Genomic DNA, 57671 nt, shown 5'->3' on the forward strand with positions numbered 1-57671 from the left:
CACGATGGACACCCTTGCTCTTGGCTAACGGTTGGCACTACCAGCCCCCGTACTGGACTTTCACCAGCAAGTTCGCGCCCATGCTGGGCGCACAACTAAAAAGCCTCTTCAACACACATGCAGAAGAGGCTTATATATTTATATATTAAGCTACCTCATCTGCCAAGAATATATCTCGCAGGAATTGGCACCATCTCGCTAATGCGTTGGTTGCCGGGTTTCATCGGGCCAGTCCCTCCACCTCTCTTGATAAGGTTCAAGAATTTATTCAATTATTGTGCAACGAAATACATTTTATATCACCTTAAATACAGTGTCAATAGATTTTTAAAAATTAATTTGAAAATATTTTTTGGAAGGTATATACAAGCTTTCCATCTTGATTCATAAAAGATAGATACTTAATATCTTCATAAAGGTTAGTCTTTTTGATGTTTTTATAATCAGGCATCCCTATATAGCTAACACTTCCATCCATTCTGCTTGAAAAATCATTTGCTTTATATACTATATATATGTTTTTTGTCTTTCCTGCATTTTGAATCATAGAGTCAAAGGCTTCTTGCTCACGTGGAGTTCCCATAGTGCTTGATCCCTGAAGGAAAATTACTACATTTTGCTCTCCTTTATCTATAAGACCCTTTAGATAAGCCCACTGCCCGTTTACTTTGCTCACGCCACCATTTTTATTGTCTACAGATATAAAGGTAGCTCCTGCGTGATTTTTGTATTTGTATGCCCCTGAAAATTCTTCTGTTGGAGCAGATACGCCTCCTTGAAATACCTTGTCAGAATTGTCCATCATTATAACCTGCTGACTAGCTGAGGCAGCGCTTTGCATAAAGGCTCTGATTGCATCATCAAATACGCTGTCTGACCCTTTCATATCTCCAAACACTGAAGCTATACTCTGCCCTTGGATATTTTGGACAAATCTCGAATCTGGAGCATTTTTAGGAAGCACCTGCACCTCTACTCTTCCAGTTACTCCTCCATATGATGCGGTAATATGCCCAGTCCCTGCTGATGAAAATGTGAAGTTTCTGCCGTCAAAGGAGCCAGAAAAGCCTTCACTTCCTACGCTGTAGCTTGGGGTTGTAATATCAAGTATAGGATTTTTTGAACTGTCAAATCCTCTAATCACAAGCTCTACCTTGTCTCCTACAAATACAGTTTCTTTTAAAGGATTGATTTCTATAGATGCAATAGGCCCACTTTGAGTCGTAGATTTGACTGCCAATGCGTTTACAAGATCTCGCTCTGAGCCCGTCATATTATTTTGTATCTTACCATCTGCTATCATTTGGGTGGAGCCTCCCCCATCTAGCATCATGGCATCTTTGGCTCCAAGGGATTTCATATATTGCTGAAGATCTCTTTCATCCATTCCTATGTAAGGAGCCTTTCTTCCATCTACTGTAACTATGAGTATTCTTTGGTCAGAAGTCACTCCCATTGCCGTTCTTTGGCTTTTTCCTTTGACTTCTTGAGTAAGAGGCACGTCCTGTCCGTTTCTAAGAAGCATAGTCCCTCCACCTACAGCAGTCTTTACATTTTGATGATTCATACTTATATCCGTAAGTATATTTACCTTTTCTCCAACTCCAAAAGCCCCTTGAAGTAGATAGCTGTTTGCTCCTCCTGCAAGAATTACATATCCGTTTTGAGGAATAGCAACTGGACCCTGTCCAAATCTAACTTCCCTTACTATATCATTTTCTACCACTATTTCACAAAGATCAAAATATGTGCCGTTTGCTCCTGGAGAGTTTTTCACATATTCACTTGTATATATAACTATGTTTCCAAAATCCTTACTTGGTTTGTTTATTGCTGATATATCAACTTTAATATTTCTGCTTTGGTTTTCAATCTGTACTCCTGGATTTATATATGCCATTATAGGGCTGTTGTTTACATCTACCATAAAAGATGCGTATTTATTTTGCTCATAATGGGCATTTGAAAGCTGCTTTCCGTCCTTTACCATTGGCCCAAGAGAAAATCCTGGATTTGACATAGAAAAAAAGTCTCCATTTACAGCTGCAATGACTCCTGAGGATTGATTCACCATGTTGCTAAGCTTTGTTCTTTGAGCAAATCCATTTTGATTAAATAGCAAATCTATTTTAACAGAAGGGTTTTTAAGGTCTATATCTAGGATATTAACCCCCTGCTGCCCATTTTCATAAAGGGAATTTATCTTGGTAAGACTTACCCCTTGACTTAGATTTATTACATTTCTCGACTCATCTATCATAGACGCAAATCCAAGTGTAGGTGTCATCATAATGCTAAAGCACAAAATCAGTGCTGCTAGTCTTTTTTTCATCTTAAGCATCTCCTCTTGCAACTATTACTGTAAAATAATTATGTTTAAATTTATCCTCAAATCCTATCTTAATCTATTTTTTAGTTATAATCAATTACACAGCTATTACAGTTATGTTATAATTTTAAGGATTATAATTCGGATTTGTTAGAAAGGAAACTTACATATGAGTGATCTCTTAAGACACATATCCCTTGAAATGTACGTGCTGCTCCTTGCGGCTGTTCCTCTTATAGAGCTAAGAGGCGCTATACCACTTGGTATTGGCCTTGGTCTTAACCCTTGGGAAGTATATATAATCTCTGTAATCGGTTCTACTCTCCCAGCACCTTTTTTGATACTTCTTTTTAGAAAAATATTAGATTTTATGGAAAAGCACAATATAATGAAATGGTTTACTGATTTTTTGAACAATCATATATATAAAAAGTCTAAAAAGCTAAAGGCTGCAAATATCCTAGGAATATATCTGTTTGTGGCTGTACCTCTTCCATCTACAGGAGCTTATACTGGATCGGCACTTTCATCAATACTAAATATAAGGCTTAAATACGCTCTTCCTGCAATATTTCTTGGGAATATGACAGCAGGACTTATAGTTATGATGCTATCTCATGCAGTTTTTAGATAAGAACTGCTATAATCGGAATCGTCAGCACAGACATAAGAGTCGTAAGAAAAACCGCTTGGGATGCTGTATTTGAATCATTTTCATACTTTACTGCAAATATTGCAACGTTTGCTGCAACAGGCATAGCTGTAATAAGTACAGGTATTGCAAGAAAGTATCCTTGCATATTAAAGAGTCTAAGGGCAAAATAAAGTGCTGCCGGTATTAAAGTCATCTTTATAAAAGCTGTAATCAAAAGACTAGAGTTTTTAAATATAGAGTATACTTCTGTCCTTGAAAGTATAGATCCTACAGTTATCATAGCAACTGGAGTCGTAGCAGATGCAAGGTAGGCTAGAGTACTGTCAATAGGACCTGGAAGTTTTATTGAAAATGCAAATAATATAAACCCTATTGTCACAGCAATAGTTCCTGGATTTAAAAATATAAATAAAGGATTCTTATAGGTTGTCTCTTTGGAGTCTCCATGTCTTCTCATCAGATGTATTCCTACAGTCCACATCACAATATCAAATGGGATATTAAAAAGGGATGCAAAGAATACTCCCTCTGCTCCATATATAGCATTTACAACAGGATAACCCATAAAACCTACGTTTGGAAATATCATAGCGGCCTGAAGGACATCCCTTTGTTTTCCTTTGAATCCTAAAATATGTGTTAAAGCATAGGAAAGAAATATTGCAAACGAATATACAAAGCCTGCTATCATAGCCATCTTGCCACTTGAAAGAAGAAGCTCTGGAGAGAAATCAAACTGCATAGACCGAATTATCATGGCAGGAAGTGTAACATAGAGAACAAATATGCTAAAATCTCTCGTTCCATTAGGAGAAAGCATCCCTTTTTTTGTCACTATATATCCTATTAATATAAGTATAAAAAGTACAAGAACCTGACTAAATATATCAAAAAAATTCATCTCAAATACCCCTCTCAAAAGAAAAACCCTCTATATTTAGAGGGTTTATTTTTTATACTCTTTAGTGTACTGCTCGTATATCATTTTTGCAATACCAAGGGGCTCATTTTTAGCCGTCTCTTCTGCATATCGTTCAATCATAAAGTCAGTCATTATATCCTTGCCTGGGGCTTTTTCAGTAAGCTCAGCAGGGTTTAATGTGCTCTTCATAGCTTTCATCATTATCTTTAAAAACTCAGCTTCCATTTCTTTGGAAACAGCCTGTAGCTTTTTCTTTTCTGCATCGGACATCTCTGTTTCTTTTACATTTTTAGGCGTATATTTGGGTACAAAGGAATTTATTTCCATAGTTTCACCACCAGATTATATTTCTAAAATACTTATTCAAATTTTAAGTCTATCTCTTAAGCTGATTTACCGTCTGAAGCATGTCATCAGCTGTTTGGATAGATTTTGAATTTATTTCATATGCTCTTTGAGCCATTATCATTCTAACCATTTCATCAACCAGCTGTACATTCGACGTCTCAAGGTATCCTTGGTACATCTTAGTTCTTACATCTTCCCCTTCTTCCATTACTCCCTCTCCAGAGTTTACAGTAGCCGTGTAGAAGTTTCCCCCTACTGCCTGAAGTCCTTCTGGGTTAATGAAGTTGACAACCTGTATCTGTCCTAGCTCTACTATTTCTCCATCTAGGTCTGTTGCAGTAACTAGCCCTGTCTCAGATACAGAAAAATCACTCATGTCTCCATCAATCTCTATTATATCTTCATCTGTAGACATTACGCTATATCCGTTTGATGTAACAAGGGTCATTACGTCTCCATCTACTGCAAATTTGAAGTTTCCATCCCTTGTATATAAAAATTCTGGATTACCCGCCGGATTTTCTATGACAAAGAATCCAGGTCCTTCAAGACCAACGTCTGTAGGATTTTCAGTTTTTTCCAGATTTCCATTCATAAAATATCTCGATGTGGCAACGGGTCTGACCCCGTGTCCTATTTGAAGGTTTACAGGCTCTCCCTGCTCTGGCACATTACTCACACTTTTCATCGATGTATATAGAAGGTCCTTAAACTCGACTTTTTGCTTTTTAAATGCCGTTGTATTTACATTTGCAAGGTTGTTAGATATAGTGTCCATATTGAGCTGCTGAGCTTTCATACCGCTAGCTGCCGTCCATAAAGTTCTCATAAGTATAGCCTCCTAATTATATTTTCCCAAGCTCATTTGCCACCTTGCCCATGATATCATCATAGGATCTTATGACTCTTTGATTACTCTCATACCCTCTAAGAAGATTCACCATCTGGACCATCTCACTTATAATATCTACGTTTGAGCCTTCAAGATAGCCTTGAATTACTGAGCCTTCAAACTCAGCCTCTTCAGGCTCTACCCCATCTGGCATAACCAAATATCCTTCCCCAAGCTTTTCAAGGCTTGAGCGATTTTCTATATTCACAATTCCAAGTGTGTCTACAGGGGTCTCTATTCCATTTAGGGTAACTGTAATGTTTCCCCCTCTATCTATGCTAATGTTGTCTGCACCTTCAGGAATTGCTATCTCATCTTCTCCTTGAGAAAGAACAGGATTTCCCGAAAGATCAACAAGTATTCCATCTACATTTATTGCAAATGCTCCATGTCTTGTATATTTTATCTGATTGTCATTCATATCCATTACTTTTATAAAGCCAGCTCCCTCGATTGCTATGTTGAGGGGATTGTCTGTCATTTCAAGGGTTCCTTGGGAAAAATTAGTCATCACTCTATCAACAGAGCTTCCACCATTTATAGTTCCTACCACGTTTTTATGTACTGCAGTTATTATGTTTGCTGCTGGTTGACCATCAACCTGAAGTATTCCGTTTCCAAGAAGCTCAATAGGTCCTTCTGGAACCTGAACTCTATTTCCACTACTATCAAGTAGATATGCTCCGAATTTAGTCATATTAGCCTCATCTGAATCTCTATGTACTGTTCTTAAATAGCCTTCTTCATCTCTCATGATTCTTGCACTTTTATAATGTCCAGTACCGTGTCTGTCATTCATTGTAAGATATCCTGATGTAATTTCAATAGATATAGGTTCATCTCCCCCTTGCTCGTTTGGCGGAGGGGTTACTGTGATTCTTTGCCTAGTTGGTCTTAGGTTATTTTCACTTCCATTTCTTTTAAACAGAAGCTGCTCTGGAAAGGATTGTGTCACAAGGACGTCCTTTTTAAACCCTGTGGTTTGAGCATTTGCTATATTATTTGTTATAGTATCTATTCGCTTTGTATCCGTCTTCATGGCATTAGTCGCCGTATATATACCTCTAAACATATTTTCCTCCTTAAAAGGATAGCCGACAAGAATATCCCTTTTTTTAACTGAGTCTATACAAACCCAGCAGGTCTTATTCTATATCGGCATGATATCGGTAAATACTAATAGGTAATTAGTATCTTTTTTTTGAAGTTCTTTGAAGTACTTTTATTGAATTAAGGGCTTCTCCTGTGCCTTTAGCTACACAAGAAATAGCTTCTTCTGCTATGTATACTTTTATTCCTGTTCTTTTTGCTATTAGCTTGTCTAATCCCCAAAGTAGAGAACCTCCACCTGTCATAAGGATTCCTTTGTCACTAATATCTGCAGAAAGCTCAGGTGGTGTCTTTTCAAGGACATAGTGAACTGCATCAGCGATTTGTGCTACACTTTCTCTAAGGGCTTCTAGAGTTTCTTCTGAAGAAACTTTTATAGTTTCAGGAAGTCCTGATACAAGGTTTCTTCCCCTTACTTCCATAAATACTTCCTTATCTCTAGGATAAGCAGAGCCTATCTCCATTTTGATTTGCTCGGCAGTTCTTTCTCCTATAAGTATGCTGTGTTTTTTTCTCATATGCTTCACTATTGCCTCGTCAAACTTGTCACCGGCAATCTTAATAGACGTGCTTACAACTATACCTCCAAGAGATATAACAGCAACGTCAGATGTTCCTCCACCTATATCTACAACCATACTTCCGTTTGGTTGAGAGATTTCTATTCCAGCTCCTATTGCAGCAGCTATTGGTTCTTCTATAAGATAAACCTCTCTAGCTCCGGCTTCCATAGTGGCATCAATTACAGCTCTTTTTTCAACTTCAGTAACACCTGAAGGTACACAAACTATTATTTGAGGTTTGAAGAATTTGAAAAGACCAACTCCACCAGTTACCTTTTCTATAAAATGCTTTAGCATCTTCTCAGTTACATCATAGTCTGATATCACTCCATCTTTTAGAGGTCTTATAGCAACTATATTTCCCGGTGTTCTTCCTAGCATTTTCTGAGCTTCTTCTCCAACAGCAAGTACTTTATTTGTGCTTGTGTCTATCGCTACAACAGAAGGCTCTTGAAGTACTATTCCCTTACCTTTAACATATACAAGGACTGAAGCAGTCCCAAGATCTATTCCTATATCTGGTGAAAATCCCATATTTATATTCTCCTTTTCATACTCTATTAATCTTCAACTATTTGTATGTTAGCACCAAGGTTTGTAAGCTTTCCAACTATATCCACGTAACCTCTTTCCACGTGATATATTTCCGATATCTTAGTATCTCCCTCTGCTACAAGTCCACTAAGTATCAGTGCTGCTCCTGCTCTTAAATCTGTAGCAACTACATTAGAGCCTTCCAGAGAGTTTACTCCTTTGATAACTGCAGACTTCCCCTCGATTTTAATATCAGCGCCCATTCTATTAAGCTCTGGAACATTCATAAATCTGTTTTCAAAAACAGTCTCTATAACCATTGAGTTTCCTTCTGCAACAGAAAGCATTGCCATAAAAGGAGACTGAAGGTCTGTAGGGAATCCTGGGTGTGGCATAGTTTTGATATCAGTAGGAAGTATTCTATCTGGGCCTATAACTCTAATAGAGTTTTCCCCTTCTTCTACTTTACACCCAACTTCTATAAGTTTTGCCATCATAGGTTTTAGATGATCTGGTATTACATTTTCAAGTACTATATCTCCCTTTGTAATAGCAGCTGCTACCATATAGGTTCCAGCTTCAATTCTATCTGGAATTACTGTATGCTCCGCCCCTTTTAAAGAGCTAATACCAGTTATCTTTATTGTATTTGTTCCTGCACCTTTGACTTTCCCGCCTATTTCGTTTATAAAATTGGCAAGATCGACTATTTCTGGCTCTTCTGCTGCATTTTCTATGATTGTAGTACCTTCTGCAAGTGCAGCCGCCATAATTATATTTTCTGTAGCTCCAACAGATGGAAAATCCAGATATATTTTGCTGCCAACTAGTTTTTCTGCATTGGCCTCAACATATCCATGATCCATATCAATATCCGCACCCATAGCCTTGAAGCCTTTAAGGTGAAGATCTATTGGTCTAGTGCCTATCGCACATCCTCCAGGCATTGATATCTTAGAGTGCTTAAATCTTGCAAGAAGAGGTCCCATTACTAAAAATGATGCTCTCATCTTACTCACAAGCTCATAAGGAGCCTCAAAAGTAGTAATATTAGTGGCATCAACAGTCAATGTCTCTCCCTGAAAATCCACTTTTGCTCCAAGGTGTCTTAATAAATCACTCATAACATGAACATCTCTAAGGTTTGGAACTCCTTTTAAAACAGTAACTCCATCTGCAAGTAATGTTGCAGCTATTATTGGAAGAACCGCATTTTTCGCTCCGCTTATTCTCACATTGCCTTTTAGAGGCTGGCTTTTTTTCACTAGTATATGGGCCATTTTTTCATCCTTTCTGGTTTCGTGCAAAAAATCATTGTTAATATTTAGACACACCTTAAAGACCCTTTACTGGGTCTTCGTGGGACACTTTTGTTCCATCTATTTTTAAAATAAGTTCTCTTTTTTATATAGTCCAAGTTACTTTATACTCTCTTTCTTACTTTATGTCAACGTTTTATTTATTCTTTACTAAAGGTTTTTTTTCTTCTATTGTAAAGAAAAAATTATGTCCTTCTATTAGAAACACAAACTCTTTATTTTCATATTCAAATATTGCTGATTCCAGTATTATTCCGCCACTTTCTGCAACTATATTTTCATCAAATAAAATCATTTGTATTTCTTCAAAGCTTTTTTCAAGGACTGTGGACATTAGAGTAATTACATTTTCTTTAAATCCTAGAGGAAAGTTTTTATTATCTTCATTATAGATTCCAATTACTGCAACTTTGTCTATCTGCTCGTTTTCCCCTCTGTATATACCAATTACACTGTTTGTAAGTTTTGTAGACTCTTGGACATATGTTATTTCATTAGAGTCATCTCCCACAATTTCTTTTATACCCTTATCATATAATATATTCTCATTAATTTTTGTTAAAGTATCTTCATATTTTTCTAAAAAGGATTCAGGACTTGTAAAAAGCATATCTTCTTCTAAAATTATATCCGCATATGCTCCCCTTCCTATTATATCCATATTTGCTATAAGGCCCAAGGATAAAAAAATAAAGGCCATAGAGGAAAGAATGAATACTCTACTTAGGCTTAAAGACTTTTTCTTTTTTGAACTGTTTTTTCTTTCATTATTTAAAACAACTGTTTTTCGATCTTTTCTATGTACTTTTTTCCTTTCAGTTCTATTTTCTAGTCTCAATCCTTATTCACCCTATCCTTTTTAAAATTATATTAAATTTTCTTTACAATACTATTTTAAGTGTTTATTTTCAAAAAATCTATGATTTTTAAGAAAATTTAATATTATTGAGACTATAGTATTAGTATTTTTTTCAAATCCTCAAAAGAAAAATAATTCTTTGTAACACAAATGTAATATTTCAGTGATTTTCAATTGATAGTATATATATTTTGAGGGTATAAATAAATTGAAATTCATATTACGTAGTAATGAAAACTTTATATTTAGCTATTTTGAGAGGAGAATGGAAGTGAAAAGAAAAACCAGCCTTATTATGGTGCTAATGCTTTTATCAATGATTATTCCAACTTATTCCTTTGCAGACCATCATGGACTTTTAATCGACGGAAGCCCTAGTGGAGGATTTGTAGAAATGCATGCAGGAAAAAATCTAATTCCTGTTGCCTATGTAGCTAGAGCTGCAAATGCAAATATAATGTGGAATAGCGCCGAAAGAAAAACTACAATCATGTATGAAGGTGACGAAATAGTTCTTACAATTGGACAGATGAATGCAATGGTAAATGGTATGTCAGTAGCTCTTGATCATGCCCCAGTAATATTAAACGGACGTACTATGGTAAGCGAAATGTTTATTAAAGACATAATGGGATTTGAAATAACAATGGAAGGAATGTCCTTAAATGTAATAATCCCTAAAGCACTTCCTGATATAGTGGATACAGCGGTTGGAGCAGGAAGCTTCAATACTTTAGCTGCAGCTCTTGAGGCTGCTGATCTTATAGGCGCTCTTAAGGGTGAAGGACCTTTTACAGTATTCGCACCTACAGATGAAGCGTTTGCAAAGCTTCCAGAAGGGACTGTAGAAAATCTTCTAAAACCAGAAAACAAAGATATGCTTGTTGATATACTGACTTACCACGTGGTAGCTGGTGAAGTTACATCTGCTGATGTAGTTAACTTAAGTAGCGCTACAATGCTAAATGGAGATGATGTTTCTATTAAGGTTGAAAACGGCGGTGTTATGGTTAATGATGCCAATGTAATCGCTGTTGATATTATGGCTTCTAACGGAGTAATCCATGTGATAGATACAGTAATACTTCCTCCAAACTAAATTTTTATTATACTGAATTCACAAAAAAGATGAAGCAAAATCGCTTCATCTTTTTTTGTGAATAAATCAAGATTAATGAAAATATTTCTTATTTCACACTTTAATTTATCTCTCCTGAGGCATTATATCTACTGGAATCATTGGAAATATAATATATTTACCAGTCTTAGCATCAATATAATTAGAAGTCTCCTTCGCCTTATCAATCATTCTGTATCCAAGTCTGATTACAGGATGTCCTGCTTTTTCTGTTGCTGTATAATCCTGTATATACATTAGCTTCATGCCTTTTCCTGAAAGAAAGGCATCTTTTGCAGCTTCTTTAGTTATTAGATTCTCAGGTATATCAAATACTATGTTTTCTTCCCAGTAATTTGATAAGCCCAGAAGACTTCCATCTATAGCACTGATTCTGATATCTATCGCTTGCTCAAAAAACGGTATTTCTTCGTTTACTCTTTGAAAAACAAATGAATATTCAATAGGGTTTACATTCTCATCTCCATAGCTATATATTTTCTGTGAAAGCTCTATATCCTTTGCGTATCCTGGATAATATCTTCCTATATATTCAATTGCCTTATAATAAGCATCTACATAGTTTACAGTAGGTTTTAAAGAAGACATTTCATTTGCTTCAAATATTATTGATGAATCCATCTTAGCAAGATAACGAATTTGTCCACTTTTTAAATCCATGCCTATATAGTACATAGTTCCCCCATCTTCTATATCACCATCTACAAACTCTATATATATCTCTTCATCATTTTCGATTTCGCTAGGGATTCTTCCTTCAAGCTCAATATTATAGTTTTCAAATATTATTTCCTTGGCTATTTCTTTAGCTTGCTGAGCTGTGATAGGCCCTTTTGCTTCATATTCTTGTGTATTTCTAAAAATTTCATCTACTTTTCTCATATCTGGATTAAACTCAGATACCTTTATGTCTACAGACTGATTAAACATCTCTTTAGTTTTGGCATCTACCATATCTCCTTTGTAAAGCTCCATAACGTAGGCAAGACTTCCTCTGCCTTCGTCATTAGGAGTTCTTATATATCTCAGTTCTGGCATTATACTCTCTCTTAGTACATTTAGTGCCTCCTCCTCGCTTAAGGCTGGAATCTGAGAAGGAAACTCTAGATCATTAGACCATGCTTTATAAAAGTTTATTACCTTCCCATCCACAAGACTAACCCCTACAAAGATTTGATTTGCATCAAACTCGAGTCCATTTTCTACTCTTTGATAGTAGTAATCGGCATAGTTAAATGGAGCATACTCTGCAGAAAAATCTATATTTTTTAGTAAACTTAAATCCACATCGGCATATTTTGCTATAAATTCGTCAGCAATTTTTTTCCCTTGTCCATAGGTAAAGTTTTTCTTTCCTTCATAATCTCCAAAACCTATCGATCCTGAAACTATCTCTTTATTGTCCTCATAATAAGTAAGATATGATCCATCTGAGCTATTTAAATCCTTAGAAAGAAAGTTTACAGTCACCATATTTCTAAAACCAGGAAGTCTTAGTATTTCTGGCTCTACATAGTCAGCTGTATACATAATGTCTACTATATAATCTTCTATACTTACGTCCTTTAAAAAGTATTCCTTGACTACTTCTTTTGCATATTCCATGGCCTCTATATCTTTTTGAGAAAGAGGTCTTTGCTCCATAGGGTAGGGGTATGCATCTGGATCAAGTACCGTAAGCTTGTTTATTTCGGCACCACTATCTACAGTTTCCTGTGATGGATTTGCAAATGCTACTCCGGAAGGAAGAGCAAGAGCTGTCATTAAGGCAAAGGCGACTAAATTTTTATAAAATTTCATTTTCATTCCTCCAATATTCAATTTTATTATATAAATTAAGATACTTTAGCTTAATCAAGACCTATTTTTTCTAAGATTATATATACGACTGTTTATATTGATTATATTCCCATATAAAAGGTTTTTAATTACAAATAACTTACGGAAAGTTAACAAAAATGTATTATTGGAAATCATTTGAAAATCCCTTGTATAGGGTATATTAAACTATGTAATAATATATCAAATATATTCATTTTTTAACCCTAAAATCTAAAAATCATAAATAGACTGGTATATTTGAAAATGAAAATATAGGAGGAATTTTTATGGACACTTTTTTTAAATCTGTATCTCAAATATTTGAAGGGGCTGCTAAAGCCTTTAAAACCTTCCCATCTGCCATTGTATCCGCCCTTCTTTTTACTATAGTGGCTCTTATAAGAATACAGATGGATTGGCCTGAGCAAGAGGCCTATAACTTTTTATTCAATTGCCTTCATTTTTCACTGGCTCTTGGTAGTATATTTGGTCTTACCTCTACTTCGTGGAGCAAGGCTAGGTTTGAAGAAAGAAAAGCTAATTTATATGCAATTTTATCTACAGCACTTTTAGTCATCATTACCTTTTTATTACTTTATTTTTTAGGAGGGATAGACCCATCTTCTACAGGTTATAGAATAGAAAGACTTTCAGACATTTCTATATCAAGAGTAACTGTCTTTTCTTTTATAAGCTTTTTGCTTTTTATAGTTATTCTTGGAAAGAAATATCCTAAGCTAAACTTCTCAAGAGCTTTTTTCGTAACCCACAAGGCTTTCTTTATAGCATTGCTTTACGGTCTAGTGATTTTAGCTGGAGCATCTGGAGTTGCTGGAGCAATACAAGCTCTACTTTACAATAATATGAGCGAAAAAGTATATATGTATATAGCTAGTCTCTCTGGATTTACTGCATTTGCAATATTTGTAGGGTATTTTCCTGATACTAAGGAGAGTTTTTATGATGAAAAAATAGATATGGCAAAAAAACAGCCCAAGTTTATTGAGGTACTCCTTGAGTTTATAATGATTCCTATATTTCTTGCTCTTACTGTAGTCCTTGTGCTATGGGCTATACGAACCCTTGTTTTTTCTGCTGATATTGAATTTGTAAGACTCTACTCCATTTCTTCAAGCTACGTCCTATGGGGATTATGGCTCTGGATTCTTTTAAATGAAAGTAGTTCCAAACTAGGAAGCTTTTACAAAAAAGTATATCCATTTGCCGCTATGTTCATACTTGCTTTTAAAGGTTGGGCTTTGTTTCTTCAGCTTAGTGAGCAGAGCCTCAAAACCACAGAATACGCCTTTATACTGATTTTGATTCTTTCCGCAATTTCAAGCGTACTTCTTATATTAAAAGAAGCAGAAGGATTAAACAAAATTGCAGTATTAGCCTGTGTCCTTTCCTTAGTTTCAATCCTTCCAATTGCAGGATATCATAGTCTTCCTGTTCGCTTTCAGGTAAATAGACTGGAAAGACTTCTTACTACGGAGAACATCCTTCAGGGAGATACTTTAGTTCCTTCTGATTTAGAGCCTGAGCGAAAAGTAAGGGAGAATATCACGGATGCTGTAAACTTCCTTTCTTATTCACAGAGTAGAGAATTACCGATATGGTTTGATGAAGACCTTGGAAATTCAAGTACCTTTGAGGAGAAGCTTGGTTTTGAGCAGACATGGCCTGAAAGGGATTCATATAGTGGAAGATATATGGGACTCAATCTCTTTCTTCCTTCCGGTGCAATGGATATAAGAGACTATGATTTTATAGTAGGTTTTCAAGATAGAACTGGTAGTTCAAAGGTCTCTCTTGAAGGGGATAGGGGAATCTATGAAATCTCATGGACTACAGCTCCTAGAGGCATTCCAGTAATAGAGATATCTCTAAATAATCAAACCATATTAAAGGAAGATATGAATCCTTATATAGACGAAATCACGGAAAGATATCCACCTAGTGAAGCTTCTTCTCCTATTGCTACCTTGGATGATATGAGTTATAGATTTGAAACTGATGATATTGAAGTTCTTGTAATATTTAGCAGTGTAGATATAGGAATCTATAGCGGCTCAGAAGAGATAAACTACTGGCTAATCCTAGATAACATTTATATAAGAGAAAAAAGATGAGGTCAGATTAATTTTCTGACCCCATCTTTTTATATAAGTTCTTTATTAAATTCCAATAAGGTTGCCGATTCGCTTTTCTATCTTATTTGCCCAAAGAGGATCTGTGGCATATCTTTTTCCAATTGAGGCAATGCTATATCCGTTGAAATACTTTCCATCCTGACTCAAGTAGTTTTGAGATAAATATCTGGCAACATGGTCTATGCTTTCTCCCTTTGTTGTAAAATTGCGTGCACTTGCATATGGAGAACTATCATAGGCCTGAAAACCAAATAAATTGTTTTTATCCCTTGCTATATTGCTTTTTCCAAAGTTTGATTCATGAATTGCAAGTCCAGTCAAAAAAAGTGCATTAATTCCGTATTTTTCCTCTGCTTCCTTAAAATCCTTGCCTAGTCCAGCCATAGGTGTGCCAGCAAGCTTAGAGTCTATATATGAAGCTGAAACATTGCTTCTTGCTCTTACATTAGACGAATCCAAAACTCCATTTATAGCAATTTTCCCTGTATTTGCATAGGGATTATTAGGTATAGAAGATGATCCAATACCATATTCATCAATAAGGTTTTTAGGCATTTGATTTAGTAACATATCTATAGTAGAGTCATCAATGCTCTGATTACTTGAAGTTGTATGATATGTATCTGGCATAGTTACATTTAGCTTTGTTTCAAGGATTTCTTTAAATCTTTCTTGAGCCTCATAATAGCTTCTGCTTGGTCCAGAAAATCCAGTTCCTATTTTATTTCCAGCATTTATTTTAAAATCCATAATATATAATCCTTTCTATGAAGCATCTATAACTAAATCATGAAATTACACCTTTTATTATATCGTCAATCTAGACTTTTTATATAGGCTTTTAACACCATCTTTTCTTGAAATATACACTATAACACTATATAATGTAAACGGGTAATTAAAAAAATAAAGGTAGGTGAGGACTTGTGGATTCGTATCCATCGCCCGAACGATTGCAAAAAACACAAAAACTAAATATGGAAATCCCAAATGTTCTCACTGCTGTATTATTTTACTAATAGTATATAGATAGCTTATTATTCTACTGACTCTGTTTTTGAAATATATAATTTATTTATACATTCCTTAATGCTTTCTTAATATAATATGGTTTTGAAATATTTGGGTATCCAAAAGGAGGTCCAATTATGGAAAAAATCATCGAACTTATTAAGACTGAAAAGCCTTCTAAAGCTAGATCTGAGCTTTTAGAGATGAATGTTGTAGATATAGCTACTTTAATGGAGGATATCGAAGGAAAAGACCTTATACTTCTTTTTAGAATTCTTCCAAAGGATGTAGCTGCAGAGGTTTTTTCATATATCTCAAAGGAGCAAAGGCAATATATAGTAGAGTCCATAACTGACAGAGAAATTGCAGGAATCGTTGACGAACTTTTTATGGATGACACTGTGGATTTTATTGAAGAAATGCCAGCTAACGTTGTAAAAAAGATTCTTAAAAATACCGACGAAAATACTAGAAAGATAATAAATCATCTCCTTAGCTACCCTGAAGACTCTGCAGGAAGTATCATGACCATAGAGTTCGTGGATGTAAAAAAAGAGATGACAATAAAGGATGCAATAGAGCATATTAAAAAAACTGGAATAGATAAAGAAACTGTAGATACACTTTATGTAATAGATGCAAATAGAAAACTTGAGGGAGTAATTCCTATACGAAAAGTTCTCCTTTGTGAAGAGGGTACCCTTATAAAAGATATAATGGATACTAATTTTGTATTTATAAACACACTAGATGATCAAGAAGAGGTTGCCGCTCAGTTCAAAAAGTATGATTATTTTTCAATGCCTGTAGTTGATAAAGAAAACAGACTGGTTGGTATTATAACCATAGATGATATCCTCGATATTATAGAAGAAGAAAATGAAGAGGACTTCGCAAAGATGAATGCCCTTGAGCCTTCTGATGAGGAATATCTAAAGACAAGTGTATTTTCTCTAGCAAAGCATAGAATAGTATGGCTCCTTGTTCTTATGCTTTCCGCTACTTTTACAAGTATAATAATCAGAAGATATGACGAGGTACTAAGCTCAATTGTAATCCTTGCAGCTTATATCCCTATGCTTATGGATACAGGAGGAAATTCTGGAGCTCAGGCTTCAACACTAATAATAAGAGGTCTTGCTCTTGGTGAAGTAGAGATGAAGGATTATATGAAAATAGTTTGGAAAGAGTTTAGGATAAGTATTGTAGTTGGTACTGCTCTTGCCGTTTTGAATTTTTTAAGACTGCTTTTTATAGAAAGGGTTGGAGTACCAGTAGCTCTTACAGTTTGTATCAGCCTTTTCTTCACTGTAATCCTTGCTAAGGTAATAGGTGGGACACTTCCTATTATCGCTAAAAAGTTCAAGCTCGACCCTGCTATCATGGCTGCCCCACTTATCACTACAATAGTAGATACATTCGCCCTTATGGTTTATTTTTCCATGGCTACTTGGATAATAGGAATATAGATAAAAAAGACTTGATTTTGATAAAATTTCCATCAAAATCAAGTCTTTTTATTATTATATGATTAAGCTTTTTATACTAAAAAACTTCCTAAAATTCTGCAGTTCCTACTGTTCTTGGGAATGCTATTACATCTCTAATATTGCTCATACCTGTAAGATACATTATCATTCTTTCAAAACCAAGCCCAAATCCAGCATGCTTTACTCCGCCGTATTTTCTAAGCTCTAGGTACCACCAGTACTCATCTAGGTTGAGATTCATTGCCTTCATTCTCTGCTCTATATTTTCAAGTCTTTCTTCTCTTTGACTTCCTCCTACTATTTCCCCTATTCCAGGAACAAGTAGGTCCATAGCTGCAACTGTCTTACCGTCATCATTTAATCTCATATAGAAAGCCTTGATATCCTTTGGATAGTTAGTAACAAATACAGGCTTTTTAAATACCTGCTCTGTAAGGTATCTCTCATGCTCAGTTTGAAGGTCCATACCCCACTCTACGCTATATTCGAACTTGTGACCTGATTTTTGAAGTATATCTATAGCATCTGTATATGTAACTTTTTCGAAATCTGAAGTAGCTACATGATTTAGTCTTTCTATAAGACCCTTGTCTATGAAGCTGTTGAAAAACTCCATCTCCTCTGGCGCATTTTCCATAACATAGGATATGATATATTTTACCATGTCTTCTGCAAGCTCCATATTATCCTGAAGGTCTGCAAATGCAATCTCAGGCTCTATCATCCAAAATTCAGCAGCATGCCTTGCAGTATTTGAGTTTTCTGCTCTAAATGTAGGTCCAAAAGTATATACATTTTTATGGGAAAGTGCAAATATTTCGGCTTCTAGCTGTCCACTAACTGTAAGGTTTGTCTCCTTTTCAAAGAAGTCCTGCTTTACATCTATCTTTCCATCTTCGGTTTTAGGAACATTATGAAGATCTAGGGTTGTAACTCTAAACATTTCTCCTGCACCTTCAGCATCGCTTCCTGTGATTATTGGAGTATGCACATATATGAACCCTCTGTCTTGATAGAACTTATGAATAGCATAAGCTGCAAGTGATCTCACTCTAAAAACTGCTGAAAATGCATTACTTCTCGGTCTAAGGTGAGCTATTGTTCTAAGGTACTCCATAGAGTGTCTTTTCTTTTGAAGTGGAAAATCAGAAAGGGATTCAGCTTCTACAATTATTTCTTTTGCCTTGATTTCAAAAGGCTGCTTTGCTCCCTCTGTCTTTACAAGGTCTCCCTTCACAGTGATTGCTGTTGAAATTGCAAGCTTTGCAACCTCTTTAAAATTTGGAAGCTCCGTATCAAATACCACCTGTATATTTTTGAAAAAAGACCCGTCATTAACCTCTATAAAACCAAAGTTTTTTGAGTCTCTAAGCGTTCTTATCCAACCTTGGATAGTAACTTCTTGACCTAAATACATATCCGTTTCTCTATAAATCTTTTTAATATCTAAAGCCTTCATAATACCATCCCTTTTCTAATTAATATTTTCAAACAAAATCTTTAGAATAATATAAAAAAAGTATATCTGATAGGCAATGAGGTGTCAATCAAACAAACACATTACCAACGCTCAATTTACTGTTTTTTTTACACCTCTCTAAAAATATAAATTTCTTTCATTTGATTTATTAATTAGAGCTTTATATTAACTCAATCTAGTCTAATAATTTTTCTCCTGCTATTTTTATTCCTATGGCTCCAAGTGGTGCAGTAACAACTATTGAAAGCACTGAAATCGCAAGTATTAGCTCTCCAGAAGGCACACCAAGGGAAAGAGGTACCGCCCCCATAGCAGCCTGCACTGTAGCCTTTGGAATATATGCTATTACAGAAAATAGCTTTTCCTTTTTTTCAAGCTTTGTTCCTAGAAGTGAAATCATTACTCCAAGGCTCCTAAATATCAGCCCTCCTAATATTATTAAAAGTCCTAAGACTCCAGAATCAAGCATTACATTAATATTTACCTGAGCTCCAACAAGTACAAATAGTAGGATTTCTGCAAAAACCCATACCTTGTTAAACTTTAGTGATAGCCTTTTTGCCCTTGCAAAATCCTTTTCAAGTATTACAAACCCTATTGCCATAACTCCAAGAAGACTAGCAAATGGAATATTAATTTCAAGAAGTAAATCCTCGGTAGCATTTAAGAGTATAGCTATTGCAATTATTATAAGAACCTTTTTAGTGTCCCTCATATGATGTTTTTTAAATAGATTTATAAGAATATACCCTATTATTCCACCTGCTATAATTCCAAGAGCTATAGATACTGGAATCCCTAAGATATTTCTCAACACGCTAGATGAATTTCCCATATAAAGTCCTGCAAAGCTTGAAAATATGGTTATTGCAAATACGTCATCTACAGATGCCCCTGCAAGTATTAACGTGGGTACAGAGTTTTTCTCTCCTTTTTTTCTATCTATAAAATCCAGCATAGATGGAACTATTACAGCTGGAGAAACAGCCGCTATTATAAATCCAAGCATCCCAGCCTCTACAAATGGTATCTCAAATAAATACATAGCTATAAAAAGTACTGCAAACCCCTCCATAATTCCTGGGATTGAGCTCATACGTATAGCTGCTCCTCCCACCTTGTTTAGCTGATCTCTATTTAATCCAAAACCTGCTCTTAGAAGTATTACTATAAGTGCTATCTTTCTAAGGTCTGATGATATTGTCATGATTTCACTGCTTATCATATCTAATCCATATGGACCCATCGCTACCCCTACAATTAGCATTCCAAGTAGCCCAGGCAGCTTTAACTTTTCAAATATTTTGTTCATAAAAAGTCCAAGTATCAATATAATTGCTAAACTAACTGCCATAACAAATCTCCCTCCTAATATGATAGTATATATCTAGATACTTATTTTTGAAAGGATGATTGTTTTGATAAGAAAGGATTATCATATACACACAAGTCACTCAGATGACTGCAATATACCTATGGAGGAAATGATACTTTCTGCAATTGATAAGGGTTTTAATGAAATCGCTCTAACTGACCATGTGGACTTTGACTATCCAGATAGAGAAAAAGCCTTCGTGGTTGATTATGACGTTTATACTGAAGAATTTTTCCCTCTAAAGGAAAAGTATAAAAACAAAATTAACATACTTCTTGGAGTGGAGATTGGTCTTCAGCCTCATCTTACAGAGGATATAAAAAAGCTATTAAATTCTTATCCATTTGACTTTGCAATAGGCTCCAGTCATACCATAAACAGTATGGATGTATATATGCCAAAGTTTTTTGAGGGAAAGAGTCAAAAAGAGGCTTATACAGAGTATTTTTTAGATGTACTAAACTGTAGCAAGATGACAGATTGCTACAACGTATATGGCCACCTTGATTATATAAACAGATATGGAGGCTTTGAATCAAAGATTCTTAGATATCAGGATTACAGCGATATAATAGATGAGATACTGAAAGTTATAATAGAAAATGGAAAAGGTCTTGAAATTAACACATCAGGCTTTAGATACGGCCTTAATCAGTCCCATCCTCAAAGAGATATACTAATTAGATATAAAGAGCTTGGTGGCGAAATACTTGTTGCCGGCTCAGATTCTCATAGACCTCAGGATATAGGGTGTAGTTTTGATTATGTCCACCACACTCTAAAGGACATAGGATATAGATACCTCGCTAGTTTTGAAAAAATGAAGCCAAATATGTATAAAATTGATTAAACATAAAATTATTTCTTATTTCTCTAAAATGGATATGAATCTTCTAGACTAAAGGCTCATATCCATTTCCCTTGCAAAATACTTTTTTCTATATTCCTTATCTACTTTTATTGTTTCTAAATATTTTAGTGGCGGGCCCTGCATCTTATGGATGTAGTCCGCCATATACACAGCCTCTATCATATCATGGGTTACAAATATAAAATACCTTCCCTTGTTGTTCCAGCTGCTTAGTATATAATCCATAAGGGATTTTTTTATTTTATAATCCAGCCCTTTAAAAGGCTCGTCCATTATAAATATATCTCCTCTATAGGCAAGCGCCCTTGCAATAGATGTCCTTTGCTTCATTCCCCCAGAAAGCTCCCTTGGGTAACTATCCTTAAAACTATTAAGCTCTACAAGATTAATATATTTGTCAGCAAGAGAATCCGCCTCATCTTTGCTATACCTATCCTCAAGAACAAATAGTATATTTTCCTTTACAGTTCTCCAAGGAAGCAGTCTGTCCTCTTGAAAAACATAAGAGTGGTTTTTATCATAAATTCCTTCAATATCTCCACTATCCTTTTGAAGAATTCCAGTAAGAATGTTTATAAGTGTTGTTTTACCACATCCTGAAGGACCTATTATGCAATGAATCTTGTCCCTTTCAAACTCCATGGAAAAATCCATAATTGCATCTATATTTTCAAAGGATTTATATACGTTTTTAATAATTATACTCATCTCAATCAGTCCATTTCCTAATACTTTCTATTTTTCATAAAATAGGTAAATGTATTTTCAAATAAAAAGCTTAACAATATAACAATTACAGTCCATGCGAATAATGATACAGAGTCAAGATATGCCTTTGATTGAAAAAGATTCGTACCTATAGAGTTTCTAGGGCTGCTAAGAACCTCTGCTGCTACAGTTACCTTCCAGCCAAGGCCAAGTGCAGATATGCATCCCGATATAAAATAAGGTCTTAATGAAGGAATATAAATATCTTTAAGTATTTTTTTTTGCTTTACCTTATATATTCTTGCCATCTCTAAAAGCTTACTATCAACGCTTCTTATTCCCTGAACTATATTTGTCCATATGATTGGAAAGCACATCAAAAAGCATATAAAGATTGGAGCTGTGGATGATGAAAACCAGATTAGAGCTATTATTATAAAAGACATTACTGGAGTTGATTTGATAGCTACCATCATTGGCTGGACAAAATCATATATCTGTTTATTAAGTCCTGAAATAATTCCAAGAATAAGTCCAAGAATTACTGAAATTATTATACCTGCAAAAACCCTATATATAGTGTAATATACTGCTCTCCAAAAGCTTATTTCAAATATAAGCTCGTATACCCTTTTCATCACATTAAAAGGAGAGGGAAGGTATAGTTCCCTTCCCACAATCATATATGATATCTGCCAAATCAAAATCCAAAATATTCCTATGGCTAATTTTGATGCAATTTTAACTATCTTATCTTTGGTAGTAGAAATCATCTTTAGGCAACTTACCTCCAATTGATTTTGGTTCAAAGTTAAAAAGTATATTATAGTACTCTTCAAGATCAGATCTTATATCCATAGCATCAATAAATACTATATTTGAGTATGGTATTGCATTTTTTGCCACCTGTGGATTTGGAAGGATCTCGAATTTAGCAATAAGCTCAGCGGCTTCATCTTGATTGCTATTTACAAAGTTCACAGATTCTTTATATTCCTCAAGAAATTTCTCCAGTGCTTCTTTATTATTTTCAGCAAACTCTCTTTGAACTATAATTGCTCCCATAGGAAGATTACTATCTGTTCCTGAAGCTTCTCTATATTCCTTTGTAATATCAAGAGCAATTCTAAGGTCTTCATTTCTCATCATAGCTGTTGTAACATGGGGCTGAGGTAAAAGAGCAAGGTCTACATCCCCCTGAGCAAGGGCTGTGGCAAGGTCCGCATTTTGAAGTGTGAAATCTACTTCTAAATCCCTATCTATATCTAGATTGTTTTCCTGAAGCAGATATCTAAGTACAAAATCCGGAGTAGCTCCAATCCCGCTTACATGGAGATTTTTTCCCCTTAAATCCTCCATAGTATTTACAGTATCCCCATTTTCAACTATGTAAAGAACCCCAAGTGTATTTACAGCTACTATTTGTACCTGACCCTCTGTCCTATTATATAGTGTAAGGGCAAGATTTGAAGGAACAGCAGCTATGTCTACCTCTTTGCTTATTATCTTTCCGACTATATCATCAGGACTATCAGCAAGGGATATATTGTAGTTAAGAGCCCCTTCATCATTTTCACTTTTTTCCATAATATCCACAAGCCCCATACCTGTAGGTCCTTTAAGGGCTACTATGCTTATATCTTCCTTTATCTGGGTATCTTCTTGAGCCTGATTCCCCACTTCTTTAGTATCATTTGGCGTGCAGCCCATAAGAGCTGTAGCAAGAATCGCCAGTACAATAACCTTCGAAAATCTTGAAGCAAATTTTTTCATCATGTAATTCCTCCCTAAGCTATTTAGTATTACACCTCTATGATACTACTTTCCAAATAAAAAATAAACAATCTCAAGTATTTGTGTTCTTTCCTACTCTAAACTAATTTGAATTGCATGAAATTATATTTTTTAAAATTATTTGTTTAATAAAAAAAGAGGCGGGTATATTTAGTACTAGTTAGTAATATTTTGTAATTATATATTTAGGAGGAATTAAAAAATGAAAGTGCTTATCGTTTATTACTCACATTATGGACATATACACACTATGGCTGATGCAATAGCCGAAGGGGTCAGAGAAGTGGAAGGCATGGAACCTGTAATTAGAAGAGTTCCTCAAACGTTAAATGAAGATGTGCTTGAAAAGATGGGTGCGCTTGATTATTATAATAAAACAAAAGATATTCCTATTGTGACTCATGACGAAATGAAAGAGGCTAGTGCCATAGTATTTGGTACTCCTACTAGATATGGGAATATGGCATCTCAAATGGCTTCTTTTATAGATACTACAGGTGGACTGTGGGCAGAGGGAGCCTTAGTTGGAAAGGTTGGCTCTGTATTTACATCAACTGGAACCCAGCACGGAGGGCAAGAGTCTACAATTCTTTCATTTCACAAAACTCTTCTTCATCACGGTATGGTAATAGCAGGTCTTCCTTATGCTTTTGCTGGGCAGAGCAGAATAGATGAAATAACTGGCGCATCCCCTTATGGAGCATCTACAGTTGCAGGACCTGATGGATCTAGAATGCCAAGCGAAAATGAGCTTGATGGCGCAAGATGGCAAGGAAGATACGTAGCTCAATTAGCTAAAAAGCTAGGCGTTAAATAATTACCTAAATTATAACTATTAGATTTAAAATAACTCCAATTTAGAAATCCTAATTAAAATTAGATTTCTAGTTGGGGTTATTTTATTGTAAAAAACATTAAAATAAGATTAAAAATTCAGATAAATTCTAGATTATTTTTGTTTTTTATACTATATTGCCTATACAAAGTTAATTTTAGAATATTATCTAAAAAACCTAAAACTGGGGGGAAGTAAAAATGAAAAATCTTATAATTTATGGAACTAAGCATGGTTGTGCTAAAAGATGTGCAGAGCTCCTTTCAGAAATGCTTGAAGGAGAAACAGATATAGTAGACATAAAGGAAAAATCAAATATCGATTTGTTAGACTATGACAGCATAATCATTGGTGGTTCTATATATGCTGGAAAAATAAACAAAGATATATATAGCTTCACAACTACCAATGAAAATCTTCTTCATAAAAAGAAGCTCGGTCTATTCATATGCTCTATGAATAAAAGTTTAGAGGATAAACAAATAAAAGAATCGTTCCCCTCCTCTCTTCTTGAGAGTGCAAGGGTGGCTGAAAATTTTGGCGGTGAGTTTAGATTAAATGAAATGAACTTTATGGAGAAGATGATAGTAAAAATGGTCTCTAAATCCCTTGAAAAGGAAGGTGCTGAATCTTCCGTATCCATGAAAGACGATATCGATAAAGTCTCTATTGATACTATAAAGAATTTTGCAGACTCTATGAACAGAAGCTAAAAAAAATCCTAGATTATTCTTAGTCTACAACTTTGTAGAAACAGATAATCTAGGATTTTTAAATTGTTTTTTAACAAACTTCTATAGGGATTTGCTTTAATTTTTTAATTGAGTCTTTCTTGAATCCAGACTCTCTTTTACCATAAAGCTCTCTCTTGCTCTTACCTATAAAGTATATTCCTGTAAGGGCAGATAATATATCTGTGATAGGATATGTCCACCACGCCCCATTCATTCCAAATACATTTACCATAACTACCACAAGTGGAAGAAAAAGTATCATCTGTCTATATATGGAAAGTACGAATCCTTCCCGTCCTTTTCCTATCGACTGGCAATAATATATGGATACATAGTATATACTTATGATTGGAAATACTACTATTGTCTGTATAAATGCAGAGATAGTCTGATTTAATATGGCTTCATCCTTTAAAAAGCTTCCTATTAGAGCTGGAGCAAAATACATTATAGCTCCCCAAAGTACAGTCGAGCTTAGCAGAACCATTTTTATGGTCTTTTTTACTATCTCATTTAGTCTGTCATAATCCTTTGACCCATAGCTATAAGAGGCAAGGGGCTGCATTCCTGCGCTTATTCCTATTATAGTTATATACATAAACATGGAAACTCTTGTGATTGCTCCAACTATTACAACTGCATCATTTCCACCTATTGGAAGAAGGATATTGTTTAGTAGCCCTATCACAACTGCATCTGAAATCTCTACTATAAATGTTGCAAAACCAATAACTATTATGCTCTTTGATGCAGACTTTGCATATCTTGGAGAAAGGTCAAATCCCTCTCTTGTGCTCATCCTATGTATCATAAAAAAGCTATATGAAAACGCAGCCATTTGAGAAACTAAAGTGGAGATTGCAGCACCTTCTACTCCAAAATCAAATATCCCAACAAGTGCAAAATCCACAATTATATTTATAATTGCTCCAAGACTTGTGGATATAAGGGTGACCTTTGGGTTTCCCATAGCTGTTATTGTATATCCAAATATATTTGTAAATCCTAAAAACAGGCTTCCAAGTACTACAATATTGAGGTAGGATTTGGAAAGAGTGTATATATTTCCTCTAGCTCCAAGCGCACTAAGGATTTCGCTTGAAAAAATAAAAAATAAAAGTGGAACCATACCAAGTATTATAATTCCTAAAAACACAGCACTTCTAATGCTTTCTTTGAGTTTATCCTTATTTTTCTCCCCTAATGCCCTAGATATCCTTGTAGCGCCTCCTACCCCTATCATAAGAGAAATAGCTATTATAAGTCTTTGGATAGGAAAGGCTATGCTCATAGCACCTACTGCATCTGCTCCAACATATCTACCTACAAAAAAAGTATCCACCATGTTGTAAAGCTCTGCCATAAGTATAGTAATTACTCCTGGAATCGCAAATCTTACCAGTGCCTTTGTCACATTTTTTTCTGTGAACACTGAATGGCCTATCATGTTATCAACCGTCCTTTTCTTTTTTCAAAGGCCTAAATAGTTTTAAGATTCTAATTTTGTTAAAACCAAAAATATGCCTGAAAAGGAAGTTTCCTTTCCAAGCATATAAATCTCGTATTTTAGCCCTTTGTCTTAAAGGGGATTTTAGCACTTTTATATTTTTATGTCAAATTTTTAGGACTAAAACCATATCGGTATCTTTATATTTAAAGTCTTAATTAAATTTTTATTTATTAATGGTTCATCATATGAGTTTTCAAGCATAAATTTAAAGTCTTCTATGGACATCTCTATTTCTTCTTCAACAACTTCTTCAAATTCGTCTTCGAATATATAGTCATATATTTCTATAGGTTTTTCAAATATTTTTATAAATAGTTTTTTCTGAGGCTCTTTATTCCAAAAAATATTAAAATTATTGGAAAATTCTTTGAGTTTTCTAACCTTTATCTCTTTCTCAGATGCCCACATACTAGTAAGCAAAGAATAAAAATCCTCCATTTTTTTCACTTCTTTAGATACCCTCTTATCATCCTCCGTAATTTCTTTCAGTACTTCCTCTTTTAAAACCTCAAACGGAGATAAAGGTATAAATAACCCCTCACTTTTTCTATCTATCCACGTATAAAAACAAGTTGGCAAAAATACATGTTGTAAAAAACCAAGGGCTGTATCTAAATCCTCATGAGAGCTCCATCCAGATCTAAAGATATCTTTTTCTGTATCTATTATTCCTATGTATATAATTATAGATTCTGGGGTGATTAGTCTACTGTCATTGCCCCCAAATAAAATATTCTCTGTGTTTTTAACTAGATTTTCCCAGAAATAAAAATTGTCTTTTTTATATAATGTATTCATAAGTATTCTCCTCGATTCAATTCGGTAATGATTATCATTTTCATTGTATCGATTAACTTTTTAATTGTCAACAAAAGTAAAGAATCTAATAAAATACGTTATTGTCTCTGAAAGTTTTTCCATTAATCTCAAACTTGCATCACATAAAAATATGCCTAAAGAGGGAGGCCACCTCTTTAGGCATATTAGTTTAAGCAAGTATATTTTTATGTTAGTACGTTGTATATAACGTCCATTACTGTTCCATCTCTATATTCGATGATTCCTACTACCTTATCCCCAAATTCCACTTTTTCAGGTTTTCCCGTAAAGCTTTCTGCCATATCTTTTAGCTCTTCTATAGTCATTATAGGTAGGTCCGTCTCCTTAAGGGCAGCTAGCAGTTCCTTGTTTTTAGGATTTACTGCAATTCCCCTTTCGGTAACTACCACATCTATAGTTTCCCCAGGAGTGATTACAGTTGTCACCTTGTCTACAACTATAGGTATTCTCTTTCTCATAAGTGGAGCTACCACAACTGTAAGCTTTGCTCCTGCTGCTGTGTCAGGATGTCCACCCTGTGCTCCCATTATCACACCTGTTGATGCCGTCATTACATTTACATTGAAATCCACATCAACTTCTGTTGCAGATAGTATCATTATATCTAGGTTATTTGCAACGCAACCTTTGTTGTGAGGATTTGCATACATAGATGCTGACATCTCTATATGGTTAGGGTTTTTTTCAAATGATTTTGCAGCCTTTGCATCAAATGTCTGAGTGTCTAGTAGAGTCTTGAAGTACCCCTCCTCTAGAAGCTCTACAAGATAAGAAGTAACCCCTCCAGATGCAAAGCCTCCTGTTATTTCATTTTCCTTCATATAATCCTTTAGATATTTTGCAACTGCAAGTGATGCTCCTCCGCTTCCTGCTTGGAAAGAAAAACCTTCTTTTACAAGACCAGACTTTATCATCACCTTACTTGCATACTCAGCTATGATTAGCTCGATTGGATTCTTTGTAACTCTTGTAGCCCCTGCACTAATAAGCTCAGGATCTCCTATCTTATCCACTACCACAACATAGTCCACAAGGGTCTGAGGTATGCTCACAGGATATGCTGGGTAAGGAACTAGATTGTCTGTAATTGCTACAACTTTATCTGCATATTGAGCATCTACCATAGGGTAACCCATAGCACCAAATGCTGAAGGTCCAAACTTTCCATTCATGTTTCCCATCTCATCACAGCAAGATGCTCCTATAAATGCCACATCTATCTGTACATCTCCAGATTCAATCGCTCTTGCCCTTCCACCATGAGTTCTAAATACAACTGGAGTAGGAAGTATGCAGTTTGTAGTAACCTCTTTGGCTATAAGACCTCTAAGGCCACTTGTGTGAAGTCCTGTAATCACACCATTTTTTATGTGTTCTATCAGTCCATCATGAGCACTTGTAAGTGATGAGGAGCATATTGTTATATCTTTGATTCCAAGCTTTGCTATCTCATTTACGACCATCATAAGGACATAATCCCCGTTTCTTAGGTGATGGTGAAATGATATTGTCATTCCATCTTTTAGACCAGATTTTTCAACAGCATCTTTTATAGTATCAAGGAGTTTTTTATCTCCTGGGAGAGCTCTTGATTTTAGCTGGCTCCTATTTCTTCCCTCTACTTCTTGGTCAAAAATCCCTGTGAATGGCTTTAATGCTCCTATTCCTTCTATATATTCAGGTATCAGTCTTCCAACCTTGTTTTCAACAAATTTCATTTTTTACCTCCCCACTAAAGTACCTTTTCTAGTCCTGCAAGGCTTACTATTCTTTCAGCCTTTTTTATCACTGGAACATCTACCATTTTTCCATTTACCTGAATTACTCCAAGTCCTTTTTCTTCAGCTTCTTTAGCAGCATCTATAATTTGAATGGATTTTTCTACTTCTTCCTTTGAAGGAGTAAATATCCTGTGAACTTCTTTTACCTGTGCTGGATGTATGCATGATTTTCCTGAAAAACCTATAGTTTTAGCATTTTGTGCTTCTTTGATAAATCCTTCCATGTCCTTTATATCAGCCCATACTGTGTCTATTGCATCTACAGATGCAGCCTTAGCAGAAAGAACTACCTGAGATCTTGCAAAGGAAAGCTCTGTAGCTTCTTTTGTCCTGTCAACTCCAAGTTCTCTTGTGAAATCTTCTGCCCCAAAGGATATTGCAACTACTCTAAGACTTGAAGTAGCTATTTCATAGCTATTCATCACTCCCTTTGGAGTCTCTATAGCACACTGTATTTTTACTGATCCTAGCTCTATATTATTTTCTTTTTCTATCTGCTCTAGAAGTTCTTCAAGCTTTTTTACATCTTCCTTAGATTCACACATAGGAAGCCTTATGTTCCTTACTCCTGCCTTTACTACTTCCCTTACATCAGTCTCTCCAAACGGAGTATATAGTGGATTCACCCTTACGAAAATCTCTATTCCTGAATAATCTATGGAGTTTATCGCTTCACAAAGAAGATCTCTTGCACTGTCTTTTTCACTAAGTGCAACTGCATCTTCAAGGTCAAAGATTATGCAGTCTGGTTTATATACAGGGGTATTGATAAACATCTTAGGCTCGCTTGCCGGACAAAACAGCATAGTTCTTCTAAGCTTATTCATGTTTAGCACCTCCCTTTGCTCTTTTGATAGCAGTCTTCACCCTTGCTTTGATTACAAAGTCAAGACATCCAAACTCCTGAATTTCAAGTACTACATTTTCTTGTCCTATCTCAAGAGCTGCAGTTTCTGCTGCAAGTCTTATTTGTTTTCCAAAAAGCTTTTCAAGCTTACTTTTTAGCTCTATTTTTATGCCTCCATCTTCCTTGATTGTAGCTTTTACAAGGCAATCTTGGGCATTTTCATTTCCTGCTATTCCTACCATCTTATACCTCCTTAATAAAGAACCCCAAATACTATACTGGCAATAACTAACATTATTCCTCCGCCAAGCCTTGATGATATCTGAGCCCAAGAAATAAGGTCCATTCTCTTTGCTGCTCCTAAAACTGCAAGGTCTCCAGAACCTCCTCTATTAGCCATACAAAGACCGGCAGTTATTGAAGATTCTATAGGGTAAAATCCAATGAAGTAACCACTAATTGCAGTACCTACTACAGCTCCTATTACTATAAAGCTTGCTATTATAACGTTTGTAGCATTGATTGCAGCTATAATTTCTCCAAGATCTGTATATGCCACTCCTACACCTATCATTATTACCCAAAGGAACTCTCCTGAGAAAAAGCTTTGTAGCTTCTTAGCTCCTTGCTTTAGCTCTTCTGGAATAATATTTAGTGCGTTAAAAAGTGATACAAATAAAACCATGTATGCAAATGTGTGAATCTGAACTCCAAATACTGTAGGAAGTATAGCTTTACTCATAAGAACTCCCAGTAGATATATAGATATTGACAGTATAAATCCTGCTGATATATCTCTTGTAGTTAACTTTACTTCTACTTTTTTCTGTTTTGCATCAAAATCTTTGTTTCTAACAAGCTCGCCATTTCCAGTAAGAGATGGTCTTTTTTCTCCTAGCTTATTTAAAAGAGCTGCAATTACTATTGCAACTATATTAGCTATCGTAAGTATAGGGAAGGCAAATGATAAAAACTGGCTTGGATCATTGCCTGTCACAGAGCTATATATTTCACTCATAGGTAGTGCTCCTGCTCCTGTTCCTCCGCCCATTATTGGAAGCACATACATTGTAAGTACGTTTGCTGGTGATATTCCAGTAAGAAGACCTGCTACAACTCCAAAAAGCATAGCTCCTGCTATCCCTATTACTATTGTTGGTATGTATCCTACAAGTGCCTTAAGAAGAAGTTTTCTTTCAACTGAAAGTACGCTGCCTGTTATCAAAACTGCTATAAAAAGAGTCAGAAAGTTAGTTTCTTTCATAAATTCAGTTACTGCATTTATACTTTGTTCTGGCATGATACCTGAATATACAAGGTAAGCCGAACCTAAAAACGCAAGGATAGCTCCACCTCCTACATATTCTTTCCATATTGGAATTCTATCTCCTATTTCCCCAAATGTAGCTCCAAGGACAAATGTAAGACCTAGTGCTCCCACAATATTTACCGGTATTACTTCTAAAAGCGATGCTCCTATTACAATAGCTGCAAGCAGTGCAAATAGTGGAAGAGGAATATTAAATATTTTTAGCCCTCCAAATCTTCCTTTTGAATTTTGCTCATTACTACTTTCTACCTTTTGAATCTTTTGTGCATTTTCCATTTTTTACCTCCTAAAATAATAATTGAAAAACAAAAAAAGGACGATACAGAAAAATAAATTTCTGCACCGTCCTTTAAGCCAAGTCAAAACTTTCTTAAAAAGATCAGTAACTAAAAAACTATATGGTTTTTATAATTCCAAGGCTATTTTAAATAGGTTTTATGAAAACCTTTTCAAACTTAGCTACAAATTAAATATACAATATCTCAGAAATTGTGTAAAGAGGTTTTTGATAAATTGTTAAAATTTTATGAAACCTCATTGTCTATAATATACCTATTACAATAGTTTCCCTGTCATTTAAAATATCTATATCGATTGATTCTATACTCAGCTCTCCCTTTACTACTTCCTTTAACAAATCAAATATTTCACCTGTATAATCCCTATATACAGCCTCTCTTATATATTTTAGAATCATGTGATTTGCGGGATTTTGGGCAAGATTTTTTTCTAGCTTCGTCTGTCCCTCAAATACCTCAATTTCTATTTTGGACATATGAATAAATGCTTTTACAGTTTTAGGGCCTTTCCCTGTTTTTTCCTTGATAAGCTTTGCTACTGAATTTTTTATATCTTCTTCTGTCTTTAATTTTTCTTCTTTTCCCAGTGTTTCTCCATCTTTTCCCATTATGATACTTCCTCTTTTTGAAAGTATCTCTTTTGCCACCTTTTCAAGGGATTCTAAAAGCTCCTTGGGATTTATGGGTTTTATGATGTATTTTTCTATACCCACATCAATTGCTTTTAGGATTATGTCCTTATCTGAAAATGCTGTCGTTATAATTATGGGGGTTTTGCTATATCTTCTTATCTCCCTTGCCATTGTAATCCCGTCCATAATAGGCATCTTGAGGTCAGAAAGAATTATGTCAGGCCTTTCATCCATGAACATATCAAAGCCTTCTTTTCCATTCTTTGCTATTCTTAGCTTTCCCAACCTCTTTTTTAAAAGAAATGACATTTGCTCTACAACTTCCTCTTCATCTTCCACATAAAGAAGCTTTATATTTTTTAAAATGCCTTCTTGATTCGCCATAAATCCTCACCTCTTATTATTTTTTAATTATAATAACGCAGCTTGTCATTTCCTGTTCACTATGTATATATATATCTGAATTAAATTTTTCCCTTAGAATATTTCTGGTAATATAAAGCCCCAGACCTGTTCCTTGCTCTCCCTTGGTTGTAATATAAGGCTCAAACAGTCTTTTTATTACTTTATCCTCTATTCCACCTGCATTGTCCCTAAAAAACAATTTGATTTCTTTTTCTGTTTCAATTGCTGATATGTATATACTTTTGTCTTTAATATAGTCTTTTTCTTTAAAAGCATCTAAGGAATTATTAAGAAGGTTGAGTATTACCTGAGAAAAAATGTTACTTTCTCCAGTTATTTCAAGATTTTCATCTATATCAATTTTTATATCCACTTCCATAAAGTTAATCCTAGTTACGTTAAGGTCTATGGAAAACTGAACTGCCTCGCTAAGAGTAAAGCTTCCGCCTTTATCCTCTGGCTTGAAAAAGTTTCTAAAATCATCTATAGTCTTTGCCGTTTTATCTATAAATCTAAAATTTGATTCAATCAGGCTTTTTAGATATTCCTTATCATCCTCTCCTTCATTATAGTAATCTTCGATATTATAATTTGAAATCTTAAGGGCATTAAGAGGTTGCTTGAGCTGATGGGCTATAGTTGCAAGCATTTCTCCCATCGCAGCATATCTTGACTGGTGCATAAGCTGGGTGTTTTTCTGATTGATTTCATTTAAGTAAATGGACTCAAGTATAAGTCTATTTTTCTTTACCTCGATGTAGTAAAGGGAAGAGATGGCAAGACCCATTACAAATATTAGCATGAGCGATATCATAATTGTAGCATCTCTTAATCCATCAACACTTGCTATAGTTTCTTGATAATCTAAAGAAAGATTTATAATCAAAAATTCGTCTCCAATATTTGAAGGTGTATAGCTACTTATTTTTTTGACTCTGGTACTATCCTCAGGCCAAATGGAATGATATGTATCTACCCCTGTTTCTTTGTTTTTCTGTCTTCGTACTATCTCTTCAAGCTCACTCCAATCATAATCTGGATACTGCATTTTTCTTACATCCACAACATCTGATCCTATGAATTGATTTGATGGATGAAGAAAAAGATTTCCGCTACTATCCTTTACAGATATATATCCTGTTTCATTGGATTTGTATGCCTCTATATAGTTTTCATAAATATAATCAGCGCTGATTCGTACTCTTATAAACCCTTCTGGTTCTTTCGACTCGTCTATATTGACAGGTTGGATTATGTTTATACTCTTTTTTCCCCTAGACTGGACATAATAAACTGGACTTTTAGTTTCTACAGCCAGTTTCATATCCTCAGAAATATAATAGGTGTTTCCATGAGTCTCTCCATAAGAGGTTAATAGATTTCCATTTTTGTCTGTGATTTCTATGGAGTTTATTTCTTCCTCATTTGTCCTATACATAATTCCTATAAGTCTTATACCTTCATCATCATCGTTTAAAAGAGAAACAAAATCCTCTTTAAATTGCTCTTCCTTCATTATCTCTCTTATGTACCTGTCTTTACTTTCAAAATAAAGCTCTAGCTTTCTTGATACTGCTGTTACAAGATTGAGCATGTCGTTTTGCTCAGTTTCTATGACATGATCTCTATAGTACCTATAAGAACCCAAAAGCATAGCAATTATTATTGCAATTATAAGAGTGCTCCCAAGGAGTATTTTAATTATTCTGCCATTTAATTTTTGATGCAGACTCTTTTTTTCTTCCATATTTTCATCCTTTTTTCATATTAAGTAAAATAGCTTTTTACATTTCCCTTAAATCAAAATATGCCTGAAAAGGAAGTTTCCTTTCCAAGCATATACTCTAAGTCTATTAGCCCCTTCTGTCTTAAGGGGAATTTTAACATTACTTGATAAATCTGTCAACTAAAGGGAAGTCTTAACTTTGAAGTGCTAGAGGAGTCTTTTCTTTTGTCCTTTCTCTTGTAAGCTTTTTAAGGAAAAATCCATTTCCTAAAATCAAAACCCCTCCGCCAAAGAAACATATTATATACACTGGTATAAAATTAAGGAAAAATCCTGAGCTTAGAAATGCGATTGGCGCGACTACTTTTACAGCTGTAATTACAACTCCAAGAACCCTTCCCCTAAAAGCTTCCTCTATCTCAAGCTGCAAAATATTCATAACAGGAATATCTACAAATGCTATAAATATTCCAATAAACATCATCAAAGCGCTGTAATAAATAGTATATCCTTCTTTGCTAAAGCTTAGAGTTACTAAAGGAGCTCCTATTCCTATGATTAAAATCCCAACTCCAATTGATGTAAGCATTAGTATCTGTTCATATTTTAGAATTTTAGATAGTAGATTGATGACCAAAGCTCCAATTATCATACCAAGAGGCAAAAATGCTTGGATATTTCCATAGGCTGTAGGTGAAAGCTGGAGCACATTGTTTATAATATATGGGAGTGGTACAACAACTGAAAATCCAAATGAAAAGTTAAATATCACAAATACCGCTATCAGACCTAATATCAATTTGGAATTTTTTAAATAGCTTATTCCTGATTTCATAGACTCAATAGGACTTTCTTCAGTCTTCCCAGATGAATCTTTAGATACCTTGAGATTTATAAAATACTCTGATAATGCAGATAAAAGAAAGCTCATTCCATTAATTAGAAGGAAAAATCTAATATCCACAAATGCAAATATCATCCCTCCAAGTACAGGTCCAAGTATAGATGAACATGAGTCTATGATTCTACTTAGGGAGTTTATTTTCATTAACTCCTCTTCCTTTACCATACTTGGTATTGCCGATTCAATAGCAATTGAAAATATAGATGTGAAAAACGACATCAAAAGCGTAAGAATGTAAATCATACCTAAGCTAAGTCCATAGTTTAGAGCCCAGAAATATCCCCCTATTAGTAGTACTGCATTTAATAAATCCATGGAAATAAATATCTTTTTCCTATCAAATCTATCTGAAAGTATCCCTGCTATTGGAGTAATTATAAGCATAGGTATTACAGATAGCATAAGATTTAGGGCAAAGCTAAGTCCTGAGCCTGTGACGCTCAGTACATATAGCCCTATTGCAAAAGTGTATATTGAAGTCCCAAACACCGATGAAAATTTCCCAAACGAAAATAAAAATATATTTCTAGTTTCTCTACTCATTTCTTATCCTCCTAACATATTAAACCCTAAGGATTCTACATTAGCTCTAAGTAAATTAAAAAGCTAAATAACATCTTGGGTTTGTAAATAAATCTTCTTGATTTTATGATACATAGTGGAGGATAGGCTATTTCAATAGATACTTTTTAATTTTTTTTATCAAAAAATCAAAAAGGTGGGGTTAACCCCACCTTTTTCCTGCATATGAATAACTAAAAAACTCTTCACCTTCTACCCAAAACTCCTCTAAATCTCCTGCCTTTGTGTGTACAGAAGATATATTTTCACTCTTCATCTCAAAACCCAAAGAGCTAATATACTCCCTTATATTTTTCTCTAGAAAGTTTTTTCTAAGATTTCTATCAATTTTGCTATTTTCTTTAAATAACTTAAAAACAATATAGCTCCCATAAAGCTCCGCTTCTTTTTTAATTTGATGGTCAATAGTTTTAAGTAAAAACTCTTCATTTTCAAAACCAAAATTACTACTGCCTGCAAAATCCAAAACTATATCTACCTTTTCTTTTCCTATGGGCATAGTAGCAAAATCTGAGGCCAGAAAAATCACATTCTTCTTTTCTCCAGATCGTTCAAGAATCTCCTTTAATCTCTTCAAAAGTCCTACATTTCTATCAACAGCTATATATACGCAGTCAGCTGGAAGCATAGCGTAGATGTTTCTAAGGAGAAAACCCACTCCTGTTCCAAGCTCTAAAATCACCTTTCCCTTTAAAGACTCAAAGTCTATTTGCTTTATCATCCACTCTATCATATTTTTTATAGTCTTTAAAAATTCCTTGTCGGTAGCTTTTATATAATTTTCCACATCAAAATAATTTAAATGATCCTCAAAATAGATTCTTTCCGAGAAACCCTTGTATTTGATTATTCCATCATCTATCTTCATTTCATCATCTTTTCCCCTAGCTAATATCCCTTCTCGAAGTAATCCATCTACTATCTTTGCATCTTTTATCAAAGGGAGGTTATTTTCATATGAAGAAAAGATACTCAAATCAGATATCCCAAGTCCAAGGTTTATACTTTGATGTGATTTTAATGACAAATAATCTTCTTTTAATTCTTTTACAAGCGCAAGAGCCTTATGTATCTCCAATCCTTCTTTTTCCAGCCTAGAGATATGGTTATTAAAGATATTTTTTAGAAAATCCTTGGATTCTCCGGCGTCTAAGTTTCCCAAAGTCTTGAAGGTAAGTATTTCCTTGATTTCATTTAAGGAAAATTTCATTTCTTTAAACCTTTGAATATCCTTTATATCTTTTTCGCACCTTAAATCAAAATCATACTGCCCTGTTTTTTTAATAGGAAGAATAAGGCCCAAGTCAATATAATGTCTCACTGTATCTATTGTGATATCATTTTTCTTTGCAAATTCTCCTATTTTCATTCAAGTCCCTCCACCTTTAGAGCTATAAAATATTCAAGATCATTGAAAAACTGATAAAGCATTGCTCTATTTTCAAATTCTTCTCTTGTTTTTGGAAGCTCCATCTCTTTAAAAGACACTCTTAGCATCTTCATCTTGTCCATGGTTTTCTTTTCAACGGTCTCATCCTCTATGGATAGGGCTATTTCTTTTGTGAGATCAGATATTAGAAGAGTCTGATCATAGGTCATAAAAAATCTTCTAAAATGTCCCATCATTCTTTCAAGGACGCTATACTGATTTTGTCTGATTTTCATATACTCCACATAATAGTTTTCGCCTTGTGTAAACAGATAATTCCCTCTTTGCTTTTCTGCTCTTCGTGCTCCGGTATCAAGCTTTTCCTTTAGGTCTTTAAACATCACTTCTAAATCAAGGGATATATAATGCTCTTTTAGGGCTACTGACATCTCAAGAAGTATTTCCTTCATGATTTTTTCTATATCTTTTTTGTCTTTAATCAGCCTCTCCTCTACACTTGGCATATAGAGATTCATAAATAAAGCTGTCCCTACTCCTATTGCCATAAGAGAAAGTGCATTTGATATAGAGTTAATCCCTGTGGATTTGTCAGCCATAAGGTGAGTCACAAGGACAGAGCTTGCTACTACCCCTTCAAGTAGGTTGAGCCTTGAAGATATCGTAATAAATATAAGTATAAAAAGACCAAATATCACTTCTGAAAATCCAAATAAGTTGAATAATACCCCTGCTATTATAAAAGCAACTATGCTAGATACAACCCTTTTTGCTGCAAACTCTACAGATTGTCTTCTGGTGCTTTGAATACTAAGAATTGTTATTACTCCAGCTGCAAGATAATTTCTAAGCCCTATCTGATGTGCTATAGTCATAGCAATAGGAGCACCGATTGCTGTTTTTAAAGTTCTATATCCAATAATTTTCAAATTTTGCCTCCCTCTGAAATCTCCACTATTTCAGTATTGATCTTAGTTATGTTATAATTAGTTAAATCAAAATATACGAGGTGCAACATGGTTAAAGTACCAGAATCTAAGCTTATCAATCCAAATAGAGCATCAATTTATCTAGGTACAATATTTATCTCATCTTTTTTTATTGTGTATATCAGTATTATATTGAATAATATTTTTAATATATCTGTATCTGTAAATTCATTTCTTATCTTTCATATATTTGCAGAGCTTTTAAGCATTTTAGTATCTATATCTATTTTTATGGTTTTGTTTTTCACCTTTGATATATTCAAAAAAAAGCATCATTTGATACTTGCAAACACATTTCTGCTAGTTGGTTTTTTAGATATATTTCATACCCTTACCTATGATGGTATGTACAATTTGTTTTCCGTAGATATCCAAACCCCCACCTATTTTTGGATATTTGCAAGAACTGTATTTGGAATCGGGATACTGTGGTCTTTTTGTACTTCTAAAGAAAAACTCACTGGTTTTCGGAAAGAATTTAGCCTTGTTATTTCTATTATTATAGCATCATTTTTAATTTTCTTAAGTATCTCTTATACTCATATGCTTCCTGTGCTTCTAGTAAAGGGCGTGGGGCTTACAAGTATTAAAATCTATATGGAATATTCTATTATTATAAGTTACATATTAGCAGGGATATGCTATTTAAAACGTATGAATGGTAATTATAGCTCCAGTAATATATCTTTGCTTAGTGGAGTAATATTGGCTATTTTTTCTGAAATATGCTTTACTTTATATACAAATATATATGACACCCTAAATATGACCGGCCATATACTTAAGATAGTATCTTATGGTTATATTTTTTGGGCTATTTTTGTAAAAAACGTACGAAGACCTTATATCCAGTTATTTCAAGAAAACGATTACCTGACCGTTAATGTAAATGACCTTCAGATAGCCGTAGAAAAAAACACTAAAGAGATTATGGCAAAAAATGCAGCTTTATCTAATTATAGTAAAAAAATGGAAGAAGAACTTGCCGCTGCAAGGGACATACAGATAGCTATGCTTCCAAATGGAGAAGAAAATATTCATGATTTAAGATTTAGCTTTGAATTCATACCATGCGATGAGCTTAGTGGAGATTTTTTGAACTATTTTGCCATTGATGATAAAAATGTTGGATTTTATGTAATGGATGTAGCCGGCCATGGAGTATCTGCAGCTATGCTTGGGGTATTTGCAGCCAAAAGTGTAGGAGAAAGCACAAGAATAAAACAAAAGGAAGCGTCTTTATTTTCACCTTCTTCTGTGCTTCATCATTTTTATGATGTATTTAATAAGTCCCATTTTCCAGATGAGACACATATGGTAATGCTCTATGGTATTTATAATAAAGATAGCGGAAAGATAACTCTATCATCTGCAGGGCTCAATTGTGCTCCTATTGTCATACCAAATGGTAAAGTACCCTATTTCGCAAACATGGACAGCGGATTTCCAATCTGCAAGCTAGGGTCATTATTTGAGCCAGAGTTCAAGGATTTTGATATTCAGCTTGGATTTGGTGATAAAATATTTTTCTATACAGATGGTGTAAGCGAACTTAAAAATAAAGATGGAGAATTTTTAGGAAGTGACAAGCTTATAGAATTTATAAAAGAATCAGGACCTATGCCTGGACCTCTTCTTAAGAAAAAAATAGACAGAGTACTAGAAAATCACCTTTATGGAACTGTACAAGCAGATGACATTACATACTGCGTAATGGAAAAATTCTCTCCATAAAATAGTTTATTTCAAATAGTTCTTTTAAATTATTCTATTTTAAAAGACTCGAGTTAGATGATATCCTCATTTAACTTAAGTCTTTTTATATTTTATTTATATATTTTGGGGTATAGAAATAACAGGAGGTGGATCATGAAAAATACAAAAATAAGGTTTATGGTATTTTTAACTATTTTTGCAATTACTACATCTATTTCATTTGGAAACTCTAATTTTCCAGATGTAACTTCCCATTGGGCAGAAAATTATATAGACTATCTCTCTTCTGAAGGGATAATAAGTGGTTTTCCTGATGGGACTTTTAAACCTAATCAGCTCCTTACGAGAGCTCAGGTAAGTGTCCTTCTTGCAAATCAGCTTAACCTCAGCCCAGAGTCTTCTAATTTTCCAGATGTTCCTGCTTCTCACTGGGCAAGTGGCTTTATTGGTGCAGTAGTCTCTGATGGTATAATGAGCGGCTACCCAGATGGTACGTTTAAACCGAATAACCCTATGACTAGGGCTGAAGTTTCTTCTGTAATTTCATCTGCATACAATATGGTTCAAAGCAGTACAGGCAGTCCCTTTAGTGATATAAATCAAAATCATTGGGCATTTTCAAGCATCATGGCCCTTGTAGATAATTATATAGCTTCTGGCTATCCAGATGGCACCTTTAAGCCAAATAACTCTGTCACTAGAGCTGAGTTTTCAGTATTTATGGCTAAATCTATAAACCCTCAATTCTTACAAGGTGCTATCCTCTCATCTGAAGCTCTTGATATAGCTCAAATTCTAAAAGATGAAGATATGGCTTCCCTCGCAAGCTATGCTCATCCAATTAAAGGAATTAGATTTTCTCCATACTACTATATAGAAAATAATCACCAAGTATTTACAGCTGCCCAGATTCCTAATCTGCTTCAGGATAATAATATATACTTTTGGGGAATACAAGATGGAAGTGGCTTTGACATCGACGAAACTCCACAGGATTATTTTGATAGATATGTAAATTACAGGGATTTCACATCTCCTGATGAAGTTGTTTATAATAACGTTATTTCTAGAGGAAACCTTATAAACAATATTCCAACATTTTACCAAAATGCAGTATTTGTAGAACTTTATGTGGAAGGTACTGCTCAGTATAGCGGAATGGACTGGAGAAGTCTTTACCTTATATTTGAAGAATATAACGGCGATTTTTACCTTATAGGTATCGCAAACGGAGAATGGACAACTTAGCATATCCTTACTCAAATATTTCTTAATTTTAGATATTAAAAGCTCTATATTTCAGTTTTCTTCTGAAATATAGAGCTTTTTTAGATAAATATAGAAAATTAGTTTATGGAATTGATGTCCAATTTTTAAATATGGAAATCTATTTTCAATTTTTATGACTTCCCATTATCAAGAATTAAAAGTACAACAGCAACTAGCATAAGTCCTATACTAATTGACCTGTACATGCTAAGTGGTTGCTTGGGCTGTCCTAGTAGCCCAAAAGTATCTATGATAGCAGAAAATATCACCTGACCAACAATAACAGAAGAAAATGCCATTACAGACCCAAGGAAAGATATGGATTTTGTAAGTCCTAGGAGTATTATTACTCCCATAAATCCTGAAATCCACATTTTAGGTCCTCCAAGTACCCCTAAGTATTTTAGAGCTTCCCCTTTGGAAACCATAATTATACCTATGGCCTGAACTATTGATATTCCAATCACCATTCCCGATAATGTAAATAATCTGCTGACTTGATTGTTTATATTTCCCTGTATGCTCAGTAGCCCCCCTATAGCTATGCTAAAAATTATAAAAAGTATGTTCACAACTTTTCCTCCTGTCACTTTAATTTTATCTATAATTTAGAACTGAACAGCTTTTAATCCATCATCTAAATAATTATACCCTTTAAAATACATTTTTATAAAGGAGTAATTCAAAATATATAGAATATTATGATTATAAATACTCTACATTATATTTTGCTAGATTTAAAAAAGCATAAAATGATAATGTGGCTAAATATCTATTATATTATAAGGAGGAAATATTTTATGAAAAAGCTTATCTTAGGTATTTTTTTAATCTCTTCATTACTCATCATTGGTGGTTGCTCTACTCAAGAAATGCCTGAGGAATCACCTCTTGAAGTAATAAGTGATGATGTGGTAGAAGGCTCTAAGGATGTTATTTTGGCTACAACTACAAGCACTCAAGATAGTGGCCTTCTTGATATACTAATCCCCGCATTTGAAGAGGAAAGTGGTTATACTATAAAAACTATAGCTGTAGGAACTGGTCAAGCCCTTGAGATGGGAAAAAATGGAGATGCAGATGTGCTTCTTACCCATGCACCATCATCAGAAAGAGAGCTTCTTGATAGTGGGGATATTATTAACTATAATCTAGTAATGCACAATGATTTTATAATAGTAGGCCCCGCAGAAGATCCAGCAAGTATAGATGGCTCTAGTTCATCAGATGGCTTTGCTCAAATAGCAAATACAGAGTCTATATTTATCTCTCGAGGAGATGATTCAGGAACTCACAAAAAAGAGCTTTCTATCTGGAAAAAAGCAGAAATAGAGCCTTCAGGTTCTTGGTATCAAGAAACAGGAAGCTCTATGGGGCAGACCTTAAAAGTCGCTTCAGAAAAATCAGGCTACACACTTACAGATAGAGCTACCTACCTAGCTCTACTGGATAACCTTTCCCTAGAAATACTAATTGAAGGAGAGGCTGATCTTCTAAATATCTATCATGTAATGCAGGTAAACCCTGAAAAATCCGACCTTATAAATGAAGATGGAGCTAGAGCATTTGTTGAATTCATGCTTTCTGAAAGAGGACAAGCTCTGATTGGAGAATTTGGAGTCGAAGAATATGGCTCTCCATTATTTTTCCCAGACGGCGGAAAAGATCCAAAGGAATATGGATTAGATTACTAAAAACTTAAAGCTCTTATCTAAAAAAAGATAAGAGCTTATTCATATATAAAATCTAGAAAATATTAAATTAAAAGGCGGTATTAAAATTGAGACTAATCTTTGAAGGAGTCAGAGAAGCAATAAAGCTGATAGTTAGTTTTGACAAAGATGTGATGTTTATAACATGGACTAGCCTAAGGATAGCCATCATTTCTACATCTCTGGCTATGCTTTTTGGCATTCCCTGTGGAATGGCTCTAGCTCTTAAAAATTTCCCAGGGAGAAAATTTCTAATCAGTCTCATAAATACTGGGATGGCTTTTCCACCTGTTGCTATAGGGCTTTGGGTGAGTATATTTCTATGGAGAAGCGGTCCACTCGGAAGTCTCCAGCTTATCTATACACCATCAGCCCTTATTATAGCTCAATTTGTAATAGCATTTCCTATGATAGCAGGGTTTACAGTTGCTGGAATACAACAGCTCAGCCCTAAGATTCACATTCAGATACTTTCCCTTGGAGCTACAAAATTTCAGTATACTTTAGCCATCATCAAAGAAACAAAGCTTCCAATCATAGCGGCAATAATCGCAGGCTTTGGCGCAGTAATCTCAGAGGTTGGGGCATCAATGATGGTTGGCGGAAATATCAAAGGCTCTACAAGGATGCTTACAACTGCAACTGTTCTTGAAGTTGCAAAAGGAAATTTTGGAACAGCCATGGCCTTAACCATAATACTTATGACTATTGCATACATTGTAACCCTTTTACTTACATTAGTTCAGCAGGAGAAAAGAGAATGAGACCTATATTATATGCTAAAAATCTAAAATGGAAAGTATCAAATAAAGATATCCTTGATATAAAAAGCCTTGAAATATATGAACATGAGAGACTGGCTTTAATAGGACCAAACGGAAGCGGAAAAAGCAGTCTCCTAAAAATCTTATCTTTTTTAGAGAACCCCACTCAAGGAGAGCTAAGAGCTTATTTTTCTGAGGATAGAAAGTCATTAATAGAAAAAAGAAGAAACATAGCAGCAGTATTTCAAGAACCTCTACTACTTAACATGTCAGTTGAAGATAATATTGGCTATGGATTAAAATTAAGAGGAATAAAAAAAGATAGATCTGAAAAAATAAGATACTGGATGGATAGGCTATCCATATCACATCTTAAGGATAGGCATCCCAGGAATCTCTCAGGAGGAGAAGCTCAAAGAGTAAGCATAGCAAGAGCTATGATACTAGAGCCTAAGATTCTTTTCTTAGATGAACCCTTTTCTGCACTTGATTCCCCCACAAAATCTCAACTTCTTTCAGAGCTATCCCAGATAATTAAAGAAGCTAATATTACAACTGTATTTATAACCCATGATTTTTCAGAAATACCTTTTATGGCAGATAAAGTTGCAGTGATGTATGGTGGAAAGATTGTCCAAAGAGGCACTGTTGAAGATGTATTTTATAAACCGGCAAACGATGAAGTAGCTGAGCTTGTAGGCGCCGATATAAAACTATCAGGCTATATGATTGAAGACACGAGAGTAAGCCTTGAATACGGACTTTTTTTAGATTTGCCACAAAATAGTTCTTCTATTACGAATTCTGAGGTAAAATGTTACATAAGACCTGAAGATGTAATGCTTGGCAAAGGCATCTCTAATAATTTTACTGGAAAAATAGTTGCCATATCACCCTATGGCCTTAATTATAAAATTACCCTTAGCTGTCCACTACCTATTTCGGTAATACTTGATAAACATAAATTCATCAACCTCAAACCCGAAATAAATAATTTGCTCGATATCTACATCCCTAAAAACGCAATCCACATAACCCAACTACAAGAGTGACGATGTGACGAGAGCGGGACGAGGGGACGTTTCGTTCGTCCCAGCCTTGGGCTATCATATTCATACAAAATTATATTAAGGAGACTGTAAAATGAATAATTTGAATGGAATTGAATTGCTTGAAACACTGGTAAACTGTGCTCACTTTTTAAAAAATATATACCAAACTGATGCAATAGTTGGGGTAACTGACAAGGAAAAATATCTTGCTTACTCCCCTGGAGAAACTTTGGATTTAGGAATAAAAGTAGGGTCTGAAGTAAAACCTGGAAGTGCTATACATACTGCAATGAAAAATAAAGAAAAAATTTCTTATGAGATTCCAAAGGATATTTGGGGTATTGCCGCTAAAGCAGTAGCTAGCCCTGTTTTTGATGAGTATGGTGATGTTGTTGGAGGAATCGCAGTAGTATTTAGCATAGAAAATCAATCTAAATTCCAAGAAATTATTACAGAATTTTCTTCTGCATTTGAGCAAGTAACCTCATCAATGCAAGATATTTCTGATGGTTCACAAAAGCTTGCAAAAGAAAGCGAAGGACTTTCTAGTTCTTCTAATGATACAAAGGAAAAATTGAAAAAAACTGACGAAATAACACAAATGATAAGCAGTGTTTCTAACCAAACAAATATGCTTGGATTAAATGCGGCTATTGAAGCTGCTAGAGCTGGTGAGGCTGGTAGAGGCTTTTCTGTTGTGGCTGATGAGATAAGAAGGCTTTCAGATCAAACAAGTAGTTCTGCAAAAAATGTAAAAGTACAAATTCAAGATATTACAAACTCTATTAATTCTATGGTTTCATCCATACATGAAATAAGTTCTGTAAGTGAGGAAACCTCTGCTTCTATCCAAGAAATAGCTGCTACTATGGAGGAGTTAGCTGCTCAGCTTTCTGTTTTGGAAGACTTTGCAAAGAGTCTATAAAAAACACGAGCTCTTGAGAGTTTCCAAAATCTTTTAGATTTTTTTACTCACCTACTACTTTATAGATATTGATATGTCCAATTTAGTTTTACTGAACTCTAAGCATGAGGGGTCTTCAAAATTACCCTCATGCTTCTTTTGACTAGTTGTCTTAAATTATATCTTCTTTGTCCTTTTGGAAACATAAAATTATTTTTTATATTTCATTTTTGTTCTATTAAAAGTAAATAGTCCCTTTAAAGGGAATGGTTTAGAATGGCTATTTGTATTCCATTCTGGTTCTATTAAGGGGGCTTACTAAAAAAGACTTTATTTGGAGTTTATACAAATTTACATTCCATTCTGGTTCTATTAAGGGTAATAACTGGAGAGTAGCAGAGCCGGGAATACTTTATATTTACATTCCATTCTGGTTCTATTAAGGGATAAAATCGGACAGGATTTAGCAAAGAAGATTGCAAAATTTACATTCCATTCTGGTTCTATTAAGGGTATCGTTATTTCTGATTTTAGGTTTTTTTCAATTGCATTTACATTCCATTCTGGTTCTATTAAGGGTGAGCTGGAGTATAACAAGCTTATGTTTTTTCTAAGTATTTACATTCCATTCTGGTTCTATTAAGGGTCTTGCGCAACTGGTATCAGATTCATGGCAAACTCCAATTTACATTCCATTCTGGTTCTATTAAGGGCCTATAGCAACTAAGCTAGTACCTCTTTACAAGAAAATTTACATTCCATTCTGGTTCTATTAAGGGGCTTATCAGCTACATTAAATGTAACAGATGCAGAGGGATTTACATTCCATTCTGGTTCTATTAAGGGGAATTGTAGCAACTCAAACTAAACCCGTTACAAATAAATTTACATTCCATTCTGGTTCTATTAAGGGTAGACGAGGTTTATAAGCCTTTAAAATTGCAATATGATTTACATTCCATTCTGGTTCTATTAAGGGTGGGCTTGCGTAAAACAAGATGATAACATTGATATAATTTACATTCCATTCTGGTTCTATTAAGGGAGGGTATCAGATGTTTTAATTCAGATACAAAACAAATTTACATTCCATTCTGGTTCTATTAAGGGAACAGTTTTGATGCATAGCCTTATATGGATTCAGATATTTACATTCCATTCTGGTTCTATTAAGGGTATTTTTAATTGTTTCATTTTATCAACTCCTTATTTGATTTACATTCCATTCTGGTTCTATTAAGGGTTTTAATCTCCTTTTAATTTTTTATATTTTAGTTTATATTTACATTCCATTCTGGTTCTATTAAGGGCAAATGTCAAATAATAAAATAGCACTAACTAATTTATTTACATTCCATTCTGGTTCTATTAAGGGTAAACCTAAAAATAATAAAATAAAGTTTGATCCACATTTACATTCCATTCTGGTTCTATTAAGGGTATCTAACTGATATAGACGCCAGATATGAGGATATTTATTTACATTCCATTCTGGTTCTATTAAGGGGTGTGTGTAGTTTCCTGATGGTTGGACCGTGTTTCACATTTACATTCCATTCTGGTTCTATTAAGGGGTGTTAGTTGTGAGGTAGTTTTTTGATCCTTGATTACATTTACATTCCATTCTGGTTCTATTAAGGGATTGAAAACGGGTATTATAGTAACTAAATTAAAAAAATTTACATTCCATTCTGGTTCTATTAAGGGATATTTTACAATTTTTAGATAATGAATTAAAAACACAATTTACATTCCATTCTGGTTCTATTAAGGGTTAAAAAAAATAAAATTTATGGAGGTCTTAAAAAAATTTACATTCCATTCTGGTTCTATTAAGGGAACGCTCATAAAGGGCAAATCTTTACAAACTGCAATATTTACATTCCATTCTGGTTCTATTAAGGGTCAAGAAGAAATAACTATAATGTTTAATAAAAACAGATTTACATTCCATTCTGGTTCTATTAAGGGTATATCAGTAGATAAAAACAAATATATGGATTATAATTTACATTCCATTCTGGTTCTATTAAGGGAAGAATTGTTTGAAATAATTGAAAACAAACTTTAAAAATTTACATTCCATTCTGGTTCTATTAAGGGCACCATTTGTAAAAGCTTCGGCTATAGATATTACAAGATTTACATTCCATTCTGGTTCTATTAAGGGTTAAGGTGATTTTAAGAGAAGCGGTACTCGCTCATGTATTTACATTCCATTCTGGTTCTATTAAGGGATTTGTTTTGTGTGTGTGTAGTTGTGAGGTAGTTTTATTTACATTCCATTCTGGTTCTATTAAGGGAATGGATAATTGATAATATGATAGACTGTATTAGTTAATTTACATTCCATTCTGGTTCTATTAAGGGGTAAATCCTATTATTTTTTACTTGATAATATCCTTGATTTACATTCCATTCTGGTTCTATTAAGGGTATTTGTTTTGTGTGTGTGTAGTTGTGAGGTAGTTTTATTTACATTCCATTCTGGTTCTATTAAGGGTAGTATATACGACTTAACTATCTATTATATTAGCGAATTTACATTCCATTCTGGTTCTATTAAGGGTATTTTTTTTAATTGTAGTACCCGTTTTTAATTGCATATTTACATTCCATTCTGGTTCTATTAAGGGTATGACATGACGTTATACCCTTTACAATAACTTAAAAATTTACATTCCATTCTGGTTCTATTAAGGGGGCTTTGACAATATAAACGCCTTAGAAGTAAAATAATTTACATTCCATTCTGGTTCTATTAAGGGCGTTATCACTACTCTGATAAGGTGATTATATCATTAATTTACATTCCATTCTGGTTCTATTAAGGGAGATAAGGACCATTCTCATACCAACAAGGAGATTGATATTTACATTCCATTCTGGTTCTATTAAGGGTCTGCATTTTGATGGTCGGACTTCTGCCCTCGGCAGGATTTACATTCCATTCTGGTTCTATTAAGGGAAATGAATAAGTGTCGGAATGTAATATATTTTGAAAAATTTACATTCCATTCTGGTTCTATTAAGGGTATGCGAGAGCTGAGAAGATTCGTTATGGAACATGGATTTACATTCCATTCTGGTTCTATTAAGGGGGACTGTTCAAGCAAATCACCCTTACATTCAACCCAATTTACATTCCATTCTGGTTCTATTAAGGGTCCCATCATCCAGCATCCTTACAACAAAGAATAGAAAATTTACATTCCATTCTGGTTCTATTAAGGGGTTTTAATCCAGACTCTTAACCTAGATAATGATCAGATTTACATTCCATTCTGGTTCTATTAAGGGTTTGCTGTTGTGTTTACCCAATCTTCTTTATTATTATTTACATTCCATTCTGGTTCTATTAAGGGCTTCAAAGCTCATAACATTACCTCCTAAAATTAATTAATTTACATTCCATTCTGGTTCTATTAAGGGTTTATTAGAATTTCCTTTTCTCTCTCCACTTCTTCTAATTTACATTCCATTCTGGTTCTATTAAGGGCATATCCTAAGCAATAAAGTCTAGTCACTACATTTGTATTTACATTCCATTCTGGTTCTATTAAGGGTTTTCCCAGCATACTTACAAAATTCCTCAAATACCTCATTTACATTCCATTCTGGTTCTATTAAGGGCTTGAGTTCCCTGTGCTTGAATTATTATTTCATCCTCATTTACATTCCATTCTGGTTCTATTAAGGGTGATCTTCTCTTACTTTTTCTTCTAACTTATCCTCATTTACATTCCATTCTGGTTCTATTAAGGGAGTATGATTTGGTATATTGATGTCATGGGTATGACTATTTACATTCCATTCTGGTTCTATTAAGGGCTTACTTTTCCCATACTTCACCTCCTTATTCGGTTGTATTTACATTCCATTCTGGTTCTATTAAGGGTTGCTAAATGTTTTTGTGTTGTGACATTCTAGGCATATTTACATTCCATTCTGGTTCTATTAAGGGAGTTTATCAGGCTATGGTAGACCTTAGTAATAAGCTATTTACATTCCATTCTGGTTCTATTAAGGGTTTCTAAAAGAAATAGCAGATGGAAACGGTTTTCCTAATTTACATTCCATTCTGGTTCTATTAAGGGCATGCTCAGAGGGGCACCACTGGGATACTTGGGATAGATTTACATTCCATTCTGGTTCTATTAAGGGTTCTATTAAAGAGATTGAAAATGAGTATTTAAAGCTATTTACATTCCATTCTGGTTCTATTAAGGGATTCTTTTTTAGAGTATTTTGACAATAGAAAAGAAAATTTACATTCCATTCTGGTTCTATTAAGGGTCTAAACTTCCATATTTTAATCAAACTGATAAAAGAATTTACATTCCATTCTGGTTCTATTAAGGGGAAGGAACATATTTCTCAAATCCAAGACTTGAAGAATTTACATTCCATTCTGGTTCTATTAAGGGGCAAATTTTTTTAAATTTCTGCGTGTAATGTATAAAATTTACATTCCATTCTGGTTCTATTAAGGGTAAGTTAGGATTATTTTTAATATATTCTTCTGAGATATTTACATTCCATTCTGGTTCTATTAAGGGATCTTAGTAGTTTTATTTTTTTCCTTCCTTTATATATATTTACATTCCATTCTGGTTCTATTAAGGGTGCGTTAACTTCTTAACTGAAATATCAAACTACACTATTTACATTCCATTCTGGTTCTATTAAGGGTTGTTGGAAACTAAGGATAAGAACGGCAAAAAAGCATATTTACATTCCATTCTGGTTCTATTAAGGGATTGTAAGTCTAATTGAAAAACTAGGTACTAAAAAAAATTTACATTCCATTCTGGTTCTATTAAGGGAGTGCTTTATTTTAAAAAGAGTGTAGCCACTATTCAAATTTACATTCCATTCTGGTTCTATTAAGGGTAAAAATGTTCAAGCTAAAGAAAATGCAGTTCAAAATTTACATTCCATTCTGGTTCTATTAAGGGAAATTCTATAGTTGGATTTTTTTCAGACTTTCTTAAATTTACATTCCATTCTGGTTCTATTAAGGGCTTACTAAATAACGATATTGGAGGTTTTGAAAAAATTTACATTCCATTCTGGTTCTATTAAGGGTGTGTCCCACCCTATATATACAGATAGAGCAAATACATTTACATTCCATTCTGGTTCTATTAAGGGCGGTATGCTTCTTAGATGATACTCCATATCCTTGACTATTTACATTCCATTCTGGTTCTATTAAGGGGATATAATGTAATTAAGTTAATGAAAACTATAAAAAGATTTACATTCCATTCTGGTTCTATTAAGGGAATTTTGTTTATATAAGCATATTCACCAAAGTGAATTTATTTACATTCCATTCTGGTTCTATTAAGGGTAGCAAAACCATGCCTTTTTCCGTATTCAATAACCATATTTACATTCCATTCTGGTTCTATTAAGGGTGAACTCCCTTTTCTGTCTATAGTAGCTTGTTTTAAATTTACATTCCATTCTGGTTCTATTAAGGGTCGGGGTACAGGCATAGGCTTAAAAAAGATATTTAAATTTACATTCCATTCTGGTTCTATTAAGGGAGAACGCAGTTAGATATTATTCTAATATATCTAAAAATTTACATTCCATTCTGGTTCTATTAAGGGAAACTGCTGACAGAATAGTATATGAAACGCTTCAAGATTTACATTCCATTCTGGTTCTATTAAGGGCTCATGGTTTTTTATAAGCTCCAAAACGTTTTTGTGAATTTACATTCCATTCTGGTTCTATTAAGGGATTTATACAGGTTATTGCATGGAGTGTGTCGTTACTTATTTACATTCCATTCTGGTTCTATTAAGGGCCAAGGATTATACGCCTTAGTAGCTCCTTCCCCTTTCATTTACATTCCATTCTGGTTCTATTAAGGGCATTGTCTATTCTGTCAATTTCATGATTGTCTGTAGGATTTACATTCCATTCTGGTTCTATTAAGGGATCTTTGCAGTATTTCTCTGGCAATTTCTCAGTTACATTTACATTCCATTCTGGTTCTATTAAGGGTTATAAAATCCTGCTCTTGTTGCTTTGTTATTTCAGTATTTACATTCCATTCTGGTTCTATTAAGGGTACCTTCTCAGTACGAAGGTTATAATAATGTTTTAATTTACATTCCATTCTGGTTCTATTAAGGGAGGAACAATGATTTCTATAGGTAGGGGGTAGGTTAATTTACATTCCATTCTGGTTCTATTAAGGGCTATTATTTCAGCTTCTTTACCAGCATATCGCTCCATATTTACATTCCATTCTGGTTCTATTAAGGGATACTGCTCTTTTGTGATGGCTTCATAAGGTAGAAGTATTTACATTCCATTCTGGTTCTATTAAGGGCAAACAAGAATTTTACAAATATATTTTGTGAAGTATTTACATTCCATTCTGGTTCTATTAAGGGTTATCGAACATAAAAAGAGTGCTGCCATTGAATAGATTTACATTCCATTCTGGTTCTATTAAGGGGAATGCGAAAGAGGTGGAATAATGAAATATCAAAGAAATTTACATTCCATTCTGGTTCTATTAAGGGGTTAATTTACGATTTAAATAGTTAGAACTCCCTCGAGATTTACATTCCATTCTGGTTCTATTAAGGGCAAAAGAAGTGCAAAGAGAATATGAAGAATTAAAACATTTACATTCCATTCTGGTTCTATTAAGGGCCTTATCAAATCTTCTTGATTTTCCTATCTTGTAGCTATTTACATTCCATTCTGGTTCTATTAAGGGCTATTGTAATAAACGAATTAGAAGTTAAATTATTAAATTTACATTCCATTCTGGTTCTATTAAGGGGCAGGAATTGCCGAGTTTACCGTTACATTCCTTCCTGATTTACATTCCATTCTGGTTCTATTAAGGGATAGACATTCATTACTTTACCTCGCTTTCTCAAACTAATTTACATTCCATTCTGGTTCTATTAAGGGATAAAGACACAGGATTGATAGGCACACCGGAACGCTATTTACATTCCATTCTGGTTCTATTAAGGGACTCGTCCTCGCACTCCTCAACTTCTTCTTTTAGTAATTTACATTCCATTCTGGTTCTATTAAGGGTTTATACAGGTTATTGCATGGAGTGTGTCGTTACTTATTTACATTCCATTCTGGTTCTATTAAGGGTATGTCTATTCATTTCTTATCTTCCCGACATTAATGTATTTACATTCCATTCTGGTTCTATTAAGGGAGGTTAATTTACATGCTAACATTACAATTACTAAATCATTTACATTCCATTCTGGTTCTATTAAGGGTACAAGGAAGCTGCTAGAAAAACAACGTCAAAAGAAGATTTACATTCCATTCTGGTTCTATTAAGGGCTCATGCGTTTTTCTAACTCTTCAATCTTTGTATCTTATTTACATTCCATTCTGGTTCTATTAAGGGAGCAATATTCGAAATGGGAATGTGGGCATTAAAGGTATTTACATTCCATTCTGGTTCTATTAAGGGAGTTTATTATGAAGACCCTAACCCATTTATTAACAAAATTTACATTCCATTCTGGTTCTATTAAGGGTGTGCAGGAAGATAAAACTAATGGGAGGTAAGTAGAATTTACATTCCATTCTGGTTCTATTAAGGGAGAACTTGAAAATATGGTTTTATTTTTAATGATGAAATTTACATTCCATTCTGGTTCTATTAAGGGAGGTGGTCGCTATGTGCCGAAAGATAAAATTAATGGGATTTACATTCCATTCTGGTTCTATTAAGGGGCTTATGAGTACATTCAATCTCAATTACCCTGTTTTATTTACATTCCATTCTGGTTCTATTAAGGGTTACTCTGAAATACTAGAGCATATAGTTGTAAATCCTAATTTACATTCCATTCTGGTTCTATTAAGGGATTCTGATACATCATTATTTACTCTAAAACCTAGCAAATTTACATTCCATTCTGGTTCTATTAAGGGTTTATTATAAAGACCCAAACCCATTCATTAATAAAATTTACATTCCATTCTGGTTCTATTAAGGGTCCTGCCGCTGTTAGCTTAGCAACTATGCGACCTAATATTTACATTCCATTCTGGTTCTATTAAGGGTTATTCAACCTCCTCTATTGTAAATGTTTCAATTACATTTACATTCCATTCTGGTTCTATTAAGGGTAATATTATTCCAAATATAACGGGAGGTATTTAATGAATTTACATTCCATTCTGGTTCTATTAAGGGGGAGCAAGGAAGAACAAGACCAGGAAACGTTGTAACTATTTACATTCCATTCTGGTTCTATTAAGGGCTTATTGCCCCCCCCGTTGCAAAATGGGCATAATTTATTTACATTCCATTCTGGTTCTATTAAGGGCGATTTCGGTCTTTTTATAGCAAAAGCTGGAATAACATTTACATTCCATTCTGGTTCTATTAAGGGCGTTATCCTACTAGCTTGACTAAGGTCCAGCTTTTTAATTTACATTCCATTCTGGTTCTATTAAGGGGGAAAATTCATTACGATTTCATTATTTTTTCTGATACATTTACATTCCATTCTGGTTCTATTAAGGGCCGTATCCGTTCCAAGTGGTACAGAAGATACAAGTATTTACATTCCATTCTGGTTCTATTAAGGGAAATGGCGAGCGTACTAAGAGAAGAAATAGAAGAAGATTTACATTCCATTCTGGTTCTATTAAGGGGTGGTAATGCTAGGGTATATGGTAATGCTGGGGTATCATTTACATTCCATTCTGGTTCTATTAAGGGTCAATCCATGTACAGTGACATTGACCTGGATGCAAAATTTACATTCCATTCTGGTTCTATTAAGGGTTATCAATGTGAAGAACAGTGTCACCAATGATGGTATTTACATTCCATTCTGGTTCTATTAAGGGGCCTCGCATTTCAAATCCTTGATTTCACTAGCTTCTAGAGGGTTGTTCTGTCTATCTAAAAAATACATCACTTTTTTACAACAATTTTATTAATAAAAATTCATTAGATTAGCTCCAAACTATTCATTCTTCTATGATTGTCGATGCCTAGGTCTTTTTGCACTATCATATATCGACAATCAAAAAAATCTGTCGGTTTTATCATCTTCAAGTGCCCAAAACTCTTTATCTAGCCAACGTTCTTCTCTACTTTTAAATATTATAACAGAATCTACATCTTTTCTGATATATTTATCTAAGTCTGCTTTTAACTGCATCAATTTCAGTTGAGTTAGATTACCTTCAAATACTGACTTTTGAATATGAGTAAGATATCTCTTGCAGATTTTAAATACATTCCTATGAACTTTTGGTCCATGGACATCCATTGTTATATCATAGATCAAAACCACATACATATTCATCACCACCAAATTTTAAATCCTTGATAATCTTGCTCCCCTATCAAATCTTTAATCAATTTATAGCACTCAAGCCTTATTAGATATCTATAGGAAACTTCTCTTCCCAGATCTCTATGCATTATTGTTTTGGATAATCTAGCATCATACTCTCTAAGTATTTTTTTCTTTCCTTCTTCTTTTAGATAAAGGCCCTCAGATTCTTTTTCAAAATCTTTTTCTGTAATTATATTTTTGTTAAGAATAGAAAAAATCATTCTATCTGCAATTAATGGTTTAAATACCTCTGCAATATCTAAGCATAAAGAAAATCGCTTAGTCCCTGGTTCATGTAGGTAGCTAATAGTAGGATTTAGCTGTGTTTTATATATTTCTGATAGTGTAGTTGTATAAACCAAAGAATTTATAAAAGATATTAGCGTGTTAATCATATTGTCTGGAGGCCTTCTGGTTCTTTTTTGAAAGTTTATTTCTTGCCTCACTATATCATTCCATGCAGTATAATAAGTTCTTCTGATACTTCCTTCTATACCCATAAGTTCCTGTACATTTTCCGCAAATTCAAGATTTCTCGCTATTCTTTGAATTGAAGCCATTTGCTCACTTAACTCTATTCCTCTTGAGTTATAATATCTTAAATTTCTATAAATATTGAAGTACGCAGTATTTACAATCTCTCTAGCTATATCAATCCTTTTATTTGGATTATCATATGCCTTGACTTGATTTATCAGCATAAATCCGCTAACATTTCTATCTCTTGGACAATATGTTCCAGAATAAAATCCATAATAATTGAATATATGCATAGTCACGTTATTTTGAGATAAATAATTCAAAACCTTTGTATTTAAAGATACTTCCCCAAACAAATATAGCTCATCCATCATTTCTACTTTTAAGTTCTTCGTTTCTCCTTCTAATGATTTCAAAATTATATTATCATCTTTACGCTTTAGTTCTCCACTTTTGAATATATAAAATGTTTCCCCCAAAACATTCACCCCCATAGTTAAACAAAGCACAGCTCATAATAGGCACATTTTTTGCATATTTTTTTAGTTTCACGTTCTAATGGTCTTGATAGATTGCTAATTTCATCTATCTCTTTAATAATTTTTTCTATAGCTTCATTATCTATATCATCTAAAAATACATCTATTCTCCTTTTGAGTTTCGGATAATCAAGTATTCCTTTTTCTATATTTACACCTTTTTTCCTTAGGTAATATATATAATATTTGAGTTGCCATATACTTGCTTCTTCTATCGAGCGAGATTTTTTTATATCATGTAGCACTTCCCAGTCTTTAATGAAATCAATATTTATAATGTTGTCTATATTTATGTGCTTTTTTTCTCTTTGATAGGAAGTTTCATCTATTAACTTCCCAATACCAACATCTTCACTATTATCTTCTAGCTTAATATCCTTGCAAAAAAACCACAGTTTTCTTTTACAAACAAAATAGTAGTAAATCATAACTCCTGTTGGATTTGTCATAATATCCCCCCTTAAAACATCCTATCTCCTACTTCTCCAGCCTCTTCTTTAACCTTTTTTATGTCTTGGGTTTGTAATCCTTTATTACTGTCATAAGGAATGTCTGCTATTCGTATAGATTCATATGAATTTATTTCTAGCATCTCCCACTCAATTTTATAACCTTTAAATAAATAGGCTTGGACTGCAACACTAAATTCAAATAATTTATTTTTAGCTTCTGTCTTTTGCCTTTTTAATTTTTTAATCTCAGACTCTTTCATATCAGGAGATATTTTTTCTTTTAAATTTTTTATTAACTCATTTATTTCTTCATGATTTTCTTTAAATACGTTTGTAGGAATTATTGTGAGATTATTGATATCCCTAAATTTTTTCATAGCTTCTTTCTTATCCATTTCAAAATCATAAGTTTTATCTAAATATTCAATTGTTTGAATTAAATCATTATAGTATTTTGTATCTTTAATTTCATGAAAAGCATATACTTTCTCAATTAAATCTATCTTTTTCTGTTCATCAATATATCCATCTACGCTATTTAATGCTTTTTTTGAAATATTAAAAATGTCCTCATCTATAAAGTATCCGACTCCAGAGCATCTTTTTTCTCCTCCATTAAATACAAAACAATTATAACCATCCTTATTAAACTCTCTATTTCTGAAGCATCTTCCCATTCGTTGAAATAAACCATTTAAATCAGATAGTTCTGTAATTAATATATCGAAATCAATATCTAAGGAGGCTTCTACTACTTGCGTACATACCCAAATACCAGTTTCTGCATTATCTAGCTTGCCCATTTCTAATATTTCTTTTTCTTTATTTTTTCTATCTCTTTTTATAAACCCACTATGAAATAATTTAGGCTCTAATCCGCTTTCCTCTAATTCATTATAGATACGTTGTGCTTCTTTTATAGTATTACAAATCACTAAAACTTTATTATCTTGGAACTTTGACTTAATAAATTCAGAGTTTATTTTTTCTTCCATTACCTTTATGCTATGCCTTATTCGTGAATCTACAAACGGATTTGGGCTTTTAAATTCAAGCCCTCTTTTATTTAACACATCTATAAGAAAAGGCGGCATAGTAGCTGTAACTATTGCAAATTTCCCACCTAGCTTTGTAATATATTCAAGTCCATATACTATATATGCCAAAAGATTTGGGGAGTACATTTGAATTTCATCTATTATGACTTTTGAGTAAGACAAGGTTACTGGTTTAAGTTCA

At 34.0% G+C, this 57671-nt stretch carries 44 protein-coding genes, 1 CRISPR repeat array and 1 riboswitch (1 of these 46 running past the window's edge); of the genes, 13 read left to right on the forward strand and 31 right to left on the reverse strand.

The genetic code is table 11. The annotated features are described in order from the left end of the window. Positions 1 to 152: 152 nt before the first annotated feature. Positions 153 to 256, reverse strand: a riboswitch (SAM riboswitch). Positions 257 to 334: 78 nt separating this feature from the next. Next, positions 335 to 2332, reverse strand: coding sequence for a phosphodiester glycosidase family protein (locus J2Z35_RS05105; RefSeq protein WP_209660130.1), 1998 nt, complete (start codon positions 2330 to 2332; stop codon positions 335 to 337). Between the two features lie 166 nt (positions 2333 to 2498). Between J2Z35_RS05105 and J2Z35_RS05110 the strand changes: the two genes are divergently transcribed. Next, a complete protein-coding gene (locus J2Z35_RS05110) occupies positions 2499 to 2963 on the forward strand; it encodes a COG2426 family protein (protein WP_245330772.1) in 465 nt (154 codons plus the stop codon). Here J2Z35_RS05110 and J2Z35_RS05115 read toward each other — a convergent pair. From J2Z35_RS05115 to J2Z35_RS05145, 7 genes are all read right to left on the reverse strand, one after another. Further along, complete coding sequence (locus J2Z35_RS05115) at positions 2956 to 3885, reverse strand: AEC family transporter (protein ID WP_209660132.1); 930 nt, start codon at positions 3883 to 3885, stop codon at positions 2956 to 2958. The two genes, J2Z35_RS05110 and J2Z35_RS05115, sit on opposite strands and share 8 nt — an antisense overlap. A gap of 45 nt (positions 3886 to 3930) precedes the next feature. Next, positions 3931 to 4233 carry a rod-binding protein gene (locus J2Z35_RS05120; protein WP_209660134.1) on the reverse strand — a complete coding sequence of 101 codons (303 nt, stop codon included), beginning with the start codon at positions 4231 to 4233 and terminating at the stop codon, positions 3931 to 3933. A 49-nt stretch (positions 4234 to 4282) separates the two neighbouring features. Continuing rightward, a complete protein-coding gene (gene flgG, locus J2Z35_RS05125; protein ID WP_209660136.1) occupies positions 4283 to 5083 on the reverse strand; it encodes a flagellar basal-body rod protein FlgG in 801 nt (266 codons plus the stop codon). A 16-nt stretch (positions 5084 to 5099) separates the two neighbouring features. After that, positions 5100 to 6218: a flagellar hook-basal body protein gene (locus tag J2Z35_RS05130; RefSeq protein WP_209660293.1), complete on the reverse strand. Its 1119-nt coding sequence runs from the start codon at positions 6216 to 6218 to the stop codon at positions 5100 to 5102. A gap of 115 nt (positions 6219 to 6333) precedes the next feature. Then, a complete protein-coding gene (gene mreB / locus J2Z35_RS05135; protein ID WP_209660138.1) occupies positions 6334 to 7353 on the reverse strand; it encodes a rod shape-determining protein in 1020 nt (339 codons plus the stop codon). Positions 7354 to 7379: 26 nt separating this feature from the next. Next, a complete protein-coding gene (murA, locus tag J2Z35_RS05140; protein ID WP_209660140.1) occupies positions 7380 to 8633 on the reverse strand; it encodes a UDP-N-acetylglucosamine 1-carboxyvinyltransferase in 1254 nt (417 codons plus the stop codon). Between the two features lie 175 nt (positions 8634 to 8808). Then, positions 8809 to 9510, reverse strand: coding sequence for a hypothetical protein (locus J2Z35_RS05145; protein ID WP_209660143.1), 702 nt, complete (start codon positions 9508 to 9510; stop codon positions 8809 to 8811). A 292-nt stretch (positions 9511 to 9802) separates the two neighbouring features. On the opposite strand from J2Z35_RS05145, the gene J2Z35_RS05150 reads away from it, so the two are divergent. Continuing rightward, positions 9803 to 10630, forward strand: a complete 828-nt coding sequence (locus tag J2Z35_RS05150) for a fasciclin domain-containing protein (RefSeq protein ID WP_330623393.1) — start codon at positions 9803 to 9805, stop codon at positions 10628 to 10630. A 105-nt stretch (positions 10631 to 10735) separates the two neighbouring features. Here the strand turns inward: J2Z35_RS05150 and J2Z35_RS05155 are convergent, their stop codons facing one another. Beyond that, positions 10736 to 12469, reverse strand: a complete 1734-nt coding sequence (locus J2Z35_RS05155; RefSeq protein ID WP_209660145.1) for a YcdB/YcdC domain-containing protein — start codon at positions 12467 to 12469, stop codon at positions 10736 to 10738. A 308-nt stretch (positions 12470 to 12777) separates the two neighbouring features. Here J2Z35_RS05155 and J2Z35_RS05160 point away from each other — a divergent pair, with 308 nt between their 5' ends. Further along, positions 12778 to 14622 carry a DUF4153 domain-containing protein gene (locus J2Z35_RS05160; protein ID WP_209660154.1) on the forward strand — a complete coding sequence of 615 codons (1845 nt, stop codon included), beginning with the start codon at positions 12778 to 12780 and terminating at the stop codon, positions 14620 to 14622. 45 nt (positions 14623 to 14667) lie between these two features. Here the strand turns inward: J2Z35_RS05160 and J2Z35_RS05165 are convergent, their stop codons facing one another. Then, a complete protein-coding gene (locus J2Z35_RS05165; protein ID WP_209660156.1) occupies positions 14668 to 15393 on the reverse strand; it encodes a glucosaminidase domain-containing protein in 726 nt (241 codons plus the stop codon). Positions 15394 to 15791: 398 nt separating this feature from the next. Between J2Z35_RS05165 and mgtE the strand changes: the two genes are divergently transcribed. Next, positions 15792 to 17123, forward strand: coding sequence for a magnesium transporter (gene mgtE / locus J2Z35_RS05170; RefSeq protein ID WP_209660158.1), 1332 nt, complete (start codon positions 15792 to 15794; stop codon positions 17121 to 17123). Positions 17124 to 17211: 88 nt separating this feature from the next. On the opposite strand, the gene asnS is transcribed toward mgtE, so the two are convergent. Further along, positions 17212 to 18603 (reverse strand): asparagine--tRNA ligase, encoded by a 1392-nt coding sequence (gene asnS / locus J2Z35_RS05175; RefSeq protein ID WP_209660160.1) that lies wholly within the window; start codon positions 18601 to 18603, stop codon positions 17212 to 17214. 196 nt (positions 18604 to 18799) lie between these two features. Beyond that, positions 18800 to 19978, reverse strand: coding sequence for a cation:proton antiporter domain-containing protein (locus J2Z35_RS05180; RefSeq protein ID WP_209660162.1), 1179 nt, complete (start codon positions 19976 to 19978; stop codon positions 18800 to 18802). A gap of 64 nt (positions 19979 to 20042) precedes the next feature. On the opposite strand from J2Z35_RS05180, the gene J2Z35_RS05185 reads away from it, so the two are divergent. Beyond that, the gene (locus J2Z35_RS05185; protein ID WP_209660163.1) at positions 20043 to 20849 is read left to right on the forward strand and encodes a histidinol-phosphatase HisJ family protein; all 807 of its coding nucleotides are present in this window, start codon (positions 20043 to 20045) and stop codon (positions 20847 to 20849) included. 48 nt (positions 20850 to 20897) lie between these two features. Here J2Z35_RS05185 and J2Z35_RS05190 read toward each other — a convergent pair whose 3' ends face one another. Genes J2Z35_RS05190 through J2Z35_RS05200 form a run of 3 tightly spaced genes read right to left on the reverse strand, consistent with a single transcriptional unit; the run spans position 20898 to position 23354 of the window. After that, on the reverse strand, positions 20898 to 21578 hold the full coding sequence (locus J2Z35_RS05190; RefSeq protein WP_209660165.1) for an ABC transporter ATP-binding protein: 681 nt from the start codon (positions 21576 to 21578) through the stop codon (positions 20898 to 20900). A gap of 17 nt (positions 21579 to 21595) precedes the next feature. Further along, positions 21596 to 22351 carry an ABC transporter permease gene (locus tag J2Z35_RS05195; RefSeq protein ID WP_209660167.1) on the reverse strand — a complete coding sequence of 252 codons (756 nt, stop codon included), beginning with the start codon at positions 22349 to 22351 and terminating at the stop codon, positions 21596 to 21598. Then, on the reverse strand, positions 22329 to 23354 hold the full coding sequence (locus tag J2Z35_RS05200; protein WP_209660169.1) for an ABC transporter substrate-binding protein: 1026 nt from the start codon (positions 23352 to 23354) through the stop codon (positions 22329 to 22331). Before J2Z35_RS05200 ends, J2Z35_RS05195 begins: the two co-directional genes overlap by 23 nt. Positions 23355 to 23574: 220 nt before the next feature. Between J2Z35_RS05200 and wrbA the strand changes: the two genes are divergently transcribed. Beyond that, positions 23575 to 24189, forward strand: coding sequence for an NAD(P)H:quinone oxidoreductase (gene wrbA, locus J2Z35_RS05205; protein ID WP_209660171.1), 615 nt, complete (start codon positions 23575 to 23577; stop codon positions 24187 to 24189). Between the two features lie 218 nt (positions 24190 to 24407). Beyond that, positions 24408 to 24920, forward strand: a complete 513-nt coding sequence (locus J2Z35_RS05210; protein WP_209660173.1) for a flavodoxin domain-containing protein — start codon at positions 24408 to 24410, stop codon at positions 24918 to 24920. 70 nt (positions 24921 to 24990) lie between these two features. Here the strand turns inward: J2Z35_RS05210 and J2Z35_RS05215 are convergent, their stop codons facing one another. From J2Z35_RS05215 to J2Z35_RS05265, 11 genes are all read right to left on the reverse strand, one after another. Beyond that, a complete protein-coding gene (locus tag J2Z35_RS05215; protein WP_209660175.1) occupies positions 24991 to 26388 on the reverse strand; it encodes an MATE family efflux transporter in 1398 nt (465 codons plus the stop codon). A 180-nt stretch (positions 26389 to 26568) separates the two neighbouring features. Then, positions 26569 to 27249 (reverse strand): hypothetical protein, encoded by a 681-nt coding sequence (locus tag J2Z35_RS05220; RefSeq protein WP_209660178.1) that lies wholly within the window; start codon positions 27247 to 27249, stop codon positions 26569 to 26571. 206 nt (positions 27250 to 27455) lie between these two features. Continuing rightward, the gene (citF, locus tag J2Z35_RS05225; protein WP_209660180.1) at positions 27456 to 29009 is read right to left on the reverse strand and encodes a citrate lyase subunit alpha; all 1554 of its coding nucleotides are present in this window, start codon (positions 29007 to 29009) and stop codon (positions 27456 to 27458) included. A 14-nt stretch (positions 29010 to 29023) separates the two neighbouring features. Beyond that, entirely contained in the window at positions 29024 to 29899 is an 876-nt protein-coding gene (locus J2Z35_RS05230; protein WP_209660182.1) for an HpcH/HpaI aldolase/citrate lyase family protein, read from the reverse strand. Beyond that, positions 29892 to 30161 (reverse strand): citrate lyase acyl carrier protein, encoded by a 270-nt coding sequence (locus J2Z35_RS05235; protein WP_209660191.1) that lies wholly within the window; start codon positions 30159 to 30161, stop codon positions 29892 to 29894. The genes J2Z35_RS05230 and J2Z35_RS05235 overlap by 8 nt, the downstream gene beginning before the upstream one ends. A gap of 11 nt (positions 30162 to 30172) precedes the next feature. Continuing rightward, positions 30173 to 31525: a citrate/sodium symporter CitS gene (citS, locus tag J2Z35_RS05240; RefSeq protein WP_209660193.1), complete on the reverse strand. Its 1353-nt coding sequence runs from the start codon at positions 31523 to 31525 to the stop codon at positions 30173 to 30175. 265 nt (positions 31526 to 31790) lie between these two features. Further along, positions 31791 to 32564, reverse strand: coding sequence for a Na-translocating system protein MpsC family protein (locus tag J2Z35_RS05245; protein WP_209660194.1), 774 nt, complete (start codon positions 32562 to 32564; stop codon positions 31791 to 31793). A 16-nt stretch (positions 32565 to 32580) separates the two neighbouring features. Then, the gene (locus J2Z35_RS05250; RefSeq protein WP_209660196.1) at positions 32581 to 34332 is read right to left on the reverse strand and encodes a sensor histidine kinase; all 1752 of its coding nucleotides are present in this window, start codon (positions 34330 to 34332) and stop codon (positions 32581 to 32583) included. A gap of 172 nt (positions 34333 to 34504) precedes the next feature. After that, on the reverse strand, positions 34505 to 35758 hold the full coding sequence (locus J2Z35_RS05255; RefSeq protein WP_209660198.1) for an MFS transporter: 1254 nt from the start codon (positions 35756 to 35758) through the stop codon (positions 34505 to 34507). A gap of 181 nt (positions 35759 to 35939) precedes the next feature. Further along, on the reverse strand, positions 35940 to 37166 hold the full coding sequence (locus tag J2Z35_RS05260) for a MerR family transcriptional regulator (RefSeq protein ID WP_209660200.1): 1227 nt from the start codon (positions 37164 to 37166) through the stop codon (positions 35940 to 35942). Next, positions 37163 to 38113, reverse strand: coding sequence for an aromatic acid exporter family protein (locus tag J2Z35_RS05265; RefSeq protein ID WP_209660202.1), 951 nt, complete (start codon positions 38111 to 38113; stop codon positions 37163 to 37165). The genes J2Z35_RS05260 and J2Z35_RS05265 overlap by 4 nt, the downstream gene beginning before the upstream one ends. Before the next feature lie 87 nt (positions 38114 to 38200). Here J2Z35_RS05265 and J2Z35_RS05270 point away from each other — a divergent pair, with 87 nt between their 5' ends. Next, complete coding sequence (locus tag J2Z35_RS05270) at positions 38201 to 39907, forward strand: MASE3 domain-containing protein (protein WP_209660204.1); 1707 nt, start codon at positions 38201 to 38203, stop codon at positions 39905 to 39907. 135 nt (positions 39908 to 40042) lie between these two features. Then, a complete protein-coding gene (locus J2Z35_RS05275) occupies positions 40043 to 41137 on the forward strand; it encodes an S-layer homology domain-containing protein (protein ID WP_245330773.1) in 1095 nt (364 codons plus the stop codon). A gap of 152 nt (positions 41138 to 41289) precedes the next feature. Here the strand turns inward: J2Z35_RS05275 and J2Z35_RS05280 are convergent, their stop codons facing one another. Then, a complete protein-coding gene (locus tag J2Z35_RS05280; protein ID WP_209660208.1) occupies positions 41290 to 41730 on the reverse strand; it encodes a DMT family transporter in 441 nt (146 codons plus the stop codon). Positions 41731 to 41958: 228 nt separating this feature from the next. Here J2Z35_RS05280 and J2Z35_RS05285 point away from each other — a divergent pair, with 228 nt between their 5' ends. From J2Z35_RS05285 to J2Z35_RS05300, 4 genes are all read left to right on the forward strand, one after another. Further along, positions 41959 to 42852, forward strand: coding sequence for a substrate-binding domain-containing protein (locus J2Z35_RS05285; protein WP_209660210.1), 894 nt, complete (start codon positions 41959 to 41961; stop codon positions 42850 to 42852). A gap of 86 nt (positions 42853 to 42938) precedes the next feature. Next, complete coding sequence (locus J2Z35_RS05290; protein WP_209660212.1) at positions 42939 to 43634, forward strand: ABC transporter permease; 696 nt, start codon at positions 42939 to 42941, stop codon at positions 43632 to 43634. Continuing rightward, complete coding sequence (locus J2Z35_RS05295) at positions 43631 to 44686, forward strand: ABC transporter ATP-binding protein (protein WP_209660214.1); 1056 nt, start codon at positions 43631 to 43633, stop codon at positions 44684 to 44686. The genes J2Z35_RS05290 and J2Z35_RS05295 overlap by 4 nt, the downstream gene beginning before the upstream one ends. Positions 44687 to 44777: 91 nt before the next feature. Then, complete coding sequence (locus J2Z35_RS05300; RefSeq protein ID WP_209660216.1) at positions 44778 to 45611, forward strand: methyl-accepting chemotaxis protein; 834 nt, start codon at positions 44778 to 44780, stop codon at positions 45609 to 45611. A 261-nt stretch (positions 45612 to 45872) separates the two neighbouring features. Further along, a CRISPR array of direct repeats spans positions 45873 to 54464; the repeat unit is 30 nt; unit sequence ATTTACATTCCATTCTGGTTCTATTAAGGG. 179 nt (positions 54465 to 54643) lie between these two features. On the opposite strand, the gene cas2 is transcribed toward J2Z35_RS05300, so the two are convergent. The 4 genes in view from cas2 to cas3 are tightly spaced (at most 17 nt apart) and all read right to left on the reverse strand, a layout consistent with a single transcriptional unit that may run on beyond the window. Beyond that, positions 54644 to 54922, reverse strand: a complete 279-nt coding sequence (gene cas2 / locus J2Z35_RS05305; RefSeq protein WP_209660218.1) for a CRISPR-associated endonuclease Cas2 — start codon at positions 54920 to 54922, stop codon at positions 54644 to 54646. A 5-nt stretch (positions 54923 to 54927) separates the two neighbouring features. Further along, positions 54928 to 55920, reverse strand: coding sequence for a type I-B CRISPR-associated endonuclease Cas1b (gene cas1b, locus J2Z35_RS05310; protein ID WP_209660220.1), 993 nt, complete (start codon positions 55918 to 55920; stop codon positions 54928 to 54930). A 17-nt stretch (positions 55921 to 55937) separates the two neighbouring features. Next, positions 55938 to 56429 (reverse strand): CRISPR-associated protein Cas4, encoded by a 492-nt coding sequence (cas4, locus tag J2Z35_RS05315; protein WP_209660228.1) that lies wholly within the window; start codon positions 56427 to 56429, stop codon positions 55938 to 55940. A gap of 11 nt (positions 56430 to 56440) precedes the next feature. After that, positions 56441 to 57671: the 3' portion of a CRISPR-associated helicase Cas3' gene (cas3, locus tag J2Z35_RS05320; protein WP_209660230.1), read on the reverse strand. Its footprint extends 1007 nt past the window's final position; the window shows 1231 of its 2238 coding nt (coding positions 1008-2238); its start codon lies beyond the right edge, outside the window — the gene reads right to left on this strand; it ends in the stop codon at positions 56441 to 56443.

The sequence above is a fragment of the Acetoanaerobium pronyense genome (assembly GCF_017874355.1).
In the GTDB taxonomy this organism is placed as follows: Bacteria; Bacillota; Clostridia; order Peptostreptococcales; family Filifactoraceae; genus Acetoanaerobium; species Acetoanaerobium pronyense.

Bases quoted from the DNA above. Each gene is read 5' to 3' on its own strand.
- J2Z35_RS05120 (WP_209660134.1), bottom strand. From the start codon at position 4,233: ATGGAAATAAATTCCTTTGTACCCAAATATACGCCTAAAAATGTAAAA.
- citS (WP_209660193.1), bottom strand. From the start codon at position 31,525: ATGGAAAATGCACAAAAGATTCAAAAGGTAGAAAGTAGTAATGAGCAA.
- cas4 (WP_209660228.1), bottom strand. From the start codon at position 56,429: ATGACAAATCCAACAGGAGTTATGATTTACTACTATTTTGTTTGTAAA.
- citF (WP_209660180.1), bottom strand. From the start codon at position 29,009: ATGAAATTTGTTGAAAACAAGGTTGGAAGACTGATACCTGAATATATA.
- J2Z35_RS05200 (WP_209660169.1), bottom strand. From the start codon at position 23,354: ATGATGAAAAAATTTGCTTCAAGATTTTCGAAGGTTATTGTACTGGCG.
- J2Z35_RS05190 (WP_209660165.1), bottom strand. From the start codon at position 21,578: ATGAGTATAATTATTAAAAACGTATATAAATCCTTTGAAAATATAGAT.
- flgG (WP_209660136.1), bottom strand. From the start codon at position 5,083: ATGAGAACTTTATGGACGGCAGCTAGCGGTATGAAAGCTCAGCAGCTC.
- J2Z35_RS05115 (WP_209660132.1), bottom strand. From the start codon at position 3,885: ATGAATTTTTTTGATATATTTAGTCAGGTTCTTGTACTTTTTATACTT.
- J2Z35_RS05230 (WP_209660182.1), bottom strand. From the start codon at position 29,899: ATGAATAAGCTTAGAAGAACTATGCTGTTTTGTCCGGCAAGCGAGCCT.
- J2Z35_RS05300 (WP_209660216.1), top strand. From the start codon at position 44,778: ATGAATAATTTGAATGGAATTGAATTGCTTGAAACACTGGTAAACTGT.
- J2Z35_RS05195 (WP_209660167.1), bottom strand. From the start codon at position 22,351: ATGATTTCTACTACCAAAGATAAGATAGTTAAAATTGCATCAAAATTA.
- J2Z35_RS05165 (WP_209660156.1), bottom strand. From the start codon at position 15,393: ATGGATTTTAAAATAAATGCTGGAAATAAAATAGGAACTGGATTTTCT.
- J2Z35_RS05260 (WP_209660200.1), bottom strand. From the start codon at position 37,166: ATGAAAATAGGAGAATTTGCAAAGAAAAATGATATCACAATAGATACA.
- J2Z35_RS05250 (WP_209660196.1), bottom strand. From the start codon at position 34,332: ATGGAAGAAAAAAAGAGTCTGCATCAAAAATTAAATGGCAGAATAATT.
- J2Z35_RS05275 (WP_245330773.1), top strand. From the start codon at position 40,043: ATGAAAAATACAAAAATAAGGTTTATGGTATTTTTAACTATTTTTGCA.
- J2Z35_RS05215 (WP_209660175.1), bottom strand. From the start codon at position 26,388: ATGATAGGCCATTCAGTGTTCACAGAAAAAAATGTGACAAAGGCACTG.
- asnS (WP_209660160.1), bottom strand. From the start codon at position 18,603: ATGAAGGCTTTAGATATTAAAAAGATTTATAGAGAAACGGATATGTAT.
- cas2 (WP_209660218.1), bottom strand. From the start codon at position 54,922: ATGTATGTGGTTTTGATCTATGATATAACAATGGATGTCCATGGACCA.
- murA (WP_209660140.1), bottom strand. From the start codon at position 8,633: ATGGCCCATATACTAGTGAAAAAAAGCCAGCCTCTAAAAGGCAATGTG.
- J2Z35_RS05285 (WP_209660210.1), top strand. From the start codon at position 41,959: ATGAAAAAGCTTATCTTAGGTATTTTTTTAATCTCTTCATTACTCATC.
- J2Z35_RS05235 (WP_209660191.1), bottom strand. From the start codon at position 30,161: ATGGTAGGAATAGCAGGAAATGAAAATGCCCAAGATTGCCTTGTAAAA.
- J2Z35_RS05180 (WP_209660162.1), bottom strand. From the start codon at position 19,978: ATGGCAGTTAGTTTAGCAATTATATTGATACTTGGACTTTTTATGAAC.
- J2Z35_RS05295 (WP_209660214.1), top strand. From the start codon at position 43,631: ATGAGACCTATATTATATGCTAAAAATCTAAAATGGAAAGTATCAAAT.
- J2Z35_RS05130 (WP_209660293.1), bottom strand. From the start codon at position 6,218: ATGTTTAGAGGTATATATACGGCGACTAATGCCATGAAGACGGATACA.
- mreB (WP_209660138.1), bottom strand. From the start codon at position 7,353: ATGGGATTTTCACCAGATATAGGAATAGATCTTGGGACTGCTTCAGTC.
- mgtE (WP_209660158.1), top strand. From the start codon at position 15,792: ATGGAAAAAATCATCGAACTTATTAAGACTGAAAAGCCTTCTAAAGCT.
- J2Z35_RS05270 (WP_209660204.1), top strand. From the start codon at position 38,201: ATGGTTAAAGTACCAGAATCTAAGCTTATCAATCCAAATAGAGCATCA.
- J2Z35_RS05105 (WP_209660130.1), bottom strand. From the start codon at position 2,332: ATGAAAAAAAGACTAGCAGCACTGATTTTGTGCTTTAGCATTATGATG.
- J2Z35_RS05155 (WP_209660145.1), bottom strand. From the start codon at position 12,469: ATGAAATTTTATAAAAATTTAGTCGCCTTTGCCTTAATGACAGCTCTT.
- J2Z35_RS05160 (WP_209660154.1), top strand. From the start codon at position 12,778: ATGGACACTTTTTTTAAATCTGTATCTCAAATATTTGAAGGGGCTGCT.
- J2Z35_RS05110 (WP_245330772.1), top strand. From the start codon at position 2,499: ATGAGTGATCTCTTAAGACACATATCCCTTGAAATGTACGTGCTGCTC.
- wrbA (WP_209660171.1), top strand. From the start codon at position 23,575: ATGAAAGTGCTTATCGTTTATTACTCACATTATGGACATATACACACT.
- J2Z35_RS05210 (WP_209660173.1), top strand. From the start codon at position 24,408: ATGAAAAATCTTATAATTTATGGAACTAAGCATGGTTGTGCTAAAAGA.
- J2Z35_RS05245 (WP_209660194.1), bottom strand. From the start codon at position 32,564: ATGGCGAATCAAGAAGGCATTTTAAAAAATATAAAGCTTCTTTATGTG.
- J2Z35_RS05220 (WP_209660178.1), bottom strand. From the start codon at position 27,249: ATGAATACATTATATAAAAAAGACAATTTTTATTTCTGGGAAAATCTA.
- J2Z35_RS05255 (WP_209660198.1), bottom strand. From the start codon at position 35,758: ATGAGTAGAGAAACTAGAAATATATTTTTATTTTCGTTTGGGAAATTT.